48 protein-coding genes, 1 tRNA gene and 1 pseudogene are annotated in these 47006 nt (G+C 69.2%); 19 read left to right on the top strand and 31 right to left on the bottom strand.

Annotated elements, in window-relative coordinates; translation table 11 throughout:
- Positions 1-42 precede the first annotated feature (42 nt).
- From GBO37_RS07350 to kynU, 4 genes are all read right to left on the bottom strand, one after another.
- Entirely contained in the window at positions 43-3096 is a 3054-nt protein-coding gene (locus GBO37_RS07350) for an efflux RND transporter permease subunit (protein WP_127897698.1), read from the bottom strand.
- A complete protein-coding gene (locus GBO37_RS07345; protein ID WP_252928126.1) occupies positions 3093-4193 on the bottom strand; it encodes an efflux RND transporter periplasmic adaptor subunit in 1101 nt (366 codons plus the stop codon). Before GBO37_RS07345 ends, GBO37_RS07350 begins: the two co-directional genes overlap by 4 nt.
- Entirely contained in the window at positions 4190-5254 is a 1065-nt protein-coding gene (locus GBO37_RS07340) for an efflux RND transporter periplasmic adaptor subunit (RefSeq protein WP_148911184.1), read from the bottom strand. The genes GBO37_RS07345 and GBO37_RS07340 overlap by 4 nt, the downstream gene beginning before the upstream one ends.
- 70 nt (positions 5255-5324) lie before the next feature.
- On the bottom strand, positions 5325-6512 hold the full coding sequence (gene kynU, locus GBO37_RS07335) for a kynureninase (RefSeq protein ID WP_252928130.1): 1188 nt from the start codon (positions 6510-6512) through the stop codon (positions 5325-5327).
- A gap of 61 nt (positions 6513-6573) precedes the next feature.
- Here kynU and GBO37_RS07330 point away from each other — a divergent pair, with 61 nt between their 5' ends.
- Complete coding sequence (locus GBO37_RS07330; protein WP_252928124.1) at positions 6574-7368, top strand: alpha/beta hydrolase; 795 nt, start codon at positions 6574-6576, stop codon at positions 7366-7368.
- Here the strand turns inward: GBO37_RS07330 and GBO37_RS07325 are convergent.
- Both GBO37_RS07325 and GBO37_RS07320 read right to left on the bottom strand, forming a co-directional pair.
- Positions 7356-8192: an aldo/keto reductase gene (locus GBO37_RS07325; RefSeq protein WP_252928123.1), complete on the bottom strand. Its 837-nt coding sequence runs from the start codon at positions 8190-8192 to the stop codon at positions 7356-7358. The two genes, GBO37_RS07330 and GBO37_RS07325, sit on opposite strands and share 13 nt — an antisense overlap.
- Before the next feature lie 52 nt (positions 8193-8244).
- A pseudogene (locus GBO37_RS07320) lies at positions 8245-8714 on the bottom strand (YbaK/EbsC family protein).
- A gap of 113 nt (positions 8715-8827) precedes the next feature.
- On the opposite strand from GBO37_RS07320, the gene GBO37_RS07315 reads away from it, so the two are divergent.
- From GBO37_RS07315 to bluB, 4 genes are all read left to right on the top strand, one after another.
- Positions 8828-9574 (top strand): DUF421 domain-containing protein, encoded by a 747-nt coding sequence (locus tag GBO37_RS07315; RefSeq protein WP_245008394.1) that lies wholly within the window; start codon positions 8828-8830, stop codon positions 9572-9574.
- A 3-nt stretch (positions 9575-9577) separates the two neighbouring features.
- Positions 9578-9910 (top strand): hypothetical protein, encoded by a 333-nt coding sequence (locus tag GBO37_RS07310; RefSeq protein ID WP_252928121.1) that lies wholly within the window; start codon positions 9578-9580, stop codon positions 9908-9910.
- A gap of 118 nt (positions 9911-10028) precedes the next feature.
- Positions 10029-11297, top strand: coding sequence for a lytic murein transglycosylase (locus GBO37_RS07305; RefSeq protein WP_045982817.1), 1269 nt, complete (start codon positions 10029-10031; stop codon positions 11295-11297).
- Positions 11294-11968 carry a 5,6-dimethylbenzimidazole synthase gene (bluB, locus tag GBO37_RS07300; protein WP_252928120.1) on the top strand — a complete coding sequence of 225 codons (675 nt, stop codon included), beginning with the start codon at positions 11294-11296 and terminating at the stop codon, positions 11966-11968. The genes GBO37_RS07305 and bluB overlap by 4 nt, the downstream gene beginning before the upstream one ends.
- On the opposite strand, the gene GBO37_RS07295 is transcribed toward bluB, so the two are convergent.
- From GBO37_RS07295 to rsfS, 6 genes are all read right to left on the bottom strand, one after another.
- On the bottom strand, positions 11965-12462 hold the full coding sequence (locus GBO37_RS07295; RefSeq protein WP_252928119.1) for an RNA pyrophosphohydrolase: 498 nt from the start codon (positions 12460-12462) through the stop codon (positions 11965-11967). The genes bluB and GBO37_RS07295 overlap by 4 nt on opposite strands.
- Positions 12463-12466: 4 nt before the next feature.
- On the bottom strand, positions 12467-13888 hold the full coding sequence (locus GBO37_RS07290; protein WP_127897689.1) for a S41 family peptidase: 1422 nt from the start codon (positions 13886-13888) through the stop codon (positions 12467-12469).
- Between the two features lie 16 nt (positions 13889-13904).
- Complete coding sequence (locus GBO37_RS07285) at positions 13905-15074, bottom strand: murein hydrolase activator EnvC (protein WP_045982813.1); 1170 nt, start codon at positions 15072-15074, stop codon at positions 13905-13907.
- Positions 15071-16585, bottom strand: coding sequence for a 2,3-bisphosphoglycerate-independent phosphoglycerate mutase (gene gpmI / locus GBO37_RS07280; protein WP_045982812.1), 1515 nt, complete (start codon positions 16583-16585; stop codon positions 15071-15073). Before gpmI ends, GBO37_RS07285 begins: the two co-directional genes overlap by 4 nt.
- A 94-nt stretch (positions 16586-16679) precedes the next feature.
- Positions 16680-17147 (bottom strand): 23S rRNA (pseudouridine(1915)-N(3))-methyltransferase RlmH, encoded by a 468-nt coding sequence (gene rlmH / locus GBO37_RS07275; RefSeq protein WP_045982811.1) that lies wholly within the window; start codon positions 17145-17147, stop codon positions 16680-16682.
- Positions 17148-17156: 9 nt separating this feature from the next.
- Positions 17157-17522 (bottom strand): ribosome silencing factor, encoded by a 366-nt coding sequence (gene rsfS, locus GBO37_RS07270; RefSeq protein WP_045982838.1) that lies wholly within the window; start codon positions 17520-17522, stop codon positions 17157-17159.
- A 357-nt stretch (positions 17523-17879) separates the two neighbouring features.
- On the opposite strand from rsfS, the gene leuC reads away from it, so the two are divergent.
- The 3 genes from leuC to GBO37_RS07255 are packed head-to-tail and all read left to right on the top strand — an operon-like array spanning position 17880 to position 20915.
- Complete coding sequence (gene leuC, locus GBO37_RS07265) at positions 17880-19298, top strand: 3-isopropylmalate dehydratase large subunit (protein ID WP_045982810.1); 1419 nt, start codon at positions 17880-17882, stop codon at positions 19296-19298.
- 7 nt (positions 19299-19305) lie between these two features.
- Positions 19306-19911, top strand: a complete 606-nt coding sequence (gene leuD / locus GBO37_RS07260; protein WP_127897686.1) for a 3-isopropylmalate dehydratase small subunit — start codon at positions 19306-19308, stop codon at positions 19909-19911.
- Positions 19902-20915, top strand: a complete 1014-nt coding sequence (locus tag GBO37_RS07255) for an endonuclease/exonuclease/phosphatase family protein (RefSeq protein WP_252928118.1) — start codon at positions 19902-19904, stop codon at positions 20913-20915. Before leuD ends, GBO37_RS07255 begins: the two co-directional genes overlap by 10 nt.
- Here the strand turns inward: GBO37_RS07255 and GBO37_RS07250 are convergent.
- The 13 genes from GBO37_RS07250 to fliL form a co-directional block, all read right to left on the bottom strand.
- The gene (locus tag GBO37_RS07250) at positions 20901-22130 is read right to left on the bottom strand and encodes an adenosylmethionine--8-amino-7-oxononanoate transaminase (RefSeq protein ID WP_252928117.1); all 1230 of its coding nucleotides are present in this window, start codon (positions 22128-22130) and stop codon (positions 20901-20903) included. The genes GBO37_RS07255 and GBO37_RS07250 overlap by 15 nt on opposite strands.
- Entirely contained in the window at positions 22127-22789 is a 663-nt protein-coding gene (gene bioD, locus GBO37_RS07245) for an AAA family ATPase (RefSeq protein ID WP_252928116.1), read from the bottom strand. The genes GBO37_RS07250 and bioD overlap by 4 nt, the downstream gene beginning before the upstream one ends.
- Entirely contained in the window at positions 22774-23907 is a 1134-nt protein-coding gene (locus GBO37_RS07240; RefSeq protein ID WP_252928114.1) for an 8-amino-7-oxononanoate synthase, read from the bottom strand. Before GBO37_RS07240 ends, bioD begins: the two co-directional genes overlap by 16 nt.
- Positions 23908-23922: 15 nt before the next feature.
- A complete protein-coding gene (gene bioB / locus GBO37_RS07235) occupies positions 23923-24966 on the bottom strand; it encodes a biotin synthase BioB (RefSeq protein ID WP_046000679.1) in 1044 nt (347 codons plus the stop codon).
- 68 nt (positions 24967-25034) lie between these two features.
- Entirely contained in the window at positions 25035-25406 is a 372-nt protein-coding gene (locus GBO37_RS07230) for a hypothetical protein (RefSeq protein WP_252928113.1), read from the bottom strand.
- Positions 25400-26461 (bottom strand): flagellar type III secretion system protein FlhB, encoded by a 1062-nt coding sequence (gene flhB, locus GBO37_RS07225; protein WP_148911171.1) that lies wholly within the window; start codon positions 26459-26461, stop codon positions 25400-25402. Before flhB ends, GBO37_RS07230 begins: the two co-directional genes overlap by 7 nt.
- A 10-nt stretch (positions 26462-26471) precedes the next feature.
- Complete coding sequence (locus GBO37_RS07220) at positions 26472-27230, bottom strand: flagellar biosynthetic protein FliR (RefSeq protein ID WP_252928111.1); 759 nt, start codon at positions 27228-27230, stop codon at positions 26472-26474.
- Positions 27227-29326 carry a flagellar biosynthesis protein FlhA gene (locus GBO37_RS07215; protein WP_252928109.1) on the bottom strand — a complete coding sequence of 700 codons (2100 nt, stop codon included), beginning with the start codon at positions 29324-29326 and terminating at the stop codon, positions 27227-27229. Before GBO37_RS07215 ends, GBO37_RS07220 begins: the two co-directional genes overlap by 4 nt.
- On the bottom strand, positions 29323-29598 hold the full coding sequence (locus GBO37_RS07210) for a hypothetical protein (RefSeq protein WP_252928107.1): 276 nt from the start codon (positions 29596-29598) through the stop codon (positions 29323-29325). The genes GBO37_RS07215 and GBO37_RS07210 overlap by 4 nt, the downstream gene beginning before the upstream one ends.
- Positions 29598-30464 (bottom strand): flagellar motor stator protein MotA, encoded by an 867-nt coding sequence (gene motA, locus GBO37_RS07205; protein ID WP_045982799.1) that lies wholly within the window; start codon positions 30462-30464, stop codon positions 29598-29600. The genes GBO37_RS07210 and motA overlap by 1 nt, the downstream gene beginning before the upstream one ends.
- Positions 30465-30475: 11 nt before the next feature.
- A complete protein-coding gene (locus GBO37_RS07200) occupies positions 30476-31018 on the bottom strand; it encodes a MotE family protein (RefSeq protein WP_127897677.1) in 543 nt (180 codons plus the stop codon).
- A complete protein-coding gene (locus tag GBO37_RS07195) occupies positions 31011-31361 on the bottom strand; it encodes a hypothetical protein (protein ID WP_046000675.1) in 351 nt (116 codons plus the stop codon). Before GBO37_RS07195 ends, GBO37_RS07200 begins: the two co-directional genes overlap by 8 nt.
- A complete protein-coding gene (gene fliL, locus GBO37_RS07190; protein ID WP_252928105.1) occupies positions 31358-31834 on the bottom strand; it encodes a flagellar basal body-associated protein FliL in 477 nt (158 codons plus the stop codon). The genes GBO37_RS07195 and fliL overlap by 4 nt, the downstream gene beginning before the upstream one ends.
- A gap of 117 nt (positions 31835-31951) precedes the next feature.
- Here fliL and fliF point away from each other — a divergent pair, with 117 nt between their 5' ends.
- The 4 genes from fliF to fliP are packed head-to-tail and all read left to right on the top strand — an operon-like array spanning position 31952 to position 35050.
- Positions 31952-33529 (top strand): flagellar basal-body MS-ring/collar protein FliF, encoded by a 1578-nt coding sequence (fliF, locus tag GBO37_RS07185; RefSeq protein WP_252928104.1) that lies wholly within the window; start codon positions 31952-31954, stop codon positions 33527-33529.
- A complete protein-coding gene (locus GBO37_RS07180) occupies positions 33526-34098 on the top strand; it encodes a hypothetical protein (protein ID WP_252928102.1) in 573 nt (190 codons plus the stop codon). The genes fliF and GBO37_RS07180 overlap by 4 nt, the downstream gene beginning before the upstream one ends.
- Positions 34086-34343 (top strand): FliM/FliN family flagellar motor C-terminal domain-containing protein, encoded by a 258-nt coding sequence (locus GBO37_RS07175; RefSeq protein WP_252928100.1) that lies wholly within the window; start codon positions 34086-34088, stop codon positions 34341-34343. The genes GBO37_RS07180 and GBO37_RS07175 overlap by 13 nt, the downstream gene beginning before the upstream one ends.
- A complete protein-coding gene (gene fliP, locus GBO37_RS07170; protein ID WP_045982836.1) occupies positions 34343-35050 on the top strand; it encodes a flagellar type III secretion system pore protein FliP in 708 nt (235 codons plus the stop codon). The genes GBO37_RS07175 and fliP overlap by 1 nt, the downstream gene beginning before the upstream one ends.
- 29 nt (positions 35051-35079) lie before the next feature.
- Here fliP and dxs read toward each other — a convergent pair whose 3' ends face one another.
- The 6 genes from dxs to dapF form a co-directional block, all read right to left on the bottom strand.
- Positions 35080-37005, bottom strand: coding sequence for a 1-deoxy-D-xylulose-5-phosphate synthase (dxs, locus tag GBO37_RS07165; RefSeq protein WP_252928098.1), 1926 nt, complete (start codon positions 37003-37005; stop codon positions 35080-35082).
- Between the two features lie 26 nt (positions 37006-37031).
- Complete coding sequence (locus GBO37_RS07160; protein ID WP_252928096.1) at positions 37032-37895, bottom strand: polyprenyl synthetase family protein; 864 nt, start codon at positions 37893-37895, stop codon at positions 37032-37034.
- On the bottom strand, positions 37895-38131 hold the full coding sequence (locus GBO37_RS07155; RefSeq protein WP_045982791.1) for an exodeoxyribonuclease VII small subunit: 237 nt from the start codon (positions 38129-38131) through the stop codon (positions 37895-37897). The genes GBO37_RS07160 and GBO37_RS07155 overlap by 1 nt, the downstream gene beginning before the upstream one ends.
- On the bottom strand, positions 38131-39042 hold the full coding sequence (locus tag GBO37_RS07150; protein ID WP_252928093.1) for a histone deacetylase family protein: 912 nt from the start codon (positions 39040-39042) through the stop codon (positions 38131-38133). Before GBO37_RS07150 ends, GBO37_RS07155 begins: the two co-directional genes overlap by 1 nt.
- A gap of 122 nt (positions 39043-39164) precedes the next feature.
- Positions 39165-40418 carry a tRNA (N(6)-L-threonylcarbamoyladenosine(37)-C(2))-methylthiotransferase MtaB gene (gene mtaB, locus GBO37_RS07145; protein ID WP_252928090.1) on the bottom strand — a complete coding sequence of 418 codons (1254 nt, stop codon included), beginning with the start codon at positions 40416-40418 and terminating at the stop codon, positions 39165-39167.
- On the bottom strand, positions 40415-41242 hold the full coding sequence (gene dapF / locus GBO37_RS07140; RefSeq protein ID WP_252928088.1) for a diaminopimelate epimerase: 828 nt from the start codon (positions 41240-41242) through the stop codon (positions 40415-40417). The genes mtaB and dapF overlap by 4 nt, the downstream gene beginning before the upstream one ends.
- Before the next feature lie 95 nt (positions 41243-41337).
- Between dapF and GBO37_RS07135 the strand changes: the two genes are divergently transcribed.
- The 7 genes from GBO37_RS07135 to GBO37_RS07105 form a co-directional block, all read left to right on the top strand.
- A tRNA-Lys gene (locus GBO37_RS07135) sits at positions 41338-41413 on the top strand.
- Positions 41414-41539: 126 nt separating this feature from the next.
- Entirely contained in the window at positions 41540-42766 is a 1227-nt protein-coding gene (locus GBO37_RS07130; protein WP_127897670.1) for a glutathionylspermidine synthase family protein, read from the top strand.
- 19 nt (positions 42767-42785) lie between these two features.
- Positions 42786-43370 (top strand): DUF1190 domain-containing protein, encoded by a 585-nt coding sequence (locus GBO37_RS07125; RefSeq protein WP_252928086.1) that lies wholly within the window; start codon positions 42786-42788, stop codon positions 43368-43370.
- Between the two features lie 185 nt (positions 43371-43555).
- Positions 43556-44461 (top strand): ABC transporter substrate-binding protein, encoded by a 906-nt coding sequence (locus GBO37_RS07120; RefSeq protein WP_252928085.1) that lies wholly within the window; start codon positions 43556-43558, stop codon positions 44459-44461.
- On the top strand, positions 44461-45600 hold the full coding sequence (locus GBO37_RS07115) for an ABC transporter permease (protein ID WP_252928083.1): 1140 nt from the start codon (positions 44461-44463) through the stop codon (positions 45598-45600). Before GBO37_RS07120 ends, GBO37_RS07115 begins: the two co-directional genes overlap by 1 nt.
- On the top strand, positions 45597-46532 hold the full coding sequence (locus GBO37_RS07110; RefSeq protein ID WP_252928081.1) for an ABC transporter ATP-binding protein: 936 nt from the start codon (positions 45597-45599) through the stop codon (positions 46530-46532). The genes GBO37_RS07115 and GBO37_RS07110 overlap by 4 nt, the downstream gene beginning before the upstream one ends.
- A partial coding sequence (locus tag GBO37_RS07105) for an ABC transporter permease (protein WP_252928078.1) occupies positions 46529-47006 on the top strand: 478 nt, incomplete at its 3' end. The genes GBO37_RS07110 and GBO37_RS07105, both read left to right, overlap by 4 nt.

The raw sequence follows: 47006 nt of genomic DNA, 5'->3' as shown, positions 1-47006 counted from the left end.
GCCCAAACGGTTCAGGCCCTGATCGGCTTGGGGACGGACGTTTTAGGAGCGGGGCGGCCTGACCCGGAACACCGCGCAGTAGAGCGCGGGCACGAAGACCAGCGTGACCAGCGTGCCGGCGATGATGCCGCCCATCATCGCATAGGCCATCGGCCCCCAGAACACCTGCCGCGAGATCGGGATCAGCGCCAGCGACGCCGCAGCCGCGGTCAGCAGAATGGGGCGCGCGCGACTATCAGAGGCCTCGAACACAGCGTCCCACTGGCTGCGGCCCTTGTGCAGCAACTCCTGGATCTCATGGACCAGGATGACCGAGTTGCGGATCAGGATGCCGATCAGCGCCAGGATCCCCAGGATCGCCACGAAACCCATCGGCACGCCAAAGGGCACCAGTACCGCCACCACGCCGATCAGGCCAAGGGGGGCTGCGGCGATCACCACCAGCGACATCCGAAAGCTTTGCATCTGCGCCATGACCAGGACGGCCATGATCAGCAGCATCACCGGCACCACCGCGGCGATCGGCGCCTGGCTGTCGGCCGAGGTCTCGACGCTGCCGCCGACCTCGATGCGGACATCGGGGGGCAGGGTTTCCTGGTATTCGGCCACTTGCGCAGCCAGCGCCGTGACCAGGGTCGCGGGCTGGTCGGCGGTGCCGATGGCGGCCTTGACCGTGACGGTGGGCAGGCCGTTTCTCTGCATGATCAGCGGCTGTTCGGATCCGTATTCCAGCGTCACCAGCGCGGCCAGCGGCACGACCCGCCCGTCCGCCAGGTTCAGCTGCATGTTGCGGATCGAGGCCAGCGACTGGCGATCGTCGGCCACGCCGCGCGCGACCACGTCGATCAGGAAGATGTCGTCGCGCAGCTGCGTCACGCTGGTGCCGCTGAACAGGGCCGACAGGGCCTGGGCGATGTCTTGGCTGGTCACGCTGAGCCGGCGGGCCTGGTCCTGGTCCACGACCAGGCGGACCATGCGCGCGGGCTCGTTCCAGTCCAGCGCGATGTCGCGCAGGCGCGGCTCGGAGGCGATCAGCGTGGCAAGGCCCTGGGCAGCGTCGCGGGCAGCGTCGGTGTCGGGGCTGGTCACGCGGTACTGGACAGGCTTGCCCACGGGCGGGCCGATTTCCAGGTTCTTGACATAGATGTCGACGCCCGGAAATTCGGCGGCCGCCAGCGCGCTCAGCCGCGCCTTGACGCGGTCGCGCGCAGCCAGGTCGGGGGTCTGGATCACGATCTGGCCCATATGCGGCCCTGCCGTGGGCACGTCCATCGACAGCACGAAGCGCGGCGCCCCCTGCCCCACATAGGAGGTCCAGAACAGCACGTCGTCATCATCCGCCAGGCTCGCCTCCAGCCGGTCCATGTCCGCGCGGGTCCGCGCGATCGAGGCGTTCTGGCGTTCCGTGATGTCGACCAGCACCTCGGTCCGGTCGGAGGTGGGGAAGAACTGCTGTTCCACGAACCGCATCCCCCAGACCGATGTCGCAAAGATCGCCAGCGTCACCGCGATGGTCAGCCACTTGAACCGCATCGCCGCCCGCAACAGGCCGTGGAAGGCGCGCCGCAGCCGGCCCGGCCCCTTGTGGCCATGCCCCATGTCGGCGCGCAGGAAGGTGACCCCCAGCAGCGGCGCGAACAGCACCGCCACGATCCAGGACACGATCAGCGACACCGCGATCACCACGAACAGCGAGAAAGTGAACTCTCCCGCGGCAGAGCTGTTCAGACCGATGGGGATGAAGCCCGCAACCGTCACCAGCGTGCCGGTCAGCATCGGAAAGGCGATCGAGGTCCAGGCATAGCTGGCCGCGTCGGTCAGCGATTCCCCGATCTCCAGCCTTGAGATCATCGTCTCGATGGCGATCATCGCATCGTCGACCAGCAGGCCAAGGGCGATGATCAGCGCGCCCAGAGAGATCCGCTGCAGCGTGATGCCGTAAAGATCCAGGATCACGAAGGTGATCGCCAGGCACAGCGGGATGGTCAGCGTCACCACCAGCCCCGCGCGCAGGCCCAGGCTGATGAAGCTGACGACCAGGACGATGGCCACGGCCTCGGCCAGGGCCTTGACGAAATGGCCCACGGCGTCTTCGACCACATGCGGCTGGTCGGCGAATTTCGCCATCTCGATGCCGATGGGCAGGTCGGCGGCGATGCGGTCCATCAGCGCCTCCAGTTCGGCGCCGAACTCAAGGATGTTGCCGCCCTGGCGCATGCCGATCTGCAGCCCGATCGCAGGCTGGCCGTTGTGGCGGAACAGCGATGTGGGCGGGTCCTGATAGCCGCGTGTGACGGTAGCCACGTCGCCCAGATTGAAGAACCGCTCTCCGACGCGCAGGTTCACGGCCTCGATCGATTCCGCCCCGTCGAACTGGCCGCCGACGCGCACCAGGATGCGTTCGGGCCCGGCCTGGATCACGCCGGACGGCGCGATGGCATTCTGTTGGGCCAGGGTCTGGATCACCTGCGCCTGGTTCAGGCCCAGGGCCGCCAGTCGCGCGGCGGAGAACTCCAGGAACACCTGTTCGTCCTGCACGCCCAGCAGCTCGGTCTTGCCGGCGGCGTCCAGGGCTGCGACCTGACGACGGATCGCCTCGACCCGGTCGCGCAGCTCGCGCGGCGTGAATCCGTCGGCGGTGAAGGCATAGATGTTGCCAAACACGTCGCCGAAATTGTCGTTGAACTGAAAGCCCGCAAATTCCTGAGGGAATTCGGGGCGGATGTCGCCCATCATCTGGCGGACCCGCTTCCACACCTCGGGGACGGCGGGGCCGCGGATGGTGGGGTCCAGCTCGACATATACGACCGCCTGGCCGGGCGTCGTGACCGACCGGGTAAAGTCCAGCTCGTCCAGCTCCTCCAGCTTGGTCTCGATGCGGGTGGTGACCTGCTTCAGCGTCTCGTCGATGGTGGCGCCGGGAAGGGCCGCGCCGATGATCATCGTCTTGATCGTGAAGTCCGGGTCCTCCTCGCGGCCCAGGTTCAGATAGCTGATGGTGCCCGCGATCATCGACACGATCAGCAGGAACCACACGAAACTGCGATGCTTCAGTGCCCAGTCGGACAGGTTGAAGCGGGTCTTGGGGGTGCTCACGGCTCCAGCCTCCGGCCGACGGGCTGGCCGGGGGCCAGGGATTTCACGCCGCGGATCACGACCTCGTCGCCCGCGTCAAGGCCGTGGGTGATGGAGACGCGCCCGCGAAAGGGGGCCGCCGCCTGCACGGGGGCCTGTTCGACCCGCGCCCCCGCATCGTCGCGGATCACCCGCCAGACGAAGGGCATGCCCTCGGTCGCGACCAGCGCCTCGGCCGGCAGCGACAAAGACGGCGCGTCGACCGTGCCGAACCGCGCCCGCACCAGCGCGCCAAGGCGGAACGGCGCGCCGGGCGGCAGCGTCAGGTACAGCCGCCGCGTCCGGGTGGCGCTGTCGGCGATGGGGTCGACCCGGTCCAGCGTGGCGGCGATCTCGACTTGGGGGTCGCTGCGATGCCAGACGGTAAAATCGGCGCCCGGCGCAAGCCCGACCAGCGCCTGTTCGGGCAGGTCGATCACCACCTCGGGGGTGTCCTGGGCCGACAGCTGGATCACGGGCGCGCCCGCATCCACGACCGCGCCCGGCACCTCATAGACGGCGCTGACCACACCGGCGAAAGGCGCGGTCATCTTGGCGAACCCTTCGGCATCCTCGGCCTGCAGGAGCTGCGAGCGGGCCTGCTCGACCGCGGCGGCGGCGGCGCTGGCCTCCTGCTGGGCCTGTTCCAGCTGGGCGTTCGACGCGACGTTGCGCGCCGCCAGCGCCTGCGTGCGTTCCAGCGTCGCGCGCGCGGTGCGGTCCTGCACGTCCGCGGCATCGACGGCGGCGCGCGCGGCGCGGGTGGTCGCAGCCAGATCGTCCGTGGACAGCTGCGCCAGCAGATCGCCGGCCGCCACCCGATCGCCCAGATCGACGGGCCGCGCGATCATCCGGCCCAGGGTCTGAAAGCCCAGCTGGACCTGGGTTCGCGCCTCGACCACGCCGGGAATCCAGCGCGCGTCCAGGCCGCGATCGTCCACGATCACGCTGACCACCGGGCGCGGCGGGGCCGCGGGCTCCTCGGCCTGACCGCCAAGGCCCAGCCAGTCGGGCAGCGACAGTGCCGCGGCCGGCCCGCAAACCAGCGCAAGCACGCCGGCCAGGATCAGCGCCCTCATTGCACGCCCTCCGCGACCGGCTGGACCCGGCGGCCGGGATACAGCAGCTGCGCCCCGTCGCCCACGACCCGCTGTCCGTCGGACAGGCCCTCGGACACGAAGATCGTGCTGTCCGCAAAATGGTTGATGACCACCTTGGTCAGCGCCACGCGCCCGTCATCGTCGACCACCCAGACGGCCGGATCGTCGCCCGACCGCATCAGGGCGGTCCAGGGCACGACCACGCCCTTTTCCATCGCCATGCTCAGATGCCCGCGCACCGAGGCGCCCAGAAGGACGATCCCGGCATTGGGCGTCAGCAGCCGCGCGCGCACGGTCACCGTGCCGGTCTGCGGATCGACCAGGGGCGCGATCTCGGTCACGGTGCCGACCATGTCGGGACGGTCGACGTCCAGCGTCTCCATCCGCACGTCACGGCCCAGGATGTCGTGCAGCAGCGGGTCGTCGGGCGCGTGAAAGACGGCCTCCAGCCCCGACAGTGCAGCCAGCGTCAGCACCGGCTGCGCGGCGGCGACCACCTGGCCGGGGGCCACCGACTTGTCGGTCACGACGGCATCCTCGGGCGCCCGCAAAACCGCATCGTCGACGGCGCGCCGCGCCTGTTCGACCGCGGTCTCCGCGCGCTCCAGCGCCCCCTGGGTCTGGGACAGCGCCTGTTCGGCCTGATCGGCCGCCGCCCGCGTGCCGACCCCCCGCGCCAGCAGCGCATCGGCGCGGTCGCGGGCCTGCCGGGCCTGGTCGCTGCCCGCGCGCGCGGCGGCCAGGCCCGCCAGCGCGACGTTCAGCGCCTGATCCTGCTGGACCGCGTTCAGCCGGGCCAGGGGCTGGCCCGCGACGACGCGGTCGCCCTCGGCCACCAGCACCTCGGTCACACGGCCGCCCTGACGAAAGCCCAGCTCCAACGTGTCGACGGCCTCGATCTCTCCGGACAGCTGCATGTCCAGGTCCAGAGGCTGGGTGCGGGCGGTCACGATGCGCACGCGGATATCGTCGGGGGCGGCCTGGGCCGCCGCAAGCGCGGGAATCATCATGGCAAGGGCAAGGGGCAGCAGCTTGAACATCGGAACCGATCCACGACATCTGTGGCTCAATCTGTCGACGGTTTTGGCCGCCTTGGAAAGCCCCCTTACCCTAGGTCACCGCAGCCTTGCGACGGAATTCCGCACTGTCCCAGCTGCCGTCGCGCAGGATTCGCGCCAAGGTCGCGACCGCCTGCGACACGTCGTCCAGATCGTTGTAAAGCGGCGCGAACCCAAAGCGCAGCACGTCGGGCGCGCGAAAGTCGCCGACCMCCCCCGCCGCGATCAGCGCCTGCATCACCGCATAGCCCTGCGGATGGCGGAACCCGACCTGCGATCCGCGCCGCGCCGGGTCGCGCGGGCTGTTCAGGACCAGGTCTGGGCATTGCGCCTCGACCCCCGCAATGAACGCCTCGGTCAGTTCGATCGATCGCGCCCGCAGCGCGGCCATGTCGACCGTGTCCCAGATGTCCAGCGACGCTTCCAACGCGCTCAGCGCGATGACGGGGGGCGTGCCCACGCGCATCCGCTCGATCCCCGGCGCGGGGCGGTATTCCTGGTCGAAGGCAAAGGGCGCGGCATGGCCCATCCAGCCCTGCAGGATCGGCTCGGCCTGTTCGGCGTGGCGCGGATGGGTCCAGATGAAGGCCGGCGCCCCCGGACCGCCGTTCAAGTATTTATAGGTGCAGCCCACCGCGAAATCGGCATCCGACCCCAGCAGGTCCACGTCCACCGCCCCCGCCGAATGGGCCAGATCCCAGATGGCCAGCGCGCCGGCGTCATGCGCGCGGGCAGTCAGGGCGGGCATGTCGTGACGGCGGCCGGTGCGGTAATCGACCTCGGTCAGCATCAGCACGGCCAGGTCGGGGCCGATGGCCGCCTCGACCTCTTCGGGGGCCACGACGCGCAGGGTCGCGCCCAGGGCGCGGGCGATCCCCTCGGCCACGTACAGATCCGACGGAAAGTTGCCGCTGTCCGACAGGATCACCCGGCGGTCGGGCCGCAGGGCCAGCGCCGCGCTCAGCGCCTGGAACACCTTGATGGACAGCGTATCGCCCATGACCACCTGGCCATCCCCCGCGCCGATCAGCCGGGCAATGCGGTCGCCGACCTTGCGCGGCTGGACATACCAGCCCGCCTTGTTCCAGCCGGTGATCAGCATCTGGGACCATTCGTCGGCCATCATGGTCGCGACCCGATCGGCGGCGGCGCGGGGCATCGGCCCCAGGGAATTGCCGTCCAGATAGGTTATGCCGTCCGGCAGGTGGAACGCGGCGCGGGTCTTGGTGAAATCGGTCATCATGGGCTCCCTCTTGACGCGACGATAGCGCCGCGATTGGCTGCACGAAAGAGGGGGAACCATGCTCTATCAGATCACCGACTGGGACGACGCCTATGCCAACGGCGCGCATATCCCGCATGCCGACGCCTATGTCCCCCGCTGGACCGAGGCGGCGGCGGCCTTCCGCGCCGCCCATCCGCCGCAGGATCTGGGCCGGGGGCATCTGTTCCTGCCGGAGGGAGACCCGCGCGGGCTGATGGTGTTCATCCATGGCGGCTACTGGATGCGGTTCGACCCGACGCTGTGGTCGCATCTGGCGGGCGGTGCGCTGGCGGAGGGTTGGGCCTGCGCCATGCCGGGCTATCCCTTGGCGCCGGACGCGCGCATCGCCGACATGACCCGCATCGTCGCCGAGCAGATCGCAGAGGCGGCGGGCCGCATCGCAGGGCCCATCGCGCTGACCGGTCATTCGGCGGGCGGGCATCTGGCAGCGCGGATGATCTGTCCGGGGGTAATGTCCGATACAGTTGCCGCGCGGGTCACCGCCTGCGTCCCCATCTCTCCGCTGACCGACCTGCGCCCGCTGATGCGCACGGCGATGAACGACACCCTGCGTCTGGACGCGGCCGAAGCCGCATCAGAAAGCCCCGCCCTGCTGGAACCTTGCACGGGCATCCCGGTCACGACATGGGTCGGAGGGGCCGAAAGGCCCGAATTCATCCGCCATGCTCGGCTGCTGGCGAATGCCTGGGCGGGGCTGGGCGTGGCGACCGAATGCGTCATCGACCCCGGCCGCCACCATTTCGACGTGATCGAGGGACTTGCGGACCCCGCCAGCCCCCTGATGCGTCGCCTGCTGGGTTACAGCGGCTGACGATAGTCGAACGTGTCCGGGTCCGGCCCGGTGCGATGGCCGCGGTCCAGTGCGTCGATGGCCGACATCTCCTTGGGCGTCAGGGTAAAGTCCAGCACGTCGAAATTCTCGGCCAGCCGTTCGGGCTTTTCCGATTTCGGAATGACCGACAGCCCATGCTGGATGTGCCAGCGCAGGATCACCTGCGCCACCGTCCGCCCCGTGCGCGCCGCCGCGTCGCGGATCGCGGGGGCGTCGAAGCTGTCGCCGCGGCCCAGGGGGGTCCAGCTTTGCGTGACGATGCCAAGCTGCTTGTTCACCGCCCGCATGCGCTCCTGCACCAGCGACGGGTGCAGCTCGATCTGGTTCAGCGCGGGCGCGACGCCCGTCTCGTCGATCAGGCGACGCAGATGCGGCTCGTGGAAGTTCGCGACGCCGATGGACCGCACGCGCCCTTCGTCGCGCAGACGGATCAGCGCCTTCCAGCTGTCGACATAGGCGTCCATCGCCGGCAACGGCCAGTGGATCAGGTACAGGTCCAGATAATCCAGTCCCGACCGCTCCATCGTCGCGTCAAAGGCCCGCAGCGCGGCGTCATGCCCCTGCGCATCGTTCCACAGCTTGGACGTGACGAAGATCTGGTCGCGGACCACGTCGCTGTTGCGGATGCCCCGGCCCATCCCGGCCTCGTTCTTGTAGGCGGCGGCACCGTCGATCAGCCGGTATCCGACGCGCAGCGCCTCGGCCACGACCTCGGGGGTCTTCGCATCCTCGATCTGCCAGATGCCGGTGCCCAGCTGGGGCATGGTCCGGCCGTCGTTCAGGGTCATCATGGGTTGGGTCATCGGGGCTTCCTTTCAGATGTCGCGTTCCAACGCCCCGGACCCGCCGCGGGGTTCATGCGACAAAATCACCGGTCCGTGCGGCGGTCCGGCCTGCAGCCGGTCGGGCGCGATGGCAAAGACATGGCGCGGCGTGCCCGCCGCCGCCCAGACCTGCGCGAATTCGGCCAGGCGCGGGTCCAGGAAGGCCCTGACCGGCGACAGATGCCCCACCGGCGCGACGCCGCCGATGGCGAACCCCGTGCGCGCCCGCACCAGCGCCGCATCGGCCCGGCTCAACGGCTCTCCGGCCAGCGTCGCGGCCTTGTCGGGATCGACCCTGTTGCCGCCCGCGGTCAGGAACAGCAGCACCGCTCCGCTGTCCTGGCCATGAAAGATGATCGACTTGGCGATCTGGTCCAGCGCGCAGCCGACCGCGTCCGCGGCCTCTGCGGCGGTGCGGGTGCTGCCCGGCATCTCGCGGATATCGACCGCGACGCCGGCCGCGTCCAGGGCCGCGCGGACCCGCCCTAGACTGTCGCTCATGGCATGCCCCCCTGCTGCTGCGCGGACCCTAGCGGGCGGGACTGGGCGGCGGAACCCCTCGGTTCGGGCACGGTTATAGGCTGTGCAGCATTCCCTGCCGCGAAAGGCCTTTCATGGACCAACCGGTCATCCCCTTCGATCTTGCCCGGATGTTCCTGGGCGAGCATCCACCCCTGTTCTATGCCGAGATCCTGGTCCGCACCGTGCTGGTCTATGTCTATGCGCTGCTGATGATCCGCTGGATCGGCGGGCGCGGCGTGGCGCAGCTGTCGATGGTCGAGTTCCTGCTGGTCATCGCTCTGGGGTCCGCTGTGGGCGACGCGATGTTCTATCCCGACGTGCCGCTGCTGGCGGCGATGGCGGTCATCACCGTGGTCGTCGGGCTGAACAAGGTGCTGGACCGGCTGATCGTGCGGTTCGACAGGGCCAAGCGCATCATCGACGGCCGCCCCGTAGCGCTGGTCCTGGATGGGCGCATCCTGCCCGAGGCGGCATCGCAGCGCGACCTGGGCCTTGCCGAGATCAAGGCGATGCTGCGCCTGGCCGGCGTCGGCAACCTTGGAGAGCTGCGCGCCGCCTATCTGGAGGCGGGCGGCGGGCTGTCCGTCTTTCGCCGGTCGCAGGTGCAGCCCGGCCTGTCGCTGCTGCCGCCCGAACATCTGGTGAACGGCCCGCCCCCGCCCGCAAAGGCGCTTGCGATGGACGGGCAGACATGTTGTGCCATGTGCGGCGCGTCCGCGGGCGCGCAGATCATCGCCACCCGTGCGCCCTGCCCCGAATGCGGCAACCGCATGTGGCAGGCCCCCGAATGGCCCGAAGGGGCCGAAAGCGCCCAGGGCGGCGCCAAACCGATGGAGTAAGCCATGAAGGTCTTCACGCTGGTCGTCGAGCTGGGCAGGCGGAAGGGCGACGGTCTGCCCAAGGGGGCCACCGGGGCGGGGCTGGTCTGCTATGCCCCCGCAAACGACGAACCCGAGGCCGTGCGAGAGACCGTGGCGATCCTGAAGCAGGCCGACATGGCCCCCCTGGACGTCACCGGCTACGGCACGCTGGACGAGCGTCTGGCCGACGGCCACGAGATCGACGAGGCGGAACGCGCGCTGATGGGTCGGGCGCTGGCCGAAAACTCGGTCATCATCGCGCAGATGACGCCTTGGTTCGGGACCGCGCCGGACCCGGAATCGCTGCTGCACTAAGCGCGCCCGCGCCCTACCCAAGCGGGAGTGGTTCGTCTAGACTGCACGCAGAAGACCAAATCCGGGCCATCAAGATCCGGGCCAAGAAACCTCGGCAGTCCAAAACAGGCGATCCATAATGAGCTTTTCCCGCATTCTTCTGTCCACCACCCTGATCGGCGCGCTGGCCGCCTGTGCATCGCCGATGTCGCGCATGCCCGCCGCAGGCGGCCCCCGCGCGCCCGCCGATGTGACCGTGACCCCGATCCCCCCCGCCAATCCCGGCGACGAGGCCGGCCTGCAGCGGTTCGTCCAGCAGTTCCGCGCCCGCGCCCTGTCGTCGGGCGTGTCGGGCCCGACCTATGACCGCGCCATGGCGCTGGCCCGCTACAACCCCGAGGTGATCCGCCTGGACCGCCGCCAGGCCGAATTCTCGCGTCCCGTCTGGCTGTACCTGGACAGCGCCGTGTCGGACGTGCGCATCACCACCGGCCGCCAGAAGCTGGCGCAGCTGTCGCCCGTCCTGGCCCGGATCGAGGCGCAGTACGGCGTCCCGCGCGAGATCGTGCTGGCGGTCTGGGGGATGGAATCGAACTTCGGCGCCAACCGCGGACGGATGCAGATCATCCCGTCGCTGGCGACGCTGGCCTATGACGGCCGCCGCGGAGAGATGTTCCAGAACCAGCTGATCGCCGCCCTGCAGATCCTTCAGGCGGGCGACACCGATCCCCAGCACATGCTGGGCAGCTGGGCGGGCGCGATGGGGCATACCCAGTTCATGCCGACCTCCTATCTGGAATACGCAGTCGACTTCAACGGCGACGGCCGCCGCGACATCTGGTCCGAGGACCCGACCGATTCGCTGGCTTCGACCGCGGCCTATCTGGCGCGCAGCGGCTGGCAGCGCGGCGCGACATGGGGCGCCGAGGTTCGCCTGCCCGCGAACTTCAACATGGGCCTGATCGGCAAGGGCACCCGGCGGTCGGCCGGCGACTGGTCGGCACAGGGCGTGCGCACCATGTCGGGCGGCGGGCTGCCGGCGGGCAACGGCTCGATCATCATGCCGGCGGGGGCGCGGGGGCCCGCGTTCTTCATCACCGACAACTTCCGGTCGATCCTGCGCTACAACAACTCGGACAACTACGCCCTGGGCGTGTCCTACCTGGCGGAACGCATCGCGGGCCGTCCGGGCATCCAGGGCGCCTGGCCGCGCCAGGACCGCACCCTGTCCACCGCCGAACGCCAGGAGATCCAGCAGCGCTTGGCGCAGCGCGGCTTCTACCAGGGAGAGATCGACGGCCTGTTCGGTTCGGCCACGATGGAATCGGTCTCGGCCTTCCAGCGCTCGATCGGCGTGACGCCGGACGGCTATCCGACCTCGATCCTGCTGGACCAGCTGCGCCGGTGACTGATGCCTGCGGCCTTGCCCCGGCGGGGCCGTTTTCGAACGCGGAGCGCGCGGCGGTCTMTCGCGCGATCCGCGAACGCCGCGACGTGCGGGGCCAGTTCCGCCCCGACCCGGTCGATCCCGACACGCTGCGCCGCCTGCTGCAGGCGGCGCATGACGCGCCGTCCGTCGGGCTGTCGCAGCCGTGGAACTTCATCCTGATCCGCGACGCGGCGCTGCGCGGACGCATCCACGACGCCTTCGCATCGGCCAATGCCGAGGCCGCCGACCGCTTTCCCGACCGCAAGGCGCTCTATTCGTCGCTGAAGCTGGAAGGGATCCTGCAGGCGCCGGTGAACCTGTGCATCACCTGCGACCGGACGCGGGGCGGCGCGCATGTGCTGGGCCGCACCCATGACCCGGCGACCGATCTGTACTCCACCGCCTGCGCGGTGCAGAACCTGTGGCTGGCCGCGCGGGCCGAAGGCATCGGGGTGGGCTGGGTCAGCATCTTCCGGCCTGACGACCTTCGCGGTCTGCTGCACCTGCCCGACCATGTCGTGCCGGTGGCCTATCTGTGCATCGGCCATGTCACCGAACTGTACCGCCAGCCCGAACTGCAAAGCCGGGGCTGGGCGGTGCGCCTGCCGCTGGACGACCTGATCCTGGAGGATCGCTGGCCTGCGCCCTAGGCCAGATGAGAGCGGAACGCGCCCAGCACCTCGGCATAGACCGCACGCTTGAAGGGCACGATGCTGTCCAGCACGTCCTCGGCCCGCATCCACTGCCATTGGTCGAACTCGGGATGAGCGGTATCGATGCGGATGTCGGTGTCCTGGCCCAGGAACCGCAGCGCCAGCCATTTCTGGCACTGCCCGCCATAACGGCCCTTCCAGATCCGGCCGACCATCTCGGGCGGCAGGTCGTAGAAGACCCAGTCGGGCGTCTCGTCCAGCACCTCGACCAGCGACGGGTCGATGCCCGTCTCCTCGGTCAGTTCGCGCAGCGCGGCCTCGCGCGGGGTCTCACCCTCGTCGATGCCGCCCTGGGGCATCTGCCACGCAGGCGGCTGGTCGGGGCTGCGATCGATCCGGCGCCCGGCAAAGACCAGGCCCCGGTCGTCGATCAGCACCACGCCGGCGCAGGGCCGGTACGGCAGGCCGCCCGGCCCCATGCGTCCGTCCATCGGATCAGCCCTGGTCCGGGGCGGCCTCGGCCCCCTCGCCCGCACCTTCGCCGGTCACCGCGGGCGTCTCCGCGGCAGGCACCTGGTCGGCGCGGAAGTTCACCGCGGCCAGACCCTTCAGCACGTCGACCGCATAGGCCAGCTGATAGTCCTCCTCGCGCAGCGCGGCGGTGGCCTCGACCTCGGCGGCCTCCTCCTCCATCTGCTTGCGCATCTCGTCGCTGACATCATTGCCCAGCGCACCGCGCAGGTCGGCCTCGGACCGGCTGAAGTCGCTGTTGCTGCGGGCTTCCTCCTCCTCGACCTCTGGGGCCGGGGCGGGCTGGGCGACCAGGATGTCGGGCTGCACGCCCAGGGCCTGGATCGACCGGCCCGACGGGGTGAAGTACCGCGCCGTGGTCAGGCGGATGGCGCTGTCAGCGGTCACCGGCATGACCGTCTGGACCGAACCCTTGCCAAAGGACTTCTCGCCCACGACGATGGCACGGCGGTGGTCCTGCAAGGCGCCCGCGACGATTTCCGACGCGCTGGCCGAACCGCCGTTGATCAGCACGACCATCGGCTTGCCCTCGGCCAGATCGCCCGCCTCGGCGTTCCAGCGTTCGCTCTCGTCCGGGTTGCGGCCGCGGGTGCTGACAATCTCTCCGGCATCCAGAAAGGCGTCGCTGACGCTGATCGCCTGGTTCAGCAGGCCGCCGGGGTTGTTGCGCAGGTCCAGCACGAAACCGGTGACCCGGTCGATGCCGCCGGCTTCCTCGACGGCCTTCTTCAATTCCGCCTGCAGCGTGTCATAGGTCTCGTCGTTGAAGGTGGACACCCGCAGCACGACCGCATGGCCCTCCACGCGGCTGCGCACCACGGTCAGCTTGATCGTGTCGCGCGACATGGTCAGGTCGAACGGCTCGCTCTCGCCCTCTCGCAGGACGGTGATGGTGATCTCGGACCCGATCGGGCCGCGCATCATCTCGACCGCGTCGTCCAAAGGCAGGCCCAGCAGCGATTCGCCGTTCACATGGGTGATGAAGTCGCCCGGCTGGATGCCCGCATTCGCGGCGGGCGTGTCGTCGATGGGGGCCACGACCTTGACCAGGCCCTCCTCTTGGCTGACCTCGATCCCTAGGCCGCCGAAGCTGCCGCGGGTCTGGGTCTGCATGTCGGAATAATCGTCGGCCGACAGGAAGCTGGAATGCGGGTCAAGCGAGGTCAGCATGCCGTTGATGGCCGCCTCGATCAGCTCCTTGTCCTCGGGTGCCTCGACATAGTCGGTGCGGATGCGCTCGAAGATGTTCCCGAACAGCTCCAGCTGCTGATAGACCGAGGCATTCCCCTCGGCCGTCTCCTGCGCCAGCAGCGGACCGGCGATCTGGGTGGTGGCCAGGGCTCCGGCCAGAACGCCCCCCAGGCCTGCGATCAGATAATGTCTCATGGCGGTCTTTCCTGCCTCAGTCCTGTTGCGGGTCGACGACGGGATTCAGCACGAACCAGTCGGCGGGGTCCAGCGTTTCATTGCCCTGGCGCAGTTCCAGATACAGCGTCTCGCTGCGTCCGGCCTCGGCGCCCTGGGCGGCATCGGCGACGAATTGCGATCCGAACTCCTGGGCGGGGGCTTCCGCGCCCCCCATCAAGCCCACCGGATCGCCCGCCTTCAAGACGTCGCCCACTTCTCCGAAGACCTGGGACAGGCCTGCGAAGATCATTAGATAGCCGCGCGCGGGCTCGACGATCATCACATTGCCGTAATCCAGGAACGGCCCGCGATAGCGGATCGTCGCAGGCCAGGGCGTCTGCACCAGCGCCGCGGGGGCGGTGGCGATCACCCAGCCCGGTCGGCTGACCCCCGCCGCGTCCGGCTCCCGATAGGGGCGCAGCACGGTCCCCACCACCGGCAGGGCAAGGCTGCCGCGCGCGCCCTCGAAATCGTCCATGGGCGCGCCCACGTCCTTTTCCATCCGCGCGATGCCGGTCGCGAAATCGTCCAGGCTCTGCGCGGCGGCGCGCAGGGCCTGCAACTCCTCGGGGTCCTCGGCATATCGCGCGGGCATCGAGCTGCGGTCGGTCACGGCGCTGGCCAGCAGGCGGCGGGCCTCCTGGACGCTGTCCAGGCCGCTGCCCAGCATGCCGGCGGCGTTCGACTGCAGCTGGCGAACGGTGGCGATCTCGTCCAGATCGGCCTGCAGGGCCTCGGCCTCGGCCCGCAGGCCGGGGGTGACGCCCGACAGGATCATCCCCGACCGCGCATTGGCCAGCGCCCCCGCCGGATGCAGCAGCATCGTCGATTCGGGGCTTTGCTGCAGCGCGGTCATCGCGCCCAGGACGCGCGCCAGCTGGTCGCGCTGCGCCTCGAACCGATCGCGCAGCTCGGCCTCGCGGCCGCTGGCCTGGCGCAGGCCGCCACGCAGGGCGGCCAGGCCCAGTTCGTATCCGCGAATGACCTCGGTCAGGGCCACCACCTGGTCGTCGGCGCTGACCGCCTCGGCCAGCTGGCCGATGGCCGCGCGCAGCAGGGCCGCGGCGGCCTCGGCATCCGCGACCGCCTGGTTGGCGGGGGTGGTCTGCGCAAGGGCCGGACCGGCAAGGGCGGCGCAGAGCGCCAGAGCAAGGCGGGTTCTCATGGGACGATCAGGCTTTCCCCGGTCATGTCGGAGGGCTGATCCAGCCCCATCAGCGCCAGGACCGTCGGCGCCAGATCGGCCAGGCGCCCGTCGCGCAGACCCGTGACGCCCGGCGCGCCATAGACGATGACCGGGACCGGGTTCAGCGTGTGCGCGGTATGCGGCCCGCCCGTCACCGGGTCGATCATCTGTTCGCAATTGCCGTGATCGGCGCAGATCACCGCCGCCCCCCCGACCGCGTCCAGCGCGGCCAGCATCCGGCCCAGGCCGCGATCCACCGCCTCGCAGGCGCGGGCGGCCGCGTCCAGATCGCCGGTATGGCCGACCATATCGGGGTTGGCATAGTTCACCACGATCAGATCGTAGCCCTGACCGATGACCTGGACCAGCCTGTCGGTGACCTCGACGGACGCCATCTCGGGCGCCAGGTCATAGGTCGCGACCTTGGGGCTTTGCGGCATGTGGCGATCCTCGCCCGGTTCGGGCGTTTCCTTGCCGCCGTTCAGGAAGAAGGTCACGTGGGGGTATTTCTCGGTCTCGGCCAGGCGGAACTGGCGCAGGCCCTTGGCCGCGACCCAGGCCCCAAGGGTGTTCTGCACCTGCCGCTTGGGAAAGGCCGCATGCATGAAGCTGTCGTGGCGGGTCGAATAATCGACCATGCCCAGCATCGCGGCCCAGGCCGGGCGTGTGGCGGCGTCAAAGCCGTCGAAGACGGGATCGCCCAGGGCAGACAGGATTTCACGCGCGCGGTCGGCGCGGAAGTTCAGGCAGAAGACCCCGTCCCCATCCCGCGCGCCCGCATAGCCACCGATGACGAAGGGCGGCACGAACTCGTCCATCTCGCCGCGCGCATGGGCCGTGGCGATGGCGGACGCGGCGTCCGGCGCGGCCTCTCCCTGTCCGGCAACGACGGCGTCGAACGCGCGCTGCACTCGGTCCCAGCGGCTGTCGCGATCCAGTGCGTAATAGCGACCGATCACCGTGCCGATCCGCGCCCCTGCGGGCAGCCCGTCCTGCAGCGTGGCCAGGAAGCCCGGTGCCGAATCGGGGGCCACGTCGCGACCGTCGGTGATCGCGTGGATCACCACCGGCACGCCTGCCTGCGCCACCGCGCGGGCCGCGGCCAGCACATGGACGATATGACCGTGAACACCGCCATCCGAGACGACGCCCAGCAGATGCGCGGTCCCGCCGGTGGCCTTCAGCCGGTCGATGAACGCCAGCAGCGGCGCGTTGCGGCCAAAGCTGCCATCCTCGATCGCCAGATCGATCGCGCCCAGATCCATCGCGACCACGCGTCCGGCGCCGATATTCGTGTGACCCACCTCGGAATTGCCCATCTGGCCGCGCGGCAGGCCCACGTCGGGACCGTGCGTCACCAGCGTCGCATGGGGACAGTCGCGCATCAGACGGTCGAAATTCGGGGTCGCCGCCCGGTCCGGGGCGCTTTGTTCGGGTCGGGTGGACTGGCCCCAGCCGTCCAGAATGCACAGGATCACGGGTTTGGTCATCGGAGCCTCGCGGTTTTGCCCTTACTTACGCCTCGCGGGCGGCGGCGGCAACCAAGCCCGCCTATGCCCGGTGCCCCCCTATGCCCGGTGCCCCCTATGCCCGGTGATAGGGCGACCCGGCCAGGATCGTGGCGGCGCGGTACAGCTGTTCGGCCAGCATCACGCGGACCAGCAGATGCGGCCAGACCATCCGGCCCAGGCTGATCTGCCAGTCTGCCCGTGCCCGCAACGACGGGTCCAGCCCGTCCGCGCCGCCGATCACGAAGCACACGTCGCGCGCCTGGTCGCGCCAGTCCGCCAGCCGCGCGGCGAATTCGGGAGAGGTCGGCTGATCGCCGCGTTCGTCCATCATCACCACCGCCGCGCCTGGCGGGATGGCCCGGGACAGCAGCTCCGCCTCGGCGGCCATGGTGCCGGCGCGGCGATCCTCGACCTCGACGACGGACACGGCCGGCAGCCCCAGGCTGCGGCCGGTCTTGGCAAATCGCTGCAGGTAATCGGCGACCAGCGCCGCCTCGGGGCCGGTCTTCAGCCGCCCCACGGCGGCGATGTCGATCCGCATCGCGGCGGATCAGTCCTGCGGCTGATAGCTGGACGGTTGGGCGGGTTCGCGCACGCGGGCCAGCGCATCGGCGGGCAGCCACATCTTTTCCAGCTGATAGAAGTCGCGGACCTCGGGGCGGAACACGTGGACGATCACGTCGTCCGTGTCGATCAGCACCCAGTCGCCGGCATCCTTGCCCTCGATCCGCGGGCTGCGGCCGGTGACCTGCTTCACGCGCTCGGCCAGCTTCTCCGCGATGGCGCCCACCTGACGCGAGCTGCGTCCCGAGGCGATGACCATGTGGTCGGCAATGGCCGTGCGACCGCGCAGGTCGATGCTGACGACCTCCTCGGCCTTGTCGTCATCAAGGGAATTCAGCACCAGGGCCAGCATGTCGTCACTGGTATGCTGGCTGGTCTGCTGGGTCGAGGTCGGCCGACCGGCCGACGGGGCGTCTTGTGACAGGGTGTAGTCCTCCGGTCCGCGCGCCGATAGCCCCCGGCGCAGGGGTTCACCCAACATAGCATCTTTTCGGCCCGTCTCAATCTCTCGCGGCATTTTCCTTGACATGCGCGCGCTTGCCAGCAGGCGGATGCTGGCCTAATCTGGCCCGATGATGCGTTATTTCGACATTCATGACCGCGCGCGCCTGCCGGGCCGCTTCTACGGCGAGATGCTGGGCGTGACCGCGCAGGGCTGACGGCTGCCCGCCTGTCACCCTTCCCGCATCACAGCCGAAAGACCTCAGCCATGACCCCTGCACGCACGCTTTACGACAAGATCTGGGACGCCCATGTGGTGGACCGCCAGGAAGACGGCACCTGCCTTCTGTATATCGACCGCCACCTGGTCCACGAGGTGACCAGCCCGCAGGCCTTCGAAGGGCTGCGCATGACCGGCCGCCCGGTCCGCGCGCCCGAACGCACCATCGCCGTGCCCGACCACAACGTGCCCACCACGCTGGACCGTCAGACCGGCATCGACAACGAGGAAAGCCGCATCCAGGTGGATGCGCTGGACCGCAACGCCCGCGAATTCGGGGTGGTCTATTACCCGGTGAACGACATCCGCCAGGGCATCGTGCACATCGTCGGCCCCGAACAGGGCTGGACCCTGCCCGGCATGACCGTCGTCTGCGGCGACAGCCATACCGCGACCCACGGTGCCTTCGGCGCGCTGGCCCACGGCATCGGCACGTCCGAGGTCGAGCATGTGCTGGCCACCCAGACCCTGATCCAGGGCAAGTCCAAGAACATGAAGGTCGAGATCACCGGCCGCCTGGCGCCCGGCGTGACCGCCAAGGACATCGTCCTGCGCATCATCGCCGAGACCGGCACCGCGGGCGGCACCGGCCATGTCATCGAATATTGCGGCGAGGCGATCCGCAATCTGTCGATGGAAGGCCGCATGACCATCTGCAACATGGCGATCGAGGGCGGCGCCCGCGCCGGCCTGATCGCCCCGGACGAGGTCACGTTCAATTACGTCAAGGGCCGCCCCCATGCGCCAAAGGGCGCCCAGTGGGAGGCCGCCGTCGCCTGGTGGAAGACGCTGTTCTCGGACGACGGCGCGCATTTCGACAAGGTCCTGACCATCCGCGCCGAGGACATCGCGCCGACCGTCACCTGGGGCACCAGCCCCGAAGACGCGCTGCCGATCACGGCATCCGTGCCCGACCCGGAAAGCTTTGCGGGCGGCAAGGTCGATGCCGCGCGCCGGTCGCTGGACTACATGGGCCTGACCGCAGGCACGCCGCTGACCGACATCGCCATCGACGCGGTCTTCATCGGATCCTGCACCAACGGCCGGATCGAGGACCTGCGCGCGGCCGCCGACGTGCTGCGCGGGCGCAAGCTGGCGCCGGGCGTGCGCGGCATGGTCGTGCCGGGATCGGGCCTGGTCCGCGCCATGGCCGAAGAGGAAGGGCTGGACCGCATCTTCATCGACGCGGGCTTTGAATGGCGGCTGGCCGGCTGCTCGATGTGCCTGGGCATGAACCCCGACCAGCTGAAGCCCGGCGAACGCTGCGCCGCGACCAGCAACCGCAACTTCGAGGGGCGCCAGGGGTACAAGGGCCGCACCCACCTGATGAGCCCCGCGATGGCGGCCGCCGCCGGCGTCACCGGACGCCTGACCGACATCCGCGAATTCGCGCACGAACCGGCCTGAGGACATCATGGACAAGTTCACCACCCTGACCGGCATCGCGGCCCCCATGCCGCTGGTCAACATCGACACCGACATGATCATTCCCAAGCAGTTCCTGAAGACCATCAAGCGGTCCGGCCTGGGCGTGAACCTGTTCGACGAGATGCGCTATGACCGCGACGGGAACGAGATCCCAGATTTCGTCCTGAACCGGCCCGCCTATCGCGACGCCCAGATCCTGATCGCGGGCGACAATTTCGGCTGCGGCTCCTCGCGCGAACATGCCCCCTGGGCGCTGCTGGATTTCGGCATCCGCTGCGTCGTCTCGACCAGCTTTGCCGACATCTTCTTCAACAACTGCTTCAAGAACGGCATCCTGCCGGTGGTCCTGCCCCAGGATGCGGTCGACGCGCTGATGCGCGATGCCGAAAAGGGCGCGAATGCCCGCATCACCGTCGATCTGGACGCGCAGACCGTGACCGGCGCGGACGGCACCGAATACAGCTTCGACATCGACCCGTTCCGCAAGCATTGCCTGATGAACGGCCTGGACGACATCGGCCTGACGATGGAAAAGGCCCCCGCCATCGACACGTTCGAGACGCAGATGGCCCAGGCCCGGCCTTGGGTCTAAGGGCCCTTGCCCTGGCCATACTGCTGGCGGGCCCGGCGGCGGCCGATCCGCTGCGCATCGCCACCTGGGACCCCGGCCTGTCGCGCGACGGGCCGGGTCTTTTGTTGCGCGACATCATGGCCCGCGATCCGCAGGTTGTGGCCGCGGCACAGGTGATCGCCCATGCCGCGCCCGATGCGATCCTGCTGACCGGGCTGGACTGGGACCTCGACAACCGCGCACTGACCGCTTTCGCGGGCCTGCTGGCCGAACAGGGTCATGCGATGCCGCATCATCATGCGACGCAATCCAACCGCGGCATGGCCACGGGCGTGGACTTGGACGGCGACGGGCGCGCGGGCCAGCCCCGCGATGCGCAGGGCTATGGCGCCTTCACTGGACAGGCGGGGCTGGCGGTGCTGTCGCGCCTGCCCATCGCGGGCGTCGCCGATCACAGCGCGACGCTGTGGCGCGACCTGCCGGGCAACCGGATGCCCGAAAGCCCCCATGCCGACATCCAGCGCCTGTCCAGCACGGCGCACTGGGACGTGGCGCTGGACACGCCTGCGGGGCCGCTGCACCTGCTGGCACTGGCCGCAACGCCCCCCGCCTTCGAGGATCGCAATCCCGCCCGCAACCATGACGAGGTCACCTTCTGGCTGACCCACCTTCCCGATGCGCCCTTTGCGATCCTGGGCAACCTGAACGTCGATCCGCAGGACGGCGACGGCGATCCGGCCACGCTGGCGGCGCTGGCTTCCGTTACCCAGGACCCCCGGCCCCGCGGCGCATGGCAACCTCCCCAGACCGGCCCGAATGCCGGCCAGCGGGGCGACCCGGCGCTGGATACGGCGGAATACGACCGCGCGCCGGGCAACCTGCGACTGGACTACGTCCTGCCAGCGCAGGGGCTGTCGGTGCTGGCGTCGGGTGTCGTCTGGCCCGCGCCCGACGATCCGCTGGCAGAGGCCGTGGCGCTGGCCTCGCATCGCAGGCTGGTCTGGGTCGACCTAGACCTGGAATGAGGTGACGGCCTCCCATGCCGCATCCAGGTCGCCCCCCGTCACGCAATAGGGCGGCAGCACATAGACCGTGTTCCCCAAGGGACGCAGCAGCACGCCGCGATCCATGCAATGCGCCCGCATCCGCGGCCCGACCTCGGACAGATAGCCGCCCTGTGGCACGACCAGGTCGGCGGCGGCGATGGTGCCGCATTGGCGGATGTTGGTGAACCGCCCGTCCAGCCGCGCCAGCCGTTCGGCCTGCATGGCGGACAGCGCGTCCAGCCGCGCCTGCATCGGGCTGGCCTGCCACAGCCGCACCTGCGCCAGCGCCGCCGCGCAGGCGATCGGGTTCGCGGTATAGCTGCTGGAGTGATAGAAGGTCCGCCGCCGGTCGGTCGAGCGATGCGCGTCGAAGATCCGCCCGCTGGCCAGCGTCGCCGCCAGCGGCACCACGCCCCCGGTCAACCCCTTGGACGTGCACAGGATATCGGGCGCAATGCCCGCATGATCGCACGCCCACAACCGCCCGGTGCGGCCCCATCCGGTCATCACCTCGTCGGCGATCATCAGCACGTCGTGGCGGTCGCAGATCGCCCGCAGCCCGGCCAGAACCGCGGGGTCGTACATCCGCATCCCCCCCGCGCCCAGCACCAGCGGCTCCAGAATGATCGCCGCCATCCGCCCGCTGGCCGCCAGCGCCTCGAACGCCGCCAGCGTCGCGGCACTGTCGCCCTCGGGAAAGGGCAACCGGTCCACCCCGAACATCAGCGGGTCATAGGCGGCGTTGAAGACCCCCCGCTCTCCGACGCTCATCGTGCCGATGGTGTCGCCGTGATAGCTGTCCTCGATCACCGCGATGCGGTGGCGGCCGTCGCCCTCGTGGCGCCAATAGCCCAGGGCCATCTTCAACGCGACCTCGACCGCGGTCGATCCGCTGTCGCTGTAGAACACGTGGTCCAGCCCCGCGGGCGTCATTGTCACCAGCGCCTCGGCCAGCTCCTCCGCCGGGTCATGGGTCAGCCCGGCAAAGATCACTTGGTCCAGCCGCCCGGCGGTCTCGCGGATGGCCTCCACGATCTGGGGCTGATTGTGGCCATGCGTGACCACCCACCAACTGCTGATCCCGTCCAGCAGCGGGCCGCGATCGGTCAGGATATGCGCGCCCTGGGTGCCGACCGCCCGGGGCGGGGCCGGTTCGGTGCCATGCTGGAAGAACGGATGCCAGACGGCGCTCATGCGAAATCCCCTGCGCTAAACGCGGCCCGCATCGCGGCGGTCAGGCTGTCCCTGTCCAGCCGGTCCAGCAAAGGCAGGCGTCCCAGCACCCTGACCCGTCCCAGATCGCCGATGGTCGCCATGTTGTCGTCATTCGCAGGCCCGACGAAGGCCACGCCATGCACCGGCACGCCCCGCGCGCGCAGGCTCTCCAGCGCGGTCAGGCTGTGGCTGATCGTGCCCAGCCCCGTGGCACAGACGACGATCACCGGCACCTGCCAGCGCGCGAACAGGTCCGCGAACAGCACCTGCCGCGTGACGGGCACCAGCGCGCCGCCCGCCCCCTCGATCACCAGCCGCGCGGCATCGGGCGGGATCCAGGCCGCCGGGTCCAGCGTGACGCCCGCCAGTTCCGCCGCCCGGTGCGGCGACAGGGGCTGGGGCAGCAGCACGGCCTCGGGGTGGGTGCGGGCGCCGGACAGCCGCTCGACCTCGGCGCGGTCGGTGCCGGGTTGGGCGGAATCCCCACGGGCAGCGGAAATAGCGTCGTTTTCGACGTTCCCGGCCAGCCCCGACTGCACCGGCTTCCAGTACTCTGCCCCGATCAGCCCGCACAGCCCGGCCGCGAAGACCGTCTTGCCGACATCGGTGCCGGTGCTTGTGATCACAAATCGGGCCACAGATCCTCCAGCGTCTCGGCCAGCCGCAGCACATCCGCGCGCGTGGCGTTCAGCGTCAGCGACACCCGCAGCCGCGACGTGCCCTCGGGCACCGTCGGAGGGCGGATGCCGCGCACGTCGAACCCGCGCGCCCGGACCTGTGCGGCCAGCGCCATGGTTTCGGCATTGGGTCCGACGATCAGCGGCACGATCTGGCTGCCGCTCAGCGGAACCTTCGGCAGGCGGCGCGCCATCTGGTCGTGGAACGCCACGACATGGCCCGCCAAGGTCGCCTGGCGCCACGGTTCGTCCTGCAGCATCGCCAGCGCCTCCAGCCCCGCGGCCGCCATCAGCGGCGACGGCGCGGTGGCAAAGATGAAGGGCCGGCAGCGGTTCACCAGGAAATCGATCAGCACCCGCGCCCCGCAGATCAACGCACCGGACCCGCCCAGGGCCTTGCCAAGCGTATGCAGCGTCACGACGTTGTCGCGCCCTTCCAGGTGGTGGGCCAGTCCCCGCCCCCGGGGACCGAAGACACCCGTCGCATGCGCCTCGTCGATCAGCAGAAAGCCGTGCGCGTCCGCCAGCCGCATCAGGTCGTCCAGCGGCGCCCGGTCCCCGTCCATGCTGTAAAGGCTCTCGACCGCGATCCAGACCGCCCCCGTGTTGCCCGCGCGGCGCCATGCGGTGATCACATCCTCGGCGTGGCCGACATCGCCGTGGCGAAAGCTGGCGACCTCGGCGCGCCCGGCCCGCGCCCCCTCATGCGTGCTGGCATGGGCCAGCGCATCCATCAGCAGCAGGTCGCCCCGCTGCGGCAGGGTGGTGATGACCGCAAAGTTCGCGACGTAACCCCCACCAAAGCCCAAGGCCGCCTCGGCGCCGAAGAACCGTGCGGCGGCATCCTCGAACCCGGCCTGCCGGTCGGTGTTGCCCCGCAGCAGGCGCGACCCCGCCGCGCCCACCGGAACGCCCGCATCCAGCGCCCGCACGACCGCGGCACGCATCCGGTCGCTTTGCGCAAGGCCCAGATAGTCGTTCGACGAAAAGTCGATCCCCCGGCGCTCAGCCAAGCTGCGCAGCCGCGCATCGCCCGCCAGACCCTGCAGGTCGCGTCGATAGGTCGCCAGCCGGTCCAAGCCGCGGCCCCGGCCCTAGCGCAGGATCGGAATGGCGGGGTCGGCGGCCAGCAATTCGGCCCGACGCGCCGCGTCGGGATGATGTTCGTGCGCCTGCATGGGCTGAAGGCCCAGCTTGGCGAACAGGCGCATGTCGCTTTCCTCCTCGGGGTTGTCCTTGGTCAGCAGCGTGTCGCCCACGAAGATCGAATTGGCCCCGGCAAAGAAGCACATCGCCTGCATCTCGTCCGACATGGCGGTGCGGCCGGCGGACAGGCGTACATGGCTGCGCGGCATCATGATGCGCGCGGTGGCGATCATGCGCACGAAATCGATGGGGTCCACCGGGGCGGCGTCGGCCAGCGGGGTGCCCTCGACCGGGATCAGCATGTTGATCGGCACGCTTTCCGGCGCGACCGGCAGGTTGGCCAGCGTCACCAGCATGTCGACGCGGTCCTGCGGCCCCTCGCCCAGCCCCAGGATGCCGCCCGAGCAGACCTTGATCCCGGCCTGCCGGACGGTGTCCAGCGTATCCAGCCGGTCGGCAAAGCTGCGGGTGGTGATGACGTTGCCGTAATGCGCCTCGGACGTGTCGATGTTGTGGTTGTAGTAGTCCAGCCCGGCATCGGCCAACTGGCGCGACTGGTCCGCATCCAGCATGCCCAAGGTCATGCAGGTCTCCATTCCCAGGGCCTTGACGCCCTCGACCATGGCGATGATCTGCGGCATGTCGCGTGCCTTGGGGCTGCGCCAGGCGGCGCCCATGCAATAGCGCGTGGCACCGGCGTCGCGGGCACGGCGCGCCTCGGCCAGCACGCGCTCGACCTCCATCAGCTTGGATGCCGACAGGCCCGACGCATGGCGGGCCGACTGGCTGCAATAGCTGCAATCCTCGGGGCAGCCGCCGGTCTTGATCGACAGAAGGCGGCTCAGCTGCACGCGGTTCGGGTCGAAATGCTGACGGTGCACGGTCTGCGCCTGAAACAGCAGATCCATCAGCGGCAGGTCAAAGACGGCGCGCGCGCCCTCGGCGGTCCAGATCTTGCGGTGGCTGTCGGTGTTCGGATCGCTGTGCAGCATGGCTCTTCCCCGTGGCTTGGCACCGTGCCTAGCATTCCGGTCGCAGCCTGTCCAATGCCGCCGACGGCTCAGTATTTCTCCTTGCGGCGGCGTTCCGCCTCGTCCTGTCCCAAGCCCAGCAGCGCCTCGGCCCGGCCGAATTCGCGCGCCGCCTGCTGGCGGGCGATCTGGAACCGGGGCAGCATCCGCTGCAGCTCCTGGTCGGCATGGCGCAGCTCTCGTGCGGCACGCCCGGCCTGGGCGTTGGCGATGCGCGCCTCGGGCAGGCTCAGGGGGGCGGTGCTGTCATAGCTTTGCGCCAGCGTGGCCTGCAGCGAATCGATGCGCTGGCGTGCGACGGTCATGTGCGCATTGAACGCCGCAAAGGTCTTGAGCTGACGCTCGGCCTTCAGCCGCGCGATGCGTTCCAGCTGCTGCAGCTGCTTGATCTTGTCTACCATCCGGAACGGGCCTTCTGTCGCATCTTTTCGGCAAAGCGGATCGCGGCGGCAACGGCGGCGAAATGGGCGCGGTCGATCTCCTCGCCCACCTTGACCTGGGCGTGGATGGCGCGGGCGCAGGGCGGGTCGGACCAGATGGGCACGCCGGCCTCGGTCGCCTTGGCGCGAATGCGGGCGGCGACTTCGTCCGTGCCCTTGGCCACGCAGACCGGGGCACGGCCGGACCCCCGCGACCATTTCAGGGCGACGGCATAATGGGTCGGGTTGACGATGATAACGTCGGCGGTGGGCACGTCGGCCAGCATCTGCTTCATCGCGATGTCGACCGCGCGCTGGCGGCGGGCGCCCTTCATGTGCGGGTCGCCTTCGGAATCCTTGAACTCGTCCTGCATTTCCTGGCGGCTCATGCGGTTCTTGCGGCGGTGGTCGAACCACTTCCACAGCATGTCCGGCACGGTGAAGACGATCGAGACGACCAGCCCCAGCATCAGCACCTGCCCCAGGATCGAGCCCAGTGCCGCAACCCATTGCCCGTCCGCCATCGCCGCGGCGGCGATCCGGTCCAGCAGCGATGCGAACAGGAACCACCCCCCCGCACAGACCAGTCCAGCCTTGCCCAATGAAAAGGCGAAGGTCACCAGGCCGTCCTTGCCGAACTTCTGCGCGGCGTTCTTGACCGGGTTGATGCGCTTGATGTCGAAGGCCAGCTTCTGGGGCGAAAAGATCAGCGCCCGCGTGGCGATCAGGCCCAGAAGGATCGCCCCCATCACCAGCGCGGCCAAGCCGATCGTGGCGGTCGCGGCATAGGCGGCCAGGCCGCGCGCGATCGGTGCCGGCCCGCTGTCCGACCAGCCCTCGGCACCAAGCGCCCGCGTGGCCATGGCCATCCATTGGCGCACCGCAAAGCCGGCCATGACCGAAAAGGCCAGGAATGCCCCCAGATACATCATCGTGACGTTCAATTCCGTCGATCGCGGAATGTCGCCCTTTTCGCGTGCACGCTGCAGCTTCTGGTCGGTGGCCTCGAACTGCTTGTCGTCGGTATCCTCACTCATCCGCGGTCCCTCATGGCAGTGCCGGCAGCATGAAGCCCATGACCGCGTTGGCCCAGATGCCGACCAGCAGCGGCGCCAGGATCACCAACCCCATCAGCGCCAGCAGGATGGAGGCGGGCGCGCCGATGAACACGACCGGCAGGGCGGGCATCACCCGGTTGATGACCCCCGACAGCGCTTGGTACAGGAACCCGCCCAAGGTGAAGGGCGCGGCCAGCATCATCGCCAGCCAGAAGCTGTCGGTGACCATGCGGACGACGGCCATCACCAGCCCCTCGACCTGGGGCAGGTCCGCGGGCGGCCAGAGACGCAGGCTGTCGGCGATCAGCTCGACGATCATGACCGGCAGGCCCATGGCCATCAGCACCGCCATGCCGGCCAGGTGCAGCATGTTGCCGATCGGATGGGGCGACATCTCGTTCTGGATGCCCATGATCTGGGACAGCGAGGCGGTCGCGGCGATGGCCGTGGTGGCAATGTCTATGGCGATGGTCAGCAGCCGCAGCATGATGCCCGTGGCAAAGCCCAGCACCATCTCGACCCCGACCTGCGCGATCATGCCCAAGGGCTGCGCGGGCATCTGCGGGCCGGGCGCGATGCCCGACAGCAGCGGCGCCAGCGGCAGTGCGATGGCCACCTTGACCCGGGCCGAGATCACGCGTTCGCCCAAGCCCGGCAGGGCCACCACGCAGGCCTGCACGCGGACATAGACCAGCACCAGCGCCCAGTCCAACCCCGGAACGATGGCCTGCAGCTGGTCCCACATCATGCGGCCTCGACGGTGCCCAGCAGGCGCAGTTCGGCGGCGGGATCGATCTCCTCCAGACCCAGGACCGGGACCGCCATGCCGTTGGCCCCCAGCACCGCGCGGACCATGCGGCGCCGGTGGTCGGGCGCGACCAGCACAGTGCGGGCGACGGGTTCAGCAAGGGACAGCGCGCGGCGGGTGGCCTCGACCAGCTTCTTGGACATGGCGGGGGTCATCGCCCCGCCCCCCGCACGTCCGGTTTCGGCATCGGCGCGCACGAACTCCGCCTCCCAGGCGGGATGCAGCTGCAGGGCTGCGACGCGACCGGCCTCGTCCGAATATTGCTGGGTGATCTGGCCGCGCAGGCGCTTGCGCACCAGCTCATAGATCGTCTCGGCCGATTCTACGTTGCGGAACTCGCAGATGGCATCCACGATCAGCGGCAGGTTGCGGATCGAGATCCGCTCCTCCAGCAGGGCGCGCAGGATCGCCAGCAGCGTCTCGGGCGTCACCTTGTCCGGCATCATCGCGTCGAAATACTTGCGATAGCGTTCGGCGCGGCCCGTGTCGGACAGGGTCTTCAGTTCCTCGATCTGGCGCTGCATCGCGCCAAGGGTCAGCAGTGCGGGCAGGTTGGCCTTGACCACCTCCATCAGATGCGTGGACAGCACTTCCATCGGGGTCACGACGGTGGCGCCCATGGTCGCCGCGTCCTCCTGGTCCGTCGGATGGATCCAGCGGGCCGGGCTGGAATAGACCGGCTCGCGGACGGCCACGCCGCGCAGATCGGCCAGCACGGCATCCGGGCCAAGCGCCAAGATCTCGGCCGGGCGCAGGGTGCCGCGGCCGCGGATGACGCCGTGGATGCGGATCTGATAATCGCCGGGCGGCAGATCGTCGGTGTCGGTGATGCGCACATCCGGCAGGATCAGGCCGAAGCTGCGGGCGATGTGGATGCGCAGGTTGCTGATGCGGCTGCCCAGGCCCCGCGCCTGGTCCAGCGCGGTCACGATCAGGTCCGACCCGATCTCGACGCTGATGTCGTCGGTGTCCAGGACGTCCCCGATGCGGGCGGCAGGCTTAATCGCGCCGTCGCCAAGGGGCAGGTCGGGCAGCGCCTCGTCCGCGATGCGGCGTTTCTGCGCGATGCGCCAGGCCATGAAGCCCATCCCCGCGGCGATCCCCAGAAACAGCGGCTTCGGCATGCCCGGCACGAGGGAGATCACCACCATCGCCGCCGCGACCATCGCCGCCGGCTGCCAGCTGCGCACGAACTCGGTCGACATCAGGCCCGCGGTGGTTTCCGTGGCCCCGCCCCGCGACAGCAGCAGCGCCGCCGCCATCGAGGTGATCAGCGCCGGGATCTGGCTGACCAGCCCGTCCCCGACCGTCAGGTGGGAATAGGTCGCCGCCGCCTCTCCCAGGGGCATTCCGTGGATCGTGATGCCCACGACCAGACCGATGCACAGGTTGATCAGCGTGATGACGATCCCCGCCACCGCGTCGCCCTTGACGAACTTCGACGCGCCGTCCAGCGAGCCGAAAAAGCTGATCTCGCGCTGTTCCTGGATGCGGCGGCGCTTGGCCTCTTGGTGGTCGATGGCACCGGCGTTCAGATCGCCGTCGATGGCCAGCTGCTTGCCGGGCAGCGAATCCAGCGCAAAGCGGGCGGCGACCTCGGCCATGCGGCCCGAGCCCTTGGTGATGACCATGAAGTTCACCACAGAGATCACCGCAAAGATCGTGATCCCGACCAGGATCGACCCCCCTGCCACGAATTCGGCAAAGCCGTTGATGACCGAACCCGCCGCCTCCTTGCCGTTCTGCCCTTCGGTCAGGATCAGCCGGGTCGACGATACGTTCAGCGACAGCCGGATCACCAGGCTGACCAGCAGCAGGACCGGGAACGCCTGAAAGTCGGTGGGCTTCTCGACCAGCGAGGCCATGACCAGCACCATCACGGCGGTGGCGATAGAGATGGCGATGCCGAAATCCAGCACGCCGGCCGGCAGCGGGATCACCATCGAGATGACGACCAGCACAAGGCCGCCCGTGACAAGCAGGGGCGCGTCCAGGATCTTGGTGGACTTGCCCGAGAGGGCGGCAATGGGGGTCATTCGCGGGGCTCCGTTCTGGTGGCCGCGGGGCGCAGGAGGTCGTCAAGCGACCAGGGACGTTCCGTTAACAATCCGATGCGGCGCAGATAGGCGATCGCCTGCAGCCGGTCGGCACTGTCCATCTGCAGCAGCGTCACGCGATAATCGCGCGGCAGCCCCTGTCCGGTCAGCAGCCATTCGTCGGCGGTGCGGCGAAAGCCGTCCAGCCTGGCGGCGGCGACCGGACCAGCGGCCAGACAGGCGATCAGAAGCGGCAGGCCGATCCGGGTCATCACGCCGCCTTCTTCAGCTCTCTCAGGGCGCCTTCCAGCGTGTCAAAGCTGGGTCGCACATGTTCGGGCACGGTCTGGCGGCCGACCTCGACGCACAGGGTGGTGGCGTGCTGGTGCAGGCCCGCGACCAGGACCGACTTGACGACCTCGTAAAAGCCCAGGTCCTGCTTGACGACCGCGCCAAGCCGGTTGGCCAGCGGCGCCACGAAGCCATAGGACAGGAACACCCCCAGGAAAGTACCGACCAGCGCCCCGCCGATCATCTTGCCCAGAACCGAAGGCGGCTGATCGATCGAGGACATGGTCTTGATCACGCCCAGAACCGCCGCGACGATCCCCAGGGCGGGCAGCGCGTCGGCCATGTTCTGCAGGGCGTGGGGGACGTGCATCTCCTCCTCCTTGAGGACGGCGATGCGGCGGGACAGCATGTCCTCGACCTGGTAGGGATCGTCATAGTTCAGGCTGGCCGAACGCAGCGTATCGGCAATCAGCGAGACGACATGATGATCCGCCGCCAGCTTGGGATAGGCGGTGAAGATCGGTGATTCGCCCGGATTCTCAATGTGCTGTTCCAGCGCGACGGGGTTCTCCTTGGCAATCTTGAGCAGCTGGAACATCAGGCACAGCACGTCCTGATGATCCTGGGCGTTCCATTTCGGGCCCTTGAAGGCGCGGATCAGCCCGCCCAGGGTGGCCTTCAACGTATGGCTGTCGTTGCCCAGCAGATAGGCGCCGACGGCGGCGCCCATAATCATCATCATCTCGAAGGGCAGCGAATGCAGGATCACGCCCATCTTGCCGCCGGCCAGCAGGTAGCCGCCGAACACCATGGCGATCGTAAGGAATATTCCGACGAAACCGAACATTGCGGGGTTCCTTATGGGTTGCGGACGCTGCGCGCGCCCATCTGGGCGGTCAGCAGGGCGGCCTGGCGCGGCTCGACCGCGGCGATGATGCGGGCGCCGGCCTCGGGCTGGACGCGCATCAGGATCTCGGCCGCGAAATCGGCGGGCAGGTTGGTCAGGATGGCGGCGGCCTCGGCGGGCTTCATCTGGTCATAAAGCGCGATCAGCCGGTCGATGTCGGTGCGCACGGCCTGGGTCGCACCGTCCTGGCGGGCCGTGATGCTGCCCTTTTGGGCGCGCAGCTCGGCCAGCCGTTCGCGCAGCGTGCTTTCCGCCTGCGCCAGCTCGGCCTTCCGTGCGTCGATGGATTCCATGTAACGCTCGATGCGCAGCGCACGGTCGCGCAGCTCCTCGGCCAGGGCCACGGCCTCGGGGACATCGCCGCAGCCGTCCAGCAGGTCGGTGGGCGCGGCCACGGCGGCAAACACCCGCGACAGGTCCTGGCCCTGCCAGATCATCGCGCCGGCCGGCAGGGCGAACAGCAATGTCAGCGCGGGCAGCAGATGCCTAGCCATGGGACACCTCGCGCTTGCGCAGGCGGCGACCCGAAGGCATCGGCTGCGGCGCCTCGGAGGCGGCGGCCCCGATGCGCTGCCGCAGATCCCAGATGGCGCGTTCGCGGCGTGCGGTCTCGATCTCCTCGGCCAGGCGCTCGCTGGCGGCGGTGGCCTCGTCGCGGGCCGACCGGATGGCGCGTTCCAGGCGGTCGACCTCGGCGGCCATGACGGCGATCGCGCCCCCCAGACCACTTTCCAGATTGTTCATCCGCCGCAGCCGCCGCGCCAGGGTGGCGCAGAAGACGCCAAGCCCCAGACAGGCCGCCAGCAGCAGGATCTGCATCAGTTGTTCCAGGGTCATTTGAATCGAAACTCCGTGATCAGAAGGTCCTTGACCGGCTCCTCGCCCAGGACGAAGCGGGTGCGGGTGACCAGTTCGGCGCGGATCACCTCGAGGACGCCGCGCTTGTCATAGGCCGCCGGATCGACGCCCGAGAGGAAGGTCGTGAACGCGTCCGACACGCGCGGCATCAGGTGGGTCACCTCGGCCTTGTGGGTGGTGTCGGTCTCGATCGTCGCGGACAGGACCAGGCTGTGGGCGCGGCCGCCCGGGATGACGATCTCGATGGTGGGGATGTCGATGAACTCGACGCTCATGTGCTCGGTCGACTGGACCGGCTCCTCGGGGCCCGACAGCATGCCGGAGGGCGACCAGAAACCCAGATAGCTGGATGCGAATCCCGCCCCGCCCAAGACCAGCGTCGCCACCAGCGGGATCAGCAACCCCTTCTTTCCGCGCGGCTTTTCGGGTGCCGCCGCAACAATGTCGGTCATCGTGATTCTCCGTCCTGACCAGACCGAAATATCAGGTTGCGACTAACCAATTCTTAACGTGGCCCATGTCATTTCAGGGTCAGACGACCATGACGCGATGATTCGAAAGGAACGGTTTTGCAAAAACTGCAGGACTACTGGAACGAGCGAAGCTCTCGACAGCGGATGATCCTGGGGGCGGCCTTTCTGGGGACGTTCCTGGTGATCGCGGGGTTCGGCTGGATGGCCAGCCGCCCCAGCATGGCCCTGATCTATGGCGGGCTGGACAGCGCCCAGGCCGGCGAGGTCATCGCCGGCATCGAACGCGCCGGCGTTCCCTACGAGGTGCGGGGCGACTCGATCTATGTCGCCGCCGATCAGCGCGACCGCCTGCGCATGGATCTGGCCGCCGAAGGCCTGCCTGCCGCCGGCAGCACCGGCTACGAGCTGCTGGACGGCATGTCGGGCTTTGGCACCACGTCGCAGATGTTCGACGCCGCCTATTGGCGCGCGAAGGAGGGAGAGCTGGCGCGCACCATCCTGGCCCTGCCCAACGTCCAGACCGCCCGCGTCCACCTGGCGATCGAGACCGGACGCGGATACCGCCGCGACCAGAACGGCAGCGCCTCGGTCACCCTGACCACCAATGGGGGCACGATCACGCGCGAACAGGCCGCGGCGTTGAAATACCTGGTGTCGTCGGGCGTGCCGGGCATGCAGCCCGACCGCGTCACCGTCATCGATTCGCAGCGCGGGATCATCGCCGCGACCGAGGACCAGACAGGAGCCGACCGCGCGGCCGAGATGAAGCGCAACGTCGAACGCATCCTTGAGCCGCATGTTGGTATCGGAAACGCCATCGTCGAACTGAACCTGGACCTGCTGACCGAAACCGAACTGCTGACCGAACAGCGTTATGACCCCGAGGCCCGCGCCCTGATCTCGACCGTGACCGAGGAGACGACGGACGAGAGCAACTCGACCGGAAAGGGCGCAGTCACTGCGGCCTCGAACCTGCCCGACGCCACGGAACAGCCGGGCGACACCAGCCAGAGCAGCCGCGCCGAGAACCGTACCCAGTCCAATTTCGAGGTCAGCCGCACCACGCGCGAGGTTCAGCGCCAGCCCGGATCGACCCGCCGCCTGACCGTCGCCGTCCTGGTGAACGGCGTCCCGCAGGCTGGCGCCGATGGAGAGACCACCCTGACCCCCCGGTCCGAGGCCGAGCTGCAGACGCTGCGCGAGCTGGTCGCCTCTGCCGTGGGCTATGACGAGGCGCGCGGCGACCAGATCACCGTGAAGTCGCTGCCCTTCGCCACGCTGGGCGAGAATGGCACCCTGGCCACGCCGGGCTTCCTTGATCGGCTGGCGCTGAACGATCTGGCGCGCATTGCGCTGATCGGCGTCTTTGCGCTGGCCGTGATCGTGATGGTCCTGCGCCCGATGATGCGCAATCGCGCGCCCGCCCCTGCGCCGATGCTGGACAGCAGCCTGCCGCCGATGCCCCCGATGATGGGCGGGCTGACGGGCATGATCGACGACGAGCCCTCTCCGGACAACCCGCGGATCGTGCCGATCGAGTTTCCCGGGCTGGACCAGCTGGCCCTGCCCCCTGCCGATCCGGTCGCCCGCCTGAAGGCGATGAKGAAGGACCGCCATGACGAGAGCGTCAAGATCCTGTCGGGATGGATCGACAACAAGGAGAAGGTGAATTGAGCCTGGCCCTCTTCAAGCTTGAGTCCCTCTCGAACGCGGTCGCGGCGCGTGTCGAGGTGACCTACACGCAGGCCGACCTGGACCAGGCCTTTGCCGACGGCGTGGCGCAGGCCAGCGCGCAGGCCCAGGACGACCAGCTGCGCGCCCTGAGCGCCAGCCTGGAACAGGTCGCCGCCGGTCTGGCCGCGGACGAGACCCGCCGCCGCCAGATGCGCCAGGAGGCGGTCGATGCGCTGGCGCCGATCCTGCATCAGGTCCTGGACCTGATGGCCCCGCCCCTGTCGTCGCGCCGGCTGGAGGAGGCCCTGCAGGCAGAGCTGACCCATCTGGCGCAGCGCGCGACCCCCGTGGGCCTGCGCATCGCCTGCAGCGACCGGCTGGCCGACATGGTCCGCCGCTGCCTGGCCCAGGCCGGCCTTGAGGGCATCGAGATCGCCCCGGTCCCGCAGGACCTGATCACCGTGTCGCTGCAGGGCGGCCACATCGACTTTACCCCCGACAGCATCGCGGGCGACATCCGCGCCCTGATCGCGGAAATCACCCAGGAGGACAGCACATGGACGCACTGAAGCATCTGATCGACACCGACACCATCCAGGTCGAGGTGACCATCCGCCTTGGCCGCACGCGCCAGACCGTCTCGCAGCTGTCCTCGCTGCGCGCCGACGACATCCTGGTCCTGGACCAGGCGATCGAGGACGGGGTCGAGATCTGCGTGGGTGACAAGGTCATCGCGCGGGGCGAGCTGACCGGCGACGGATCGACCGAAGACCGGCTGTGCGTGCGCGTCCTGGGCGCGACGGGGGCGGCGTGATCCGCGCCGCGGCCCTTGTCGCGGTCGCGGCCCTGCTGCCCTCGCCCCTGTGGGCGCAGGACCTGGGCGGCGCCCTGGGCGCCGGGCTGGGCGACAATGCGGTGATGCTGGTCGTGGTGCTGACGGCGCTGTCGCTGGCACCGGGCATCGCGATCATGGTGACCGCGTTCCCGTTCATCGTGACGGTCCTGTCGATTTTGCGCCAGTCGATCGGCCTGCAGCAATCGCCGCCGAACATGCTGATCGTCAGCTTGGCGATCTTTCTGACCTGGTTCATCATGGACCCGGTCCTGCGCGAGGCCTGGACCGTCGCGGGGCTGCCCCTGCAACAGGGTCAGATCGGCATCGCCGAGGCCTTCCAGCGCGGCATCGTGCCGTTCGAGGGGTTCATGGCGGCCCGCACCGACCCCGACACCTTGGCCAACCTGGCCGAGATCGCGCCCGGCACCGGCCCCGCAGACCGCCTGTCGGTGCTGATCCCGTCCTTCATGCTGTCCGAGATCCAGCGCGCGTTCGAGATCGGGTTCCTGATCGCCCTGCCCTTCCTGATCATCGATTTGGTCGTGGCGGCCGTGCTGATGTCGATGGGCATGATGATGCTGCCCCCGGTGGTGGTGTCGCTGCCCTTCAAGCTGGCGTTCTTCGTGGTCGTGGACGGATGGGGAATGATCGCGGGCGCGCTGGTGCGCAGCTATGCGCCCGGCTGACCCCCCCTCAGGGGATCAGCCGACACCAATCAGGCGCGGTCGGTGCGCCGCGCCGCCAGCGACTGGACGCCCATCACGGAGAGAACCTTGTCCTCGATATGCTGGGCGTTCAGGCAGCTGCTGTCATACATCGCCCGCGGCGCGTCGTGGTCGACGAACGCATCCGGCAGGACCATCGACCGGAAGCGCAGCCCCTTGTCGAAGGCGCCCTCCTCGGCCAGCAGATGGGCGACATGGCTGCCGAAACCGCCCACGGCGCCCTCCTCGATGGTGATCAGCGCCTCGTGGTCGCGGGCCAGTGCCAGGATCAGGTCACGATCCAGCGGCTTGGCAAAGCGCGCGTCGGCGACCGTGGGCGTGATGCCCCGCGCCATCAGCGCCTCGCGCGCGGTCATCACCTCGGACAGGCGCGTGCCGAAGGACAGGATGGCGACGCCCTTCCCCTCCGCGACCATGCGGCCCTTGCCGATGGGCAGGACCTGCCCGCGCTCGGGCATCTCGACCCCGGTGCCCTCTCCGCGCGGAAAACGGAAGGCGATCGGGCCGCTGTCATGCGCGGCGGCCGTGGCGACCATGTGGACCAGTTCGGCCTCGTCCGCGGCAGCCATCACGACGAATCCGGGCAGATTGGCCAGGAAGGCGGTGTCATAGGCACCGGAATGGGTCGGACCGTCCTGGCCCACCAGCCCGGCACGGTCGACGGCGAACCGGACGGGCAGGTTCTGGACCGCGACGTCATGCACGATCTGGTCATAGCCGCGCTGCAGGAAGGTCGAATAGATCGCGACGAAAGGCTTCATGCCCCCCGCGGCCAGACCGGCGGCAAAGGTCACGGCATGCTGTTCGGCGATGCCCACGTCAAAGCAGCGGCGCGGAAAGCGCTGCGCGAACTGCTTGAGGCCGGTCCCGTCCGGCATCGCGGCGGTCACCCCCAGGATGCGATCGTCGCGGCCCGCGTGATCGATCAGCGCCTGCGCGAAGACGGCGGTATAGCTGGGTGCATTCGATTTCGCCTTGGCCTGCACGCCGGTGATCACGTCGAACTTGGCAGTGGCATGGCCCTTGTCCGCGGCCGCCTCGGCCGGGGCGTAACCCTTGCCCTTCTTGGTCACGACGTGGATCAGGACCGGGCCGTCCGCCCGCGCCCGCACGGTGCGCAGCAGGGGCAGCAGCTGTTCCATGTCGTGACCGTCGACCGGCCCGATATAGGAAAAGCCCAGCTCCTCGAACAGGGTGCCGCCCACGGCCATGCCCTTCAGCATCTCCTTGGCGCGGCGCGCGCCCTCCTGCAGGGCGTCCGGCAGCATGCCGACGGCGCCCTTGGCCACCGCCTTCAGCTCCTGGAACGGCCCGCCTGCATAAAGGCGCGTCAGATAGGAGGACATGGCGCCGACCGGGGGCGCAATGGACATCTCGTTGTCGTTCAGGACCACGAACAGGCGCTTGCCCTCATGGCCCGCATTGTTCAGCGCCTCATAGGCCATGCCCGCGCTCATGGCGCCGTCGCCGATGACCGCAATCGCATCGCCCGGGTCGCCGCCCAGTTCCCGCGCCATCGCGAAACCCAGGGCCGCGCTGATCGAGGTCGACGAATGCCCCGCCCCGAACGGGTCATAAGGGCTTTCCGCCCGCTTTGTGAACCCCGCAAGGCCCCCGCCCATGCGCAGCGTGCGGATGCGATCGCGCCGCCCGGTCAGGATCTTGTGCGGATAGCACTGGTGCCCCACGTCCCAGATCAGCTTGTCGCGCGGCGTGTCGAAGACCGCGTGCAGGGCCACGGTCAGCTCGACCACGCCCAGGCCCGCGCCCAGATGGCCGCCGGTCACACTGACGGCGCTGATGGTCTCGGCCCGCAGCTCGTCGGCAAGCTGGCGCAGTTGCGCGTCGGTCAGGGTCTTCAGATCCGACGGCAGGCTAACGCGGTCCAGAATCGGCGTCTTGGGTCGATCGGTCATGGCTGGCCCTCCTCCGGGGCGGGCGTTCAAGTGTCGCGCTCGATAACGAAACGCGCGAGATCGTGCAAGTTCCCGGCGGCATCACCATAGTGCGACAGCGCATCGGTTCCCATGGCGACACGACGCCGCGCCTCGGCCTGTGCGCCGTCCAGGCCCAGCAGCGACACGAAGGTCGCCTTGCCGGCCCCGGCATCCTTGCCGACGCGCTTGCCGGTCACGGCCTCATCGCCGGTCACGTCCAGGATGTCGTCGGCGATCTGGAAGGCCAGGCCCAGGGCCATCGCATAGCGGTCCAGCGCCGCGGGATCGTCGCCCGCGATCAGCGGCCCTGCGGTCGCGGCAAAGCGGATCAGCGCGCCGGTCTTGCCACCCTGCAATTCGGTGATCGCGTCCAGGTCCAGCGGCGTGCCCGCGGTTTCGGCGGCGATGTCCAACGCCTGCCCCCAGACCATGCCCGCCGCCCCCGATGCCTGAGCCAGCGCGGACACCAGCCGCACCTGCGCTTCGGGCGCGCCGATGCGCGGATCGGTCAACAGCTGAAACGCCAGCGTCTGCAGCGCGTCGCCCGCCAGAATCGCGGTCGCATCGGTCCATTTGACATGGACGGTCGGCTGACCGCGCCGCAGGTCGTCGTCGTCCATCGCCGGCAGGTCGTCATGGACCAGGCTATAGGCGTGCAGCGCCTCGACCGCCGCCGCGACCGGCAGGGCGGCATCGTCGGACACCCCGTGCAGGCGTGCCGATTCCATCACCAGAAAGGCGCGCAGCCGCTTGCCGCCGTTGACCGCATAGGCCATCGCATCGCGCAGATCGCCGGGCGGCAGCACCGTGATGGCGCGATCCAGCTCGGCCTGAACCTCGGTGCGGACACGCGCAAGGCGGTCCTGCATCACAGGCCCTCGACCGGGGTGGTACCGGCAGGCTGGCCGTTGGCGGCCAGGGTGATCTTCTCGACCCGCTCCTCGGCCTCGCGCAGGCGGGCCTCGCAATGTGCGCGCAGGGCGGCGCCGCGTTCGTACAGCGCGATCGATTCCTCCAGCGTCGCCTCTCCGGTCTCCAGCTTGCCGACCGTGGCCTCCAGCTCGCGCATGGCCTCCTCGAACGAGAGGGTGGTGATATCGCTCATCAGTCGGCCTCCATCAGCACATCGACATGGGCCCGCACGCTGCGACCCAAGGCCCGAAGGTCATAACCACCTTCCAGGCAGGATACCACCGGGGCCTTGCCCGCCGCGTCCAGGATCGCGCGTGTCAGGGCGGCATAGTCGTCGTCGTCCCATTCCAGCTGCGCCAGCGGATCGTCGCGATGCGCATCAAAGCCGGCGGAAATCAGCACCAGCTGCGGCGAAAACTCCCGCATCCGGTCCAGCGCGCCCTGCCATTCCGACAAAGCAAGCGCCCCGTCCGATCCGGGCGGCAGCGGCAGGTTCACCACCTGCCCTTGCGCGCCTCGCTCGGACGCGGCCCCGGTGCCCGGCCACAGGGGAAACTGCTGGCTGCTGACGAACAGCACCCGCGCCTCGTCCCACAGCAGGGCCTGCGTGCCGTTGCCGTGATGCACGTCGAAATCCAGGACCGCCACCCGCTCCAGCCCGTGATGATCCAGCGCGCGTTTCGCCGCGATCGCCACCGTGCCGAACAGGCAGAACCCCATCGAGACCTCGGCCTCGGCATGGTGCCCCGGCGGGCGCAGGGCGACGAAGGCCCGCCGCGCCTCTCCGGCAAGAACAGCGTCCACCGCCGCACAGGCCCCGCCCACGGCACGCAGCGCGGGCTCCAGGCTGCCGGGCGACAGATGCGTGTCCGCGTCGATCTGGCGGGTCCCCGCCTGCGGCATGGCATCGCGCAGGCCCTGCAGATAGCGGACGGGATGACAGCGCAGTACCTCGGCATCCTCCGCCACGGGCGCCTCGCGCCGGTCCAGCGCCAGCCCCTCCAGCGCGGCCATCACGGCATCATGTCGGGCCACCTGCTCGGGGTGGCCATCGGGCGTCACGTGGCGGCGGGCGCTGTCATGGGAATACAGGATCACGGTCATTCATCTCCTCCGAAGGGGTAGGCTAGAAGCCCCCGCGCATCCCGGCAACCCGCCATTTCTCCGTTGCGAAAATACCCCGGGGGAGCCCGCAGGGCGGGGGCAGCGCCCCCATGCACCGCCCGTCAGACCGTCAGTCGTTGCCCGTCATGCCCCGCGACGGCCAGGGTCATCAGCGCCCCTTCGGGCTGGTCGCTGTCAAAGGCAACCTCGGTGAACTGTTCGGTCCGGCCAAGGCGCGGCCCCTCGGTCAGCACCCGGTGCGCAACCCCGACCTGCGCCTCCAGATGCGTGAGCAATGCCGCATCGCCCGCCGCGCGCAGCCGCGCGGCCCGGTCCCGGATCGCGGGACCGGGCACGGCGGGCATGCGCGCCGCGGGCGTGCCCTTGCGCGCCGAATAGGGGAAGACATGCAGGAAGGTCAGACCGCAATCCTGAACGAGCTTCAGCGAATTGTCGAACATCGCCTCGGTCTCGGTCGGAAAGCCGGCGATGATGTCGGCGCCGAAGACCATGTCGGGACGCAGCCGCCGCGCCTCCTCGCAGAAGGCGATGGCATCGTCGCGCAGGTGGCGGCGCTTCATCCGCTTCAGGATCATGTCGTCGCCGGCCTGCAGCGACAGGTGCAGATGCGGCATCAGGCGCGGTTCGGTCGCGATGGCCAGCATCAGGTTCTCGTCCGCCTCGATCGAATCGATTGAGCTGATCCGCAGGCGCGGCAGGTCCGGCACCAGCCGCAGGATGCGCATGACCAGATCGCCAAGCCGCGGTGTGCCCGGCAGGTCCGCGCCCCAACTGGTCAGGTCCACCCCGGTCAGCACGACCTCGTTGAAGCCGCGCCCGACCAGACGCTTGATCTGCTCGACCACCACACCTGCTGGCACCGACCGCGAATTGCCGCGGCCATAGGGGATGATGCAGAAGGTGCAGCGGTGATCGCAGCCGTTCTGGACCTGCACATAGACCCGGTGCCGCCCGAACCCGTCGATCAGGTGGCCCGCGGTTTCCCGCACCGACATGATGTCGTCCACGACCACCTTCTCGGTCTCGCCGATCAGGTCGGGGGCGCGAAGGCTGGCCCAGGTGGCGGGCTGCATCTTCTCATGGTTGCCGATGACCTTGGTGACCTCTGGCATGGCGGCAAAGGTCTCGGGCTCGGTCTGGGCGGCGCAGCCGGTGACGATGACCGGCACGCCAGGATTCTCGCGTGACAGGCGGCGGATCTCCTGGCGGGCCTTGCGGACGGCCTCGGCGGTCACGGCGCAGGTGTTGACGACGACCGCGCCCGACAGGCCCGCGGCCTCGGCCATCTCGCGCATGGCCTCGGTCTCATAGGCGTTCAGGCGGCAGCCCAGGGTCGAGAAGACGGGCGCGCTCATGCCAGCCACGCAGGCGTCAGGCGCCCCTCGAAGACGATGGCGGTCGGCCCCTCCATCCAGACGCCGTCCTCGCGCCAGTCGATCAAAAGCTGCCCGCCGGGCACATGCACCCTCACGCGCCGCTCGGTCAGCCCGCGCCGCGCCGCCGCCACAACCGCCGCGCAGGAGCACGAGCCCGAGGCCAGCGTCGGCCCCGTCCCGCGTTCCCAGATGCGCAGCCGGATCGCGTCGCGCGACAGGACCTGCACGACCTCCACATTGGTGCGTTCGGGATAAAGCGGGTGATGCTCATGGTCAGGGCCGAAACGGCCCAGATCGACCGCGTCGGCGTCCTCGACGAAGAAGGTCACATGCGGATTGCCCATGCCGGTCGCCACCGGATCACCCGCGATCGGCAGGTGGTCGATATCCGCGTCCCGCGCCAAGGGGATCGCGCGCCAGTCCAGAACCGGCGGCCCCATGTTCACCCGCGTCAGCCCCCCGCCCGCATCCTCGGCCAGCAGGATGCCGTGATCGGTTCGCAGGCGCAGCGACGCCGCCCCGGTCTGATCCATCAGCCAGCGCGCGATGCAGCGCGTCGCATTGCCGCAGGCGGACGACAGCGACCCGTCCGCGTTCCAGAACACCAGCCGCGCATCCGCATCGTCGCAATCCTCGACCCCGGCCAGCTGGTCGAAGCCCACGCCACGATGGCGGTCCGCGATGCGCGCGACAAGGCCCGCGTCCGGCCGGGCCAACCCGCCGCGCAGATCCAGTACCACAAAGTCGTTGCCCAGCCCGTGCATCTTGAGGAAGGGCAGCCCGGTCGAATGAGAATGCGTCATGGCCGCGATATAGGCCGCACGGACGGATTCCGCCAGATGGGTTGATTTTTCTGCTTGACGCCACCGGCCACCCCCCCTAGGAACCGCCTCGTGATGGGCCCATAGCTCAGTTGGTAGAGCAACTGACTTTTAATCAGTGGGTCACAGGTTCGAATCCTGTTGGGCTCACCACTGTATCCTCCGATCTGCAGACCACCGGCCGCCCGCGGCGATCGCCATGGCGGATGCCGGGGATTTCACCCGCGCGCGACATCCGGGGCACTGGTCCTCGCGGCGCGCAGCGACTACATCTTGGGCATGCGCAAGATCACCCTTCCCGAACGCCCCGACCTGGCCGCCAAGGCCGCCGATGTCGGCTTCACCTTCGCCCATATGCATGGCGAGCCCTATTGGGACGAAACCACCGCCTATCAGTTCACGCTGGCCCAGATCGAAGACGACCTGGAAGGCCCCGCGACCGAACTGCACGCGATGGTGCGTCAGGCGGTCGACCGCATCGTGGCCGACCCCGCGCTGATGACGCGTCTGGGCATCCCGCAGGCGCATCACGCGCTGATCGCCGACAGCTGGGCGCGGTCCGAGCCCGCGATTTATGGGCGGATGGATCTGGTCTATGACGGCACCGGTCCGGCCAAGCTGCTGGAATACAACGCCGACACGCCGACCTCGCTGTATGAATCGGCGGCATTCCAGTGGCAGTGGCTGGAGGATCAGTTGGCGGCGGGACACCTGCCCACGGGGGCCGACCAGTTCAACGGCATCCACGAGGCGCTGGTCGAGCGGTTCCGCGAGCTGTTCGCGCCGAACACCGACATCCACTTCACCGCCGTCGCGAACAACGCCGAGGATTACGCCACGGTCGAATCGATGGCCTGGGCCGCGCGCGAGGCCGGGATGGGTGCGCATTACACCGACCTGGACAAGCTGGCCGTCAGCAAGAAGGGCCAGTTCCTGGACGCCGAGGATCGGGTGATCGGCACGCTGTTCAAGCTGTATCCGTGGGAGGACCTTCTGGCCGACGACTATGCCCGCCATATCGCGGGGTCGGGCTGCATGTTCCTTGAGCCCGCGTGGAAGGCCGTCGTGTCGAACAAGGGTCTGTTGCCCGTCCTGTGGGAGATGTTTGAGGGTCACCCGAACCTGCTACCCGCCTTCTTCGCCGACGACGTGGCCCCCGCCCTGGTCGAGAACGGCCAGCCCGATCCGTCCGTGGCCCAGGCCTTCGGGCGCGTGGCCGACCAGTTCCGCGCCGCCCATGTGGTCAAGCCGATCTTCTCGCGCGAAGGCGCGGGCGTCGTCATCGTTGAGAACGGCGCCGTTACCGAAGCGTCGGACAACCATGATTACGACGGGCATGCGCGGATCGTGCAGGCCTATCACCCCTTGCCCGAATTCGAGGGTTTCCGCCCGGTCATCGGCGCCTGGATCGTGGGCGATGCCTGCGCCGGCATCGGCATCCGAGAGGATCGCGCCCGCATCACCCAGGACCTGTCGCGCTTCAAGCCGCATTTCATCGCGGGCTGACCCGCCAAGGAGGATTTCCATGAGGACACGTTCACGGACCGTCGCCCTGACCATTCTGGGGGCGGCCGCCTTCACCGTCGCGGGCTGCCGGGACGAACAGGTCGAGGCGCAGGCCTTTCCGGACCTTGCCAGCTGCCAGGCGGCGGCGGTGAACGGCGGCCTGGTGACTGCCGATCAGTGCAGCCAGGCCTTTGCCGAGGCCGAGGCCCTGCATGTCGAGGCCGCGCCCCGCTATGACAGCCTGGCCGTCTGCGAGGAGCAGCACGGTGCCGGCAATTGCGGGTCCGAGGATCAGCAGGTGTCGCAGGGCGGGTCGGGCAGCATCTTCATGCCGCTGCTGGCGGGCTATCTGATCGGCAGCATGCTGGGTCGCGCGGGCGGCGGGATGGCGGCCTCGCAGCCGATGTACCGCAATGCGCAGGGCGGCTTCACCAACGCCGCCGGCACCACCAATTTCGGCAGCAATGCCGGGCGTGCGTCGATGTCGTCGCAGAACTTCACGCGGCCCGCGCCGACCGCGGGACAGGCGCCGATGACGCGGGCCACGGCCGCGTCGCGCGGCGGGTTCGGCGGGTCCAGCGCGGGGCGCAGCATCGGCGGCTGAGGCCGGGCCGGCGCGTCCGTGACCGACGGACGACCGGCATCCGGTGCGGCACGGGTCAGCCCCGGTCGGTCGGATCGCCATGGGCGGGACGACAGGATCCTACCCATCCATGCCGGAACCAAATCGCCGCGCGGGCATTTGCATTGTCGAGCCCAACAATGCCGTCCGCGCGACAGGAGATCCGCATGAAAGCCCTTACCCCCCTTGCCGCGCTGCTGATCGGCCTCGGCGGCGCCGCCGGTGCCCAGGACATCACCGTGTCCTCCAAGATCGATACCGAGGGTGGCCTTCTGGGCAACATGATCCTGCTGGCGCTGCAGGATGCGGGCCTGCCGGTGCAGGATCGCCTGCAGCTGGGCGGCACCCCGATCATGCGCGACGCGATCACCTCGGGGCAGATCGACATCTATCCGGAATACACCGCCAACGGCGCGTTCTTCTTCAACCAGGCCGACAGCGATGTCTGGAAGGATGCCGAAGCCGGCTACAAGCGCGTGGCCGAGCTGGATCTGGAACAGAACGACATCGTCTGGCTGCAACCCTCGCCCGCGAACAACACCTGGGCCATCGCCCTGCGCCAGGACGTCGCGACCGAAAACGATCTGCAAACCATGACCCAGATGGGCGAATGGATCGCGGGGGGCGGCGACGTCAAGCTGGCGGCATCGACCGAATTCGTGACTTCGGCCGCGGCGCTTCCGGCGTTTCAGGAAACCTATGGCTTCACCATGAGCCCCGACCAGCTTGTGCAGCTGTCGGGCGGCGACACGGCCGCGACCATCGCGGCGGCGGCGCAGCAGACCTCGGGCGTGAACGCGGCGATGGTCTATGGCACCGATGGCGGCATCGCGCCCGCCGGTTTGGTGGTGATGGAGGACGACAAGGGCGTGCAGCCCGTCTATCAGCCCGCTCCGATCATCCGCGCCGAGGTTCTTGAGGCGCATCCGGAGATCCCCGACATCCTGGCGCCGATCTTCTCGTCGCTGGACCTTGAGACCCTGCAGGAGCTGAACGGCCGCATCCAGATCGGCGGCGAACCCGCCGCCACCGTCGCGCGCGACCACCTGACCCAAGCGGGCTTTCTGGACTGATGCGCGCGCGGCTGGACCGGCCCGGCCTGCTGTTTGCGGTGATCGGTCTGGCCGGGCTGGCCCTGCCGCTGGTGCAGTTCAAGCCGAACCGCATCGTGCTGGGCGAGGGGTTGTCCCTGACCGCCGCCCTGCCCCACGGACTGATCCTGACCGTGGCCTTGGCCGCGGTGCTGGTTGCGGGCTGCCTGCGCTGGCCGCCCGCGCTGCGCCTTGGGGCTGGTGCGGTGGCGTTGCTGGCGGTGCTGCTGACCTTGGGCGCGGCGGCGACGCATCTGACCCCGCCCGACAACACCTTGGCCCGCGTCGCGCCATCGGTCGGGTTCTGGCTGATAGCACTGGCCTTCGCCCTGATGCTGGCCGATGCGCTGGCGCGGATGAACCCGGCGCTGTGGCTGCGCTGGCTGATCCTGGTAGGGGCGGTCGTCGCGATCGGCGCGATCCTGGGGTCGGGCGCGCTGGACGGGGTGTCCGTCATGCGTGAATACGCCGCCCGACAGGACATCTTTCTGCGCGAGGCGCGGGCGCATCTGACGCTGGCCTTTGGGTCACTGGCGCTGGCGCTGCTGATCGGGCTGCCGCTTGGGGTCGCGCTCTATCAGGCGCGGCAGCTTAGGGGACCGGTTCTGTCGGTGCTGAACATCCTGCAGACGATCCCGTCGCTGGCACTGTTCGGCGTGATGATCCCCGTCTTCGGCTGGATCGCGGCCAATGTGCCCGGCGCCGCGCAGGCGGGGGTGGCGGGCATCGGCCTGTTCCCGGCGCTGGTCGCGCTGTTTCTCTATTCGCTGCTGCCGGTCGTGTCGAACACGCTGACCGGGCTGACCGGCGTGAACCCCGCCACGCGCGAGGCCGCGATCGGCCTGGGCCTGACGCGGACGCAGCTGATGCTGCAGGTGCTGATCCCGCTGGCCCTGCCGGTGCTGCTGGCGGCGGTGCGGATCGTGCTGGTCCAGAATATCGGGCTGGCGGTCATCGCCGGGCTGATCGGCGGCGGCGGCTTCGGGACCTTCGTCTTTCAGGGCCTGAACCAGACCGCGATGGATCTGGTCCTGCTGGGCGCCCTGCCCACCATCGCGCTGGCGCTGATCGCCGGCATTGCCCTTGATCTGCTGGTGCGTTCCAGCCGGAGGTCCGCATGATCGACATCCAGAACCTGACCCGCCTCTATGACGGCCGCGCCGCGGTCGACGATGTCAGCCTGACGGTCGAACCCGGCCAGATCGCGGCGCTGGTCGGCACCTCGGGCTCGGGCAAGACGACGCTGCTGCGCATGATCAACCGCCTGGTCGAACCCTCGGCCGGGCGCGTGCTGATCGACGGGCAGGACACGCGCGAGGTCGCGCCCCATCTGCTGCGGCGCCGCATCGGCTATGCGATCCAGGGCCACGGGCTTTTCCCGCATCGCACCGTGGGCCAGAACATCGCCACCGTCCCGCGCCTGCTGGGCTGGGACCAGACCGCAATCCGCGACCGGGTGGACGAGCTGCTGACCCTGTTCCAGATGGCGCCCGACCAGTTCCGCGACCGCATGCCCCATGAGCTGTCCGGCGGCCAGCAGCAGCGCGTGGGCGTTGCCCGTGCGCTGGCGGCGAAGCCCGACCTGCTGCTGATGGACGAGCCCTTTGGCGCGTTGGACCCGGTGATCCGCGCCAAGGCGCAGGCCGACCTGCGCGACATCCAGCGCCGGCTTGGCACCACGCTGATCCTGGTCACCCACGACATGGAGGAGGCGGTGACCTTGGGCGACCGCATCGCCGTCATGGACAAGGGCCGCCTGGTCCAATACGCCCCCCCGTCCGAGATTCTGACCGCCCCCGCCACGCCCTTCGTGCGCGACTTGATCGGGCTGGATCAGCGTCCCTTCCACCTGCTGTCGCTGACCCCGGCCTTTGCCCTGGCGCGCGAGGGCCAGGCCGACGGCCCCGCCCTGCCGCGCGAGGCCAGCCTGCGCGACGCGCTGGCCGAATGCCTGTGGAGCGGGCGCGACGCCCTGCCGGTCGAAGGCGGCGGCGTCATCACCTTGGCCGCCCTGCGCGCCCAGGCCGCCCCGCAGGCCCGGGCGGCGGAATGATCGGACGCATCCTGCTGGCCATGGCCGCGGTTCTGCTGCTGGCCTTCCTGATCGCGCCGGGCTGGTTCGCGCCGGTCTTTCAACCCTTCACCCGCAACAATGCGCCCGCGATCTATACCCAGACCCCGCTCTGGTCGCTGACCCTGTCGCATCTGGCGCTGGTCGGGCTGGCGGTCATCGCCTCAACCGTGGTGGCGCTGGTGCTGGCGGTGCTGGTGACGCGGCCCGCGGGGCGCGAGTTCCTGCCACTGGCGCGCACCATCACCAGCGTGGGCCAGACCTTTCCGCCCGTGGCGGTGCTGGCACTGGCCGTGCCGATCATGGGCTTCGGCGCCGGGCCGACCCTGGTGGCGCTGTTCCTCTACGGCCTGCTGCCGGTGTTCGAGAACACCCTGGCAGGCCTGACCACCCAGCCCGCCAACGTGGCCGAGGCCGCGCGCGGCATGGGCCTGACCCATCGCCAGCGGCTGTGGT

It is taken from the genome of Paracoccus sp. 08 (assembly GCF_024105395.1).
In the GTDB taxonomy this organism is placed as follows: Bacteria; Pseudomonadota; Alphaproteobacteria; order Rhodobacterales; family Rhodobacteraceae; genus Paracoccus; species Paracoccus marcusii.
Note: the sequence above shows the minus strand (reverse complement) of the source record. Positions and strands in the feature narration are given on the sequence as shown.

Bases quoted from the DNA above. Each gene is read 5' to 3' on its own strand.
- GBO37_RS07345 (WP_252928126.1), bottom strand. From the start codon at position 4,193: ATGAGGGCGCTGATCCTGGCCGGCGTGCTTGCGCTGGTTTGCGGGCCG.
- GBO37_RS07340 (WP_148911184.1), bottom strand. From the start codon at position 5,254: ATGTTCAAGCTGCTGCCCCTTGCCCTTGCCATGATGATTCCCGCGCTT.
- GBO37_RS07330 (WP_252928124.1), top strand. From the start codon at position 6,574: ATGCTCTATCAGATCACCGACTGGGACGACGCCTATGCCAACGGCGCG.
- GBO37_RS07325 (WP_252928123.1), bottom strand. From the start codon at position 8,192: ATGACCCAACCCATGATGACCCTGAACGACGGCCGGACCATGCCCCAG.
- GBO37_RS07315 (WP_245008394.1), top strand. From the start codon at position 8,828: ATGGACCAACCGGTCATCCCCTTCGATCTTGCCCGGATGTTCCTGGGC.
- GBO37_RS07310 (WP_252928121.1), top strand. From the start codon at position 9,578: ATGAAGGTCTTCACGCTGGTCGTCGAGCTGGGCAGGCGGAAGGGCGAC.
- GBO37_RS07305 (WP_045982817.1), top strand. From the start codon at position 10,029: ATGAGCTTTTCCCGCATTCTTCTGTCCACCACCCTGATCGGCGCGCTG.
- GBO37_RS07295 (WP_252928119.1), bottom strand. From the start codon at position 12,462: ATGGACGGACGCATGGGGCCGGGCGGCCTGCCGTACCGGCCCTGCGCC.
- GBO37_RS07290 (WP_127897689.1), bottom strand. From the start codon at position 13,888: ATGAGACATTATCTGATCGCAGGCCTGGGGGGCGTTCTGGCCGGAGCC.
- GBO37_RS07285 (WP_045982813.1), bottom strand. From the start codon at position 15,074: ATGAGAACCCGCCTTGCTCTGGCGCTCTGCGCCGCCCTTGCCGGTCCG.
- gpmI (WP_045982812.1), bottom strand. From the start codon at position 16,585: ATGACCAAACCCGTGATCCTGTGCATTCTGGACGGCTGGGGCCAGTCC.
- rlmH (WP_045982811.1), bottom strand. From the start codon at position 17,147: ATGCGGATCGACATCGCCGCCGTGGGGCGGCTGAAGACCGGCCCCGAG.
- rsfS (WP_045982838.1), bottom strand. From the start codon at position 17,522: ATGCTGGCCCTGGTGCTGAATTCCCTTGATGACGACAAGGCCGAGGAG.
- leuC (WP_045982810.1), top strand. From the start codon at position 17,880: ATGACCCCTGCACGCACGCTTTACGACAAGATCTGGGACGCCCATGTG.
- leuD (WP_127897686.1), top strand. From the start codon at position 19,306: ATGGACAAGTTCACCACCCTGACCGGCATCGCGGCCCCCATGCCGCTG.
- GBO37_RS07250 (WP_252928117.1), bottom strand. From the start codon at position 22,130: ATGAGCGCCGTCTGGCATCCGTTCTTCCAGCATGGCACCGAACCGGCC.
- bioB (WP_046000679.1), bottom strand. From the start codon at position 24,966: ATGCTGCACAGCGATCCGAACACCGACAGCCACCGCAAGATCTGGACC.
- GBO37_RS07230 (WP_252928113.1), bottom strand. From the start codon at position 25,406: ATGGTAGACAAGATCAAGCAGCTGCAGCAGCTGGAACGCATCGCGCGG.
- flhB (WP_148911171.1), bottom strand. From the start codon at position 26,461: ATGAGTGAGGATACCGACGACAAGCAGTTCGAGGCCACCGACCAGAAG.
- GBO37_RS07220 (WP_252928111.1), bottom strand. From the start codon at position 27,230: ATGATGTGGGACCAGCTGCAGGCCATCGTTCCGGGGTTGGACTGGGCG.
- GBO37_RS07215 (WP_252928109.1), bottom strand. From the start codon at position 29,326: ATGACCCCCATTGCCGCCCTCTCGGGCAAGTCCACCAAGATCCTGGAC.
- GBO37_RS07210 (WP_252928107.1), bottom strand. From the start codon at position 29,598: ATGACCCGGATCGGCCTGCCGCTTCTGATCGCCTGTCTGGCCGCTGGT.
- motA (WP_045982799.1), bottom strand. From the start codon at position 30,464: ATGTTCGGTTTCGTCGGAATATTCCTTACGATCGCCATGGTGTTCGGC.
- GBO37_RS07200 (WP_127897677.1), bottom strand. From the start codon at position 31,018: ATGGCTAGGCATCTGCTGCCCGCGCTGACATTGCTGTTCGCCCTGCCG.
- GBO37_RS07195 (WP_046000675.1), bottom strand. From the start codon at position 31,361: ATGACCCTGGAACAACTGATGCAGATCCTGCTGCTGGCGGCCTGTCTG.
- fliL (WP_252928105.1), bottom strand. From the start codon at position 31,834: ATGACCGACATTGTTGCGGCGGCACCCGAAAAGCCGCGCGGAAAGAAG.
- GBO37_RS07175 (WP_252928100.1), top strand. From the start codon at position 34,086: ATGGACGCACTGAAGCATCTGATCGACACCGACACCATCCAGGTCGAG.
- dxs (WP_252928098.1), bottom strand. From the start codon at position 37,005: ATGACCGATCGACCCAAGACGCCGATTCTGGACCGCGTTAGCCTGCCG.
- GBO37_RS07160 (WP_252928096.1), bottom strand. From the start codon at position 37,895: ATGCAGGACCGCCTTGCGCGTGTCCGCACCGAGGTTCAGGCCGAGCTG.
- GBO37_RS07155 (WP_045982791.1), bottom strand. From the start codon at position 38,131: ATGAGCGATATCACCACCCTCTCGTTCGAGGAGGCCATGCGCGAGCTG.
- GBO37_RS07150 (WP_252928093.1), bottom strand. From the start codon at position 39,042: ATGACCGTGATCCTGTATTCCCATGACAGCGCCCGCCGCCACGTGACG.
- mtaB (WP_252928090.1), bottom strand. From the start codon at position 40,418: ATGAGCGCGCCCGTCTTCTCGACCCTGGGCTGCCGCCTGAACGCCTAT.
- dapF (WP_252928088.1), bottom strand. From the start codon at position 41,242: ATGACGCATTCTCATTCGACCGGGCTGCCCTTCCTCAAGATGCACGGG.
- GBO37_RS07130 (WP_127897670.1), top strand. From the start codon at position 41,540: ATGCGCAAGATCACCCTTCCCGAACGCCCCGACCTGGCCGCCAAGGCC.
- GBO37_RS07125 (WP_252928086.1), top strand. From the start codon at position 42,786: ATGAGGACACGTTCACGGACCGTCGCCCTGACCATTCTGGGGGCGGCC.
- GBO37_RS07120 (WP_252928085.1), top strand. From the start codon at position 43,556: ATGAAAGCCCTTACCCCCCTTGCCGCGCTGCTGATCGGCCTCGGCGGC.
- GBO37_RS07115 (WP_252928083.1), top strand. From the start codon at position 44,461: ATGCGCGCGCGGCTGGACCGGCCCGGCCTGCTGTTTGCGGTGATCGGT.
- GBO37_RS07110 (WP_252928081.1), top strand. From the start codon at position 45,597: ATGATCGACATCCAGAACCTGACCCGCCTCTATGACGGCCGCGCCGCG.